The sequence below is a fragment of the Pseudomonas sp. SDO55104_S430 genome (genome assembly GCF_054070595.1).
Window position 1 is genome coordinate 1 of sequence record NZ_JBSVXG010000023.1, and the last position, 47,160, is coordinate 47,160.

Below are 47,160 nucleotides of genomic sequence, written 5' to 3' on the forward strand. Positions count from 1 at the left end.
CGAAGACGGCGGCACATTCAGCATCAAGGCAGCAGGCACACCGCCTTCGCGGGCAAGCCTCGCTCCTACAGGGTCATGTTTAGTTTTTGGGAAAGGAATCACCATTCAGATACCGCCCCACCTCATCCTGCTGCTGACACCCGATCAGCAGCCACAACAGAATCCTCGCCTTGCGCGGACACACAAACCCCGCCATCGACACTCCCTTGCGAATCAAATCCATCTCGCCACCTCTGAAACCATAAGTAGCCCGCGCCGTAGACCCGGAGCCGGTACGCGTAGCGACGATCACCGGAATGTCCTTGGCGATATGCCCAATCTCCGTCGCCCAGTCTGGCGAGACGTGACCGGCACCGAAACCTGCGATAACCAGCCCGTCGTACCCCAGCGCAACGATGTTCTCCAACAGCAGAGTGTCGGCCGACAGCGATGCCTCGAGCAGCGCGACTTTGTGGCTGGTCTGTTGCGGCAGGGGCAACACGACGCGCGGGTCCGACGAGCGCAGGTAGCAAACCCGATCCTCCAGCAACAGGCCCGCCGGGCCCACGTTGGGTGAAGTGAATGCCTGCAAGGCCAGTGAGTCGGTCTTGCGTATGCTGCGCGCCAGATGAATCTGCCCGTTCATCACTACCTGAACCCCGCGCTGGCGGCTGTTCTCCGCCAGGGCGACACGACAGGCATCCAGCAAGTTCGCCGGCCCGTCTGCACCCGGTTGTGCAGCGGAACGCATCGCACCGGTCAGCACCAGGGGCTGGTCGTGGGGCCACAGGTAATCGAAGAACTGCGCGGCCTCTTCGAGGGTGTCGGTGCCCTGGGTAATCACCACCCCCGCGGCACCCTGCTTGACCTGAAACTTCGCCCAGGCCAATACACTCAGCAAAAACTCGAAATCCTGCGAAGCGCTGGGCAGCAGGCCCAGGGTTTCCACCGTCACCCGGGCCAGCGTATTGAGCCCCGGAATGGAGGCCAGCAGGGTTTCGCCGCTGACCGACGGCGTCACCCCTTCACCGGTCTTGCCGGTTTGCATACTCACCGTGCCGCCGAGTGCCGCGATGGCCAGTTTTGGCAGGTCCATGTGATACCTCGCTCGTTTGAGATGGGAAGGGTTGGTTATTCCCCGAACATGAAGCCGATCAGCGGCACGATCAGAAGCGTGCTGATGGCCATCGACAGGACATTGGCGATGTAGGTGTGCATGTCGGCCGGCAGGCGTTTGGCGATTGCATGGGCCAGGGGAGGGGCCAGCAATGCGCCCAGCCACGCGCTCGTCACCATGACTCCCCAGCTGGCGCCGTGGGTCAGGATCGATGCGGGCACGACCGACACCAGCGGGATGTAGGTGGGATACCAGCCGTGCGCCATCCATTGGTGACGCCAGAACAGCACGCCAATGGCGGAGGTCAGCGCCTGGGCGGCGATGATGTGCAACAGCAGGCCGGAACCGTATGCCGGGCTCAGGGGGTTAAGGCTGTAGGCCAGTACTGCGCCCAATAGCAGGCCAAGACTGGCCCACTCGTTGCCGAAGAAGGGGGCCTCGGAAAAGTCCGCCAATACCCGGCGCAGGGTCCAGATCACGCCGTAGCCAGGTGTTTTGGGAGCAGGGGTGGCGGCTGGTTTCTCGGGTCGCGTTGTCCTCACCAAACTCGGCCAATATCGGCAGATCAGAAACGCTACTACGCTGGCGATGGCCATACCCGCTACGTTGCCGATCACCGCTGGCAGGGCCAATGGATTGCAAACATAGTTGACTATCAACAGGCACATCGGCGTGACCAGCAGTGCTCCCATGATTGCGGCGTTGATCGTGACCTTCCAGCCGCCACCGAACATCAGCACCATCGCCGCCGGCAACGAAACGAAGGCGACGAAGGTGGGCTGCCAGTCGCCGGCGCTGACTGTCCACCCCCACAGTAGATTGCTCAAGAGCAACCCCAGCAACGAACTGGTGACCAGCCACGGCCAAAGCCCCGTGCCATAGGAAATGGCAAAGCCCTGCCAGGACTTGCCCGTTCGACTTGCATAGTAGGCGAGATAGGCGCCAGCCAGCAGACCGATCGAGGCGAACTCGTGCTTGTAGAACGCCACCTCGCTGATATCACCTAGTACCCAGCGTAACCAGGCAAGCGGATCGGGGAGTGCCGAGACCATCTCGCCGTAGCCCGGCCAGTGCGTCGCCCCCAGGGCTCGGTTGTCCAGCCACAGGCAGACAATAAGCAATATCGCGCCGATGAACAGCAGGGCAACGGTTTTGTCCGTAGGACTGACACGTTGGTTTCTTGCGGTGGAAAAATCCATGGTCAGGCCTCCTTCAACGCGGGAGGCGAGGGTGATGGGTGTAACCGAGCATCGGGTCGTACAGATCGGTGCGCCGATCACGATGCAGATCGTTGAGGGCATTCCAGATCGGCGCGCTGCGCGAACTGGTCAGGTCGATATCGGCGAACAGTATCTCCTGCTGATCTGCCGAGGCCACGGCGCCGATCGGCCAGCCGTTGGTGCCGGCAATCAGTGAACATCCTAGATAACGGGCGCCTCGTTCCTCGCCGATCCGGCTGGCTGCCGCGATAAACACGTTATTGACGTGCGCCGCAGTCATGGTCAGGTACGACGCCATGCACTTGCCGGCATCGTCGAACAGCGGCGGTGGAGTCCAGACCCAGTTGTTCAGGCTGCAAATGATATCCGCGCCCTGTTGGCTGAGGATTCGCGGCACTTCCGGGAACCAGATGTCCCAGCAGATCAGCAGCCCAATGCGGCCGATGGGCGTATCGAATACCGGAAAGCCCAGATCACCGGGCGTGAACCAGAGCTTCTCCAGATTCCAGAGATGGGCCTTGCGATATTTGCCGATAAAGCCGCATGGACCGAGCAGGACGCCCGTATTGAACAGCCGCATGCCATCGCGTTCGGCGACACCGGCTACCAGGTAAACCTTTTGTTTGCGGGCGAAGTCGATCCAGAGTTGAACGCTCGGCCCGTCGGGAACCCGCTCGGCATGGGCGAAGGCATCCTGCCGGTTGGTGAAGAGATAACCCGTGTTGCACAGCTCCGGCAGCACGATGAGATTTGCCCCGCCGTTTACCGCTTCCTGCGCCAGTTCAAGACTCTGGCTCAGGTTGGCTTCATGGTTCTCGACGCCGACCTGAGGATCGAATTGCACGACGGCGACACGAACGGGGCTTGTTGGCTCGCTCATTCCTGATGACCTCTTTTTATTGTTGTTCACGCTGTTTCAGTGGCGTGCCAATAAAAGGTGAAGTCGCAGGTGGGTGTAAGTCAGGCGATTCTGTTCGGGTTGTAGTCTGTTTCCGAAAATGTGTACCAAATTGCCTAGGCACCCGGAATCCCTGTGGGAGCGAGGCTTGCCCGCGAAGGCGGCGTGTCAGCCAACGGAGATGTTGAATGTCACTCCGTCTTCGCGGGCAAGCCTTGCTCCTACAAGGGGGAGGGGTTAGGCCGCTTGCTGGAACTGCTGGCGATACTGGTTCGGCGAAAGCTCGGTGTGCTGGCGGAACAGGCGGGCGAAGAAGCTGGCGTCGTCGTAGCCGACTTCGTAGCTGATGGTCTTGATGCTCTTGCGGCTACCCGACAACAGGCCCTTGGCGGTTTCGATGCGCAGGCGTTGCAGGTAGTGCAAAGGCTTGTCGCCGGTGGCGGTCTGGAAGCGGCGCATGAAGTTGCGGATGCTCATGCCGTGTTCGCGGGCGACGTCTTCGAAGCGGAATTTGTCGGCGAAGTGTTCTTCGAGCCAGTGCTGGATCTGCAGGATGATCACATCCTGATGCAGTTTCTGGCCGCCGAAGCCGATGCGTCCCGGCGAGTAGCTGCGCTGCACTTCATAGAGAATGTCTCGTGCCACGGCCTGAGACACGTTGGCGCCGCAGAAGCGCTCGATCAGGTAGATGTACAGATCGCAGGCGGAGGTGGTGCCGCCGGCGCAGTACAGGTTGTCGGCGTCGGTCAGGTGCTTGTCCTGATTGAGGTAAACCCGCGGGAAGCGTTCAGCGAAGGCATTGAAGAAGCGCCAGTAGGTGGTCGCTTCCTTGCCGTCGAGCAGCCCGGCTTCCGCCAGCCAGAACACCCCGGTGGCCTCGCCGCACAATACTGCGCCGCGGGCATGTTGCTGGCGCAGCCACGGCAGGACCTGTGGATAACGCTGGCAGAGGATCTCGAAATCGTCCCAGAACGCGGGAATGACGATGATGTCGGCATTTTCCAGTCCGCCGTCCACCGGCATCAGCACATTGCTGAAACTCTGCACTGGTTTGCCGTCGGGGCTGACCAGCCGGGTTTCGAAGGCCGGTACCAGACCGTGGCCCAACTGCTTGCCGTAGCGCAGGCTGGCGAGGTGGAAGAAATCCTTGGCTTGCATGAGGGTGGAAGCGAAAACCCGGTCGAAGGCCAGGATGCTGACGCGCCGCAGGGGCGTGGAGGCTTGGTTAGACATAATTCAACTTTTGTTCTTATAGGGGAAAGTGGTCACCAGACGGCTGGATCGTCTTATTTTTTGTCGGATGTGTCCAGTGTCCTGTATCGGACCTGCGGCTTAGTCTCTGAAGGTCAACTTCTTCCAAAAATTAACGACAGGTGCCGCATGATCCCCAGAACCTTGTTCAGTTCCGAGCACGAACTCTTCCGTGACAGCGTGCGAACCTTTCTCGAAAAAGAGGCGGTACCGTTCCATGGGCAGTGGGAAAAACAGGGCTTCATCGATCGCAAACTCTGGAACAAGGCGGGCGAGGCGGGGATGTTGTGCTCGCACCTACCGGAAGAATACGGCGGCCTGGGCGCGGACTTTCTCTACAGCGCGGTAGTGATCGAAGAGGTCGGGCGACTGGGGCTGACCGGCATCGGTTTCTCCCTGCATTCGGACATCGTGGCGCCGTACATCCTGCATTACGGCAGTGAAATGCTGAAACAAAAATACCTGCCGAAACTGGTCTCCGGGGAGATGGTCACTGCCATCGCCATGACCGAGCCCGGTGCCGGTTCCGACCTGCAAGGGGTGAAGACCACGGCGGTACTGGAGGGTGACGAGTACGTGATCAACGGCTCGAAAACCTTCATTACCAATGGCTATCTCGCGGATCTGGTGATTGTCGTGGCCAAGACCGATCCGAAGGCAGGCGCCAAGGGCACCAGTCTGTTTCTGGTGGAAGCCGACACGCCGGGCTTCGACAAGGGCAAGCGCCTGGAAAAGGTCGGCATGAAGGCCCAGGACACCTCGGAGCTGTTCTTTCAGGACGTCCGGGTACCGAAGGAAAACCTGTTGGGGCAGGCGGGGATGGGTTTTGCTTACCTGATGCAGGAATTGCCGCAGGAGCGTCTGACCGTGGCGATTGGCGGTCTGGCTTCAGCCGAAGCGGCGTTGGAGTGGACTCTGGAATACACCCGCGAGCGCAAGGCATTCGGCAAATCGATTGCCGACTTCCAGAACACCCGATTCAAGCTGGCGGAGATGGCGACTGAAATCCAGATCGGCCGGGTCTTCGTCGACCGCTGCATGGAGCTGCATCTGCAAGGCAAGCTGGACGTGCCGACGGCGGCGATGGCCAAGTACTGGGGCACCGACCTGCAATGCAAGGTCCTCGACGAGTGCGTGCAGCTGCATGGCGGTTACGGCTTCATGTGGGAGTACCCGGTTGCGCGGGCGTGGGCGGATGCGCGGGTGCAGCGGATTTATGCGGGGACCAATGAGATCATGAAGGAGATTATTGCGCGGTCGCTGTAATTGGTTTTGTCAGGGCCGACGTCATCGCGGGCAAGCCACGCTCCCACAGGTTCAACGAATCCTTGTAGGAGCATGGCTTGCCCGCGAAGATCGTTCCCACGCTCTGCGTGGGAATGCAGCCGGGGACGCTCCGCGTTCCTCTCAGTTACGGCGCCGGATTCGGATGATCCTTGTGAATCGCCTCGATCCCCTGCAGCACTTCATCCGACAATTTCAGATCAAAACTGGCAATGTTGCTGTCCAGTTGCTCCAGCGTCGTGGCCCCAATGATGTTGCTGGTGACGAACGGCTGCTGCGTCACAAAGGCCAGGGCCATTTGCGCCGGATCCAGACCGTGCTCGCGGGCCAGCGCCACATAGCGGCTGCAGGCGGCTTCCGACTGCGGGTTGAAATAGCGGCTGAAGCGGCTGTAGAGGCTCAGGCGACCTTTCGGCGGACGGGCGCCACCTTCGTACTTGCCTGACAGGAAACCGAACGCCAGCGGCGAATAGGCGAGCAATCCACATTGTTCGCGGATGGCAATTTCCGCCAGACCGACTTCGAAGCTGCGGTTGAGCAGGTTGTAGGGGTTCTGGATCGATACCGCGCGTGGCCAGCCACGGGCTTCGGCCAGGGCGAGAAAACGCATCGTGCCCCAGGGCGTTTCGTTGGACAGGCCGATGTGGCGAATCTTGCCGGCCTTGACCTGCTCGTCCAGCGCTTCGAGGGTGTCCTCCAGTGGCGTCAGGTTGGCTTCGATCTTGTGCTTGTAGCCCAATTGTCCGAAGAAATTGGTGCTGCGCTCGGGCCAGTGCAACTGGTAGAGGTCGATGTAGTCGGTCTGCAGGCGCTTGAGGCTGCCATCCAAGGCTTCGGTGATGTGCTGGCGGTTGTGCCGCAGGTTCTTGTCACGGATATAGTCGATGGTGTTGCCCGGGCCGGCGATTTTGCTGGCCAGGATCCAGTCGGCGCGATCGCCGCGGCTCTTGAAGTAATTGCCGATGTAACGTTCGGTGGTGGCGTAGGTTTCGGCCTTGGGCGGTACCGGGTACATCTCGGCGGTGTCGATGAAATTGATTCCGGCGCTCTTGGCCCGCTCAATCTGGGCGAAGGCGTCTGCTTCGCTGTTCTGCTCGCCCCAGGTCATGGTGCCCAGGCAAATTGCGCTGACGTTCAGATTGGTCCGGCCTAACTGGCGATACTCCATCGAGTCCTCCTTGGGCAAAGCAATCATAAAAGCAGGTTGAAATATTTTTCGCAATCTGCATAATTGCGCACCTCTTTCTGCAGTGGAAGTGATGCGCCGCCGCCGAAGAATCTTGCCGTTGAACGGACGCGCCGACCCGAGCCCCCGAAAGCGTCTGTATCCGGCTGCCTTTGACTTGTCAAAGTACGCACTATTCAGTAAGATCCGCCGTCTTATTTACAGGCGGCCCCTGAGGCTATAAAGAATGAAAACTTTTACTGCTAAACCGGAAACAGTAAAGCGCGACTGGTTTGTCGTCGACGCTGCTGGTCAGACCCTGGGTCGTCTGGCCACCGAAATCGCCAGCCGTCTGCGTGGCAAGCACAAGCCTGAGTACACTCCTCACGTTGACACCGGCGACTACATCGTCGTTATCAATGCTGAGCAGATCCGTGTTACTGGCGCTAAAACCAGCGACAAAATGTACTACTCCCACTCCGGTTTCCCGGGCGGCATCAAGTCGATCAACTTTGAAAAGCTGATCGCCAAGGCCCCTGAGCGCGTGATCGAGACCGCGGTAAAAGGCATGCTGCCTAAGAACCCGCTGGGTCGCGACATGTACCGTAAGCTGAAAGTCTATGCGGGCGCTGCTCACCCTCATACTGCTCAGCAGCCCCAAGAACTGAAGATTTAACGGAATAGTTCATTATGTCGGCGACTCAAAATTACGGCACTGGCCGTCGCAAGACCGCAACCGCTCGCGTTTTCCTGCGTCCGGGTACTGGTAACATCTCCATCAACAACCGTTCGCTGGAAACCTTCTTCGGTCGCGAAACTGCCCGCATGGTAGTTCGTCAGCCGCTGGAGCTGACCGAGACTGTCGAGAAGTTCGACATCTACGTCACCGTGATCGGCGGTGGTGTAAGTGGTCAGGCTGGCGCAATCCGCCACGGTATCACTCGCGCTCTGATGGACTACGACGAAACTCTGCGTAGCGCTCTGCGCAAAGCTGGCTTCGTTACTCGCGACGCCCGTGAAGTTGAACGTAAGAAAGTTGGTCTGCGTAAAGCGCGTAAGCGTCCGCAGTACTCGAAGCGTTAATTCGCTTCCACGTTCAAAAAAGAACGCCCAGTTTCCTCACGGAGCTGGGCGTTTTTTTGTGCCTGCGATTTTTAAAAGAATTGCTCTGTGACAACTTGCCACATCCGTAGACGCCCTATACTACAAGGCTTGGGGGGAGTGGCTCCCGGTAATTACCTTGTCAGAATTGGGGGTTTTCATTACCATTCGGCAAAATTTTTATAAGTACAGAGTTTCACTTAGTAGATGCCTGATTTAACAGGCCACAAAGCTGATGGGAGAGGACTGAATGAGCAATGACGGCGTGAATGCAGGCCGGCGTCGCTTCCTGGTAGCAGCTACATCCGTGGTGGGTGCTGCAGGAGCGGTGGGGGCTGCGGTCCCGTTCGTGGGGTCATGGTTTCCCAGTGCCAAGGCGAAAGCCGCAGGTGCACCGGTGAAAGTGAATGTCAGCAAAGTCGAGCCAGGCCAGCAGATGATTGCTGAATGGCGTGGCCAGCCGGTATTCATCGTCCGCCGTACTCCGGAAATCCTGGGGAATCTGAAAAAGATCGAGGGTCAACTGTCTGACCCGGACTCCAAGAACTCGACTCAACCGACCTATGTCGATCCGGAAACCCGGTCGATCAAACCTGAGGTTTTGCTGCTGATCGGTATCTGCACGCACCTGGGTTGTTCGCCGACATTCCGTCCCGAAGTCGCCCCCGCAGATCTGGGCAAGGACTGGGTAGGTGGTTATTTCTGCCCTTGCCACGGCTCCCACTACGACCTGGCTGGTCGCGTCTACAAGTCGCAACCTGCGCCTTTGAACCTGCCAGTTCCCCCGCATTCCTATGAGACCGATGAAATCATTGTCATTGGCGTCGATAAGGAGAACGCGTGATGAGCAAGTTCATGGATTGGGTTGATGCGCGCTTCCCCGCGACCAAAATGTGGGAAGACCATCTCAGCAAGTACTACGCCCCGAAGAACTTCAACTTCTTCTATTTCTTTGGTTCCCTCGCACTGCTCGTTCTGGTCAACCAGATCGTTACCGGTGTCTGGCTGACCATGAGCTACACCCCGTCGGCGGAAGAGGCATTCGCTTCCGTCGAATACATCATGCGCGACGTCGAGTACGGCTCGATTCTGCGTCTGCTGCACTCCACCGGCGCTTCGGCGTTCTTCATCGTGGTCTATCTGCACATGTTCCGTGGCCTGCTCTACGGTTCGTACCAGAAGCCGCGTGAACTGGTGTGGGTCTTCGGCATGCTGATCTACCTGGCGCTGATGGCTGAAGCCTTCATGGGTTACCTGCTGCCATGGGGGCAGATGTCCTACTGGGGCGCCCAGGTGATCATCTCGCTGTTCGGTGCGATCCCGGTCATCGGCAACGACCTGACCCAGTGGATCCGTGGTGACTACCTGATTTCCGGTATTACCCTGAACCGCTTCTTCGCCTTGCACGTTGTTGCCCTTCCGATCGTGATTCTCGGTCTGGTGGTGCTGCACATCCTGGCGCTGCACGAAGTGGGTTCGAACAACCCGGACGGCGTGGACATCAAGAAACACAAGGACGAGAACGGCATACCGCTGGACGGCATTGCCTTCCATCCGTACTACACCGTGAAGGATATCGTCGGTGTGGTGGTGTTCCTGTTCATCTTCTGCTCGATCGTGTTCTTCTTCCCGGAGATGGGTGGTTATTTCCTCGAGAAGCCGAACTTTGAAGTGGCGAACGCCTTCAAGACTCCAGAGCACATCGCTCCGGTCTGGTACTTCACCCCGTTCTACGCGATCTTGCGTGCGGTTCCGGACAAGCTCTTCGGCGTAATCGCCATGGGTGCGGCCATCGCGGTGCTGTTCGTCCTGCCGTGGCTGGACCGCAGTCCGGTCAAGTCGATGCGCTACAAAGGCTGGATGAGCAAGATCTGGCTCTGGGTATTCTGCATTTCGTTCGTGATTTTGGGTGTTCTGGGCGTATTGGCGCCTACTCCTGGGCGTACGTTGCTGTCGCAGGTATGTACCTTCCTGTACTTCGCCTACTTCATTCTGATGCCGTTCTATACCCGGCTCGAGAAGACCAAACCGGTTCCGGAAAGGGTGACTGGCTGATGAAAAAACTATTTGCGGTATTGATGCTCGCGGCACTGCCGGTGTTCGCTTTCGCTGCTGAACACGGTGGTCCGGAGCTGGAAAAAGTCGACATCGACGTATCGGACAAGGCTGCCATGCAGGATGGCGCGCGTACTTTTGCCAACTATTGCATGGGTTGCCACAGCGCCAAGTTCCAGCGTTATGAGCGTGTTGCCGATGACCTCGGTATTCCTCATGAACTGATGCTCGAGAAGCTGGTGTTCACCGGCGCCAAGATCGGCGACCACATGAACATCGGCATGCAGCCGGCTGACGCCAAGACCTGGTTCGGTGCGGCTCCGCCCGACCTGACCCTGGTGGCTCGCGTTCGCGGTACCGACTGGCTCTACGGCTACCTGAAGTCGTTCTACGAAGATCCATCGCGTCCTTGGGGCGTGAACAACAAGGTCTTCCCGAACGTCGGCATGCCTAACGTCCTGGTCGGCCTGCAAGGTCGTCAGGTGGTCGGTTGCAAACAGGTCCAGATCGTCGAAGACGGCAAGAAGCAATTCGACCCGTTGACCGGTACGCCGCTGACTCATGAGGCGTGCGATCAACTGACGATCGTGCCGAAGAGCGGCACTTTGAACGAAGAGCAGTTCGATGAGAAGGTCAAGAATCTGGTAACCTTCCTGGCTTACTCGGCTAACCCGGTTAAGCTGCAGCATCAGCGCATCGGTACATATGTATTGCTGTACCTGGCGTTCTTCTTCGTATTTGCATATCTGCTCAAGCGTGAATACTGGAAAGACGTGCACTGATAAAGCTTCAAGCATTTGCTGTTAATCGCGCGCGCCCAAGGGCGCCTCTGAAGGTGTAACGAGTCTGGTCTGCCAGTCGTTACCGGAGGCGCCCTCTGGGCGCGTTCGTTTTTCCGCTTTCGATCATTTCTACAAGCGAGGAGGACCGCCATGGGCGTGACCAATCGGTTGGCCTGTTACTCCGACCCCGCCGACCACTATTCCCACCGAGTGCGAATCGTACTGGCAGAGAAGGGTGTCAGCGCCGAGATCATCTACGTGGAAGCGGGTCGCCAGCCGCCTAAACTGATCGAAGTGAACCCTTATGGCAGCTTGCCCACCCTGGTCGATCGGGACCTGGCGTTATGGGAGTCCACGGTGGTGATGGAATACCTGGATGAGCGCTATCCGCATCCGCCACTGTTGCCGGTGTATCCGGTGGCGCGTGCCAACAGTCGTCTGCTGATGCACCGCATCCAGCGTGACTGGTGTGGTCTGGTGGATCTGATTCTGGATTCGCGCACCAAGGAAGCGGCTCGTGCCGTTGCGCGCAAGGAGCTGCGTGAAAGCCTGACCGGCGTGTCGCCGTTGTTCGCCGACAAGCCGTTTTTCCTCAGTGAGGAACAAAGCCTGGTGGATTGCTGCCTATTGCCAATACTCTGGCGATTGCCGATTCTGGGTATTGAACTGCCGCGGCCTGCCAAGCCGCTGCTTGATTACATGGAGCGCCAGTTTGCGCGTGAGGCTTTCCAGGCGAGTCTGTCTGGCGTCGAACGCGATATGCGCTAAGGCTTAAGGAGCCGCTATGAACTCCAGTCGACCTTATCTGGTCCGCGCGCTCTATGAGTGGATTGTGGACAACGACTGCACCCCGCACATACTCGTGAACTCCGAGTATCCGTCGGTTCAGGTGCCGCAGGGGTTTGCCAGTGATGGGCAAATCGTCCTGAACGTATCGCCTCAGGCTGTGCGTCACCTGCACATGGACAACGAGGCAGTCAGCTTCGAAGGCCGCTTTGGCGGCGTGCCGCATACGCTGTATGTGCCTATCGCATCGATCCTGGGTATCTACGCCCGGGAGAACGGCCAAGGCATGGTGTTCGATCTGGAGTCGCCTATGGGTGATGAGGACGAGATCGAGCCGGATGACGATATTCCGCCACCGGATAGCGAGCCGCCGCGCCCAAGCGGTCGACCCAGTCTGAAAGTGGTGAAATAAAAAAAGGCGATCCGAAAGGATCGCCTTTTTATTTGCCTGCATTCCGGCATTGCCGGAATGTGCGTGTATCAGTCGATGTATTCGAACAGCTTCACAATCTTTTGCACACCGGATACGCCCTGCACCAGATTGGTCGCCTGGGCAGCTTCCTGCTTGGTCAGCAGGCCCAGCAGATAAACGATGCCGTTCTCGGTCACGACCTTGATCCGCGAACCTGGGATGTTCGGGTCGGTGAGCATCTGGGTCTTGATCTTGGTGGTCAGCCAGGTGTCGTTCTGGCGAGCCAGCAGCGAGGAAGGTGGCAGGACCTGCAGTTCGTTGTGTACGGTCTTGACCCGCTGAACGGCGGCAGCGGCCTGTTCGGCCTTGGCCTTGAGGTCGGCACGCGGGGTCTGGCCGGCGAGCAATACGACGCCGTTGAAGCTGGTGACCACGATGTGCGAGTCGTTATCCAGGGCAGGATCGGCCTTGGCGACGTTCACGCCGACTTTGGTATCGATCAGGGAGTCGTCGATCTTGCTGCCGAAGGTGCGGGTGCCGCGGTCATCTTCAATGGGCGCTTCACGGCTGGCATTAACCACCGAGGTGCAGCCGCTGATGCCGAGGCACAGGGTCAGGGCCAGTAGGCCGAGGCGATTAGGGGTCATTCTTCACTCCCGAACAATTGGCTGTCGATCAAGTCGCAAAGGCAGTGGATCGCCAGCAGGTGGACTTCCTGAATACGAGCGGTGACGTTGGCGGGTACGCGAATCTCCACGTCCTCGGGCAATAGCAGCGACGCCATGCCGCCGCCATCGCGACCGGTCAATGCTACGACAATCATTTCGCGATCATGTGCGGCCTGGATCGCTTGAATTATGTTCGCCGAGTTGCCGCTGGTGGAAATCGCCAGCAGAACATCGCCCGGCTGGCCGAGGGCACGGATCTGCTTGGAAAAGACTTCGTTGTAGCTGTAGTCGTTGGCGATCGAGGTAATGGTCGAGCTGTCGGTGGTCAGCGCGATGGCCGGCAGGCTCGGACGCTCGCGCTCGAAGCGGTTGAGCAGCTCGGAGGAGAAGTGCTGGGCGTCGCCGGCGGAGCCGCCGTTGCCGCAGGAGAGCATTTTGCCTTCGTTGAGCAGGGCGTTGACCATCACCTGGCTGGCTTGCTCGATGTGCGGTGCAAGTACTTCCATCGCCTGTTGCTTGGTGTCGATACTGGCCTGAAAAAGCTGGCGAATTCGGGATTGCATGTCCATCTGTGTGACCTTAATGAGCGCGGCTGTCCGGCACGTGAATGTGCAGCCCGCAAAGCAAAGAGCAAAAGTGTTGGGCGGTTTCCGGTTCGGGGTGCAGGCGATCAGCTGTCGAAGGCATTTTGTAACCAGTTCAACTGATCGAGGTCGCTATCAATGGCAACCACATCGAAACGGCAAGGGGAATTGGCCCAGCGCGATTCGCGCTGAAGAAAAAATTGCGCGGCAAAAATCAGTTTCTGCCGTTTGCGCCCATCGATGCTATCGAGCGCGCCACCCCATTGAGTGTTTTTTCTGTAACGAACTTCAACGAATACTACTGTATCGCCATCCAACATGACCAGATCAAGCTCGCCGCGTTTACACAACCAGTTCTGCGCCACCAGGCGCAGACCCTGTTGTTGAAGATGCTCGAGCGCCTGGCGCTCGGCATCTTTACCGCTTTGCTGGCGTGACCTGTCAGGCATCAGCGCGAGGTGTCCGGCAGGCGCTGGACCTGACCGTTGACGAACTCGGCCCATGGCAACTGACGCACGACCCGCTGGTTCTGCGACATGCCCAGGCTGCCCGACTGACCTTCGATGCGGCTGTCCGGCAGGGCCTTGAGTTGGCCCAGGCGTGGCGCCAGGCGATAGGCGTCGACACCCATTGCATACAGGCGGCCCAGGCTGCTGGCAGCTTGTGGCCATTGAGCGGTGACCTGCTTGCGCAGCGGGTCATTGGCGTCCAGCAACCATGGGGTTTCGCAGAAGCGGATACCGTTCATGTCGTTGTACTGGTTCACGTCGCCGCTGGCGCTGAATACATGGGAAGTGGCATAGACCGGAACGTCGCCTGCGTACTGGAAGTTCAGGGTCGGCTTGATCTGTTGAGCCTGTTGCGGTGTGGCAGCCAGGAAGATGAATTCGATGTCCTGGCGACGGGACGGCTGGGCGGCAACCTGCGAACCTACAGTGCTTTGCAGGCTCTTGGCGCGACCTTCGCTCTGACGCAGCTGGAACATGTCGGCAATCTGCTGGGCCAGTTGCACCGGCTGATCGACGCGCTCGGTGGCAACGATGGTGCCGCCGTTGGCTTGCCAGTCCTGGCTGAACGCACGCATCACGCGGTCGCCCCATTCGCCTTTCGGAACCATGATGGCAGCGCGGTGCAGGCCGTCGGCACGGGCGCGGCGGGACACTTCGCGGGCTTCGTCTTCAGCGGCCAGACCGAACTGGAACAATTGGGCCGGACCTTGATCTCCTTCGCTGTAGTTCAAGGCCAGAGTGGTAATTGGCAGTTGCGGGCGAGTGCTCAGCTGTTTGACCAGCGGTTTTTCCAGCGGGCCGACGACCAGCTGCACGCCATCGGCCTGAGCCTTGCGATAGAACTCGTCGAGGGAGGTGAGCTTCGAGCTGTCATAGAACTCAATGGCTGGGGGCTTCTGACCGGCTTGTTGGGCCTGGTAGTGAGCGGCCATGAAGCCTTCGCGCAATGCCTTGCCAACCGAAGCCAGCTGGCCATCCTGTGGCAGCAGCAGGGCAATTTTGCTCAGGGGCTGGCTGGCCAGTTCCTTGAGTTTGGTCAGAGGCAACGGCAGTTGAATGGCGGCGGGGTGTTTCGGATTGTCCGCGCGCCATTTGTCGATGGCGGCCTGTTGCTGTTCCACGGTGCCGGCGGATTTGACCGCCAGTGCCAGGCTCATCCAGCCACCGAGGTCGTCGGTGGTGTTCGGCTGCAGCTGGTCGGTCGGCAACGAGGCGATCAGCGCCCAGATGGCTTCGTGGTTCTTGCTGGCGGCTTCACCGCTGAGCATCGGTGCAATGAAGATCCGCTCGCGCGCGGCAGCCAGGGTCTGGCCGTCGGCTTCAAGGGCGCGGGCGCGAACGGTGCCGGTGCGCACTTGCTGCTCTTCCGGCAATTCACCCAGACGCTGCATGCTCGGATGGTTCAGGGCGGTCAGGGCGGCTTTCGGCTGGTTGCGGGCCATGGCCAGTTCCGCGGCCAGTGTGCTGGCGAAGACCTGCTGGCCAGGCTTGAGCTGCTCCACGGGCACTTGCTGCAGAATTTGCGCGGATTGGGCGGCATTGCCCTGGCGATAGGCCAGGTCCGCTGCGCTCAGGCGCAACAGGGCGGCATCTTCCGGGGATTTGCTTTGGGCGGCCTTTTCCAGCAGTTGCTCGATACTGGCATCCGGGGTCCGTGGGAGTTCGCCAAGGCTGGAGGAGGGCGAGCTGGCGCAAGCGGCCAGCAAGGCAGCGAGGCAGAGGGCAGTGAACAGCCGCAGGCAAGCGATCATGTAAGCGTTCCTGATACTCGATCAAATTAGCGTGGAATTGTACCCAAGCGCTGGCCGGGGCGCGATGTTGCAGGCGTTAATCGATCAATTTAGCTGGTGCAAATGTTGCGCTGCGCCACAAACGACGGCAAAACCAGGTGTTGCCGGTGTCTGTCGCGAGTGCCGCTACGCGCTACAATGGCCGCTTTATCGATCATGAGGTGTGCGCTTTGACTGCTCCAGGTGCTTTGAATTCCGCTGCGGGCTCGCTTTATGTGGTGGCGACGCCCATCGGCAACCTGGATGACATCAGTGCGCGCGCGCTGAAGATCTTGCGCGAAGTCGCGCTGATCGCGGCCGAAGATACCCGTCACTCCCAGCGCCTGATGCAACACTTCGGCATCTCCACGCCGCTGGCGGCTTGCCACGAGCACAATGAGCGCGATGAAGGCAGCCGCTTCATTACCCGTCTGCTGGCGGGCGACAATGTCGCGCTGATCTCCGATGCCGGCACGCCGCTGATTTCCGATCCGGGCTATCACCTGGTGCGCCAGGCTCGCGCCGCCGGGATCAATGTGGTGCCGGTTCCGGGCGCCTGCGCCTTGATCGCCGCGTTGTCGGCGGCGGGGTTGCCGTCCGATCGCTTCATCTTCGAGGGTTTCCTGCCGGCGAAGGCCGTGGGAAGGCGCGCGCGTCTTGAAGCTATAAAGGAAGAGCCGCGCACGCTGATCTTTTATGAGGCCCCGCACCGCATTCTCGAATGCCTGCAGGATATGGAACTGGTGTTCGGCGCCGAGCGTCCTGCCTTGCTGGCGCGCGAATTGACCAAGACCTTCGAAACCCTCAAAGGGCTGCCGCTGAGCGAACTGAGTCAGTTCGTCGAGTCCGACAGCAATCAGCAGCGTGGCGAGTGTGTGGTGCTGGTCGCGGGCTGGTCCGCTCCCGAGAGCGAAGATGCGGTCAGCAGCGAGGCGATGCGCGTGCTCAATCTGTTGCTCGAAGAAATGCCACTCAAGCGTGCGGCAGCCTTGGCGGCGCAAATTACCGGCGAGCGCAAGAACGTTCTCTACCAGGTTGCGCTGGATAAACAGAAGGGCGAGTAAAAACCGACGCAAAGGCATGGCTGAAGGGTTTTAGCGCTTGTTCTTCAGGCGCTCTGCCGTTAACCTGCGCGGCGGAGAGTCGATCGGACAGTCGCTGCCCTCTATGAAAATTAGAGGGGGGAGGAAAGTCCGGGCTCCATAGGGCGAAGTGCCAGGTAATGCCTGGGAGGCGTGAGCCTACGGAAAGTGCCACAGAAAATAACCGCCTAAGCGCTTCGGCGCCGGTAAGGGTGAAAAGGTGCGGTAAGAGCGCACCGCACGTCTGGCAACAGTTCGTGGCTAGGTAAACCCCACTTGGAGCAAGACCAAATAGGGTCCCAAGGCGTGGCCCGCGCTGGGACCGGGTAGGTTGCTAAAGATGTCCAGTGATGGCCATCGTAGACGAATGACTGTTCAAGACAGAACCCGGCTTACAGATCGACTCTCCACCTTTTTCTTTCCTCTGCTTGAATCATTGAGCAGGGTGCCAGTGATAGCAATTTCCCTCCTTTCAGAATCGTCGGCGTAGCACTTTCGTAATACCGAAAAAATCTTACTCTTAATAAATCACATTAACTTCCGCGCGCAGATCTCTGTGTTAATTGAAGTTATTGGTCGGTTTTCTCTGCCCGATTCTCGTGTCTCCTCCTTTTACGCTCCTAAATCTCAGTTCTGTAAGGGTTTTCCTTTAATGCGCGCCTTGACGGTGCGGTGGGCGCATTCCTATAGTGTGCACAAGTGGCGGAAAGTGGCACGAAGTGGGTTTTTTGAGCGCAAAACGCTAACATTTGGAGAAACGCTGACGTGTTTCGCGGAGCCAATGCAATCAGTCTCGATGCAAAGGGCCGTCTCGCCATGCCGAGTCGGTACCGTGACGAGCTCGATTCGCGTAGTTCCGGTCAGTTGATCGTCACCATTGATGCCGTTGATCCATGTTTGTGTGTTTACCCACTCGATGAGTGGGAAATTATCGAAACCAAACTGCGCGCACTGCCTTCGCTTCGCGAAGAGAACCGCCGTCTGCAACGTTTATTGATTGGTAATGCCGTCGACCTCGAGCTCGATGGCAGTGGTCGTTTTCTGGTTCCGCCGCGTCTTCGTGAATATGCCAAGTTGGATAAGCGCGCGATGTTGGTAGGCCAACTGAACAAGTTCCAACTGTGGGACGAGGATGCCTGGAATGCGGTTGCTGCCGCTGACCTGGCAGCTATTCAACAACCGGGCGCGATGCCTGATGAACTGCGTGATTTGATCCTGTGACTATTGATAGCGGCTTTAACCACATCACCGTACTGCTTGACGAAGCCGTCGAGGCTCTCGCCGTACGCCCTGATGGCTGCTATCTGGATGGCACGTTCGGGCGCGGCGGGCACAGCCGGTTGATCCTCAGTCGGCTCGGTCCGGACGGTCGACTGCTCGGATTCGACAAAGACCCTCAAGCGATTGCCACCGGGCAGACGCTAGCGGCCGAAGACGGCCGCTTTGTCGTTGTGCAGCGCAGCTTTGCCGAGCTTGGATCCGAAGTCGCCCAGCGCGGTCTGCACGGCAAAGTCAGCGGGATTCTGCTCGACCTCGGCGTGTCCTCGCCGCAGCTCGACGACCCTGAGCGCGGCTTCAGTTTCCTCAATGACGGTCCTCTGGACATGCGCATGGACCCGTCCCGCGGGGTCAGCGCGGCCGAGTTCGTCAACACCGCATCAGCGGAAGAAATTGCCCGCGTATTCAAGGAATACGGCGAAGAGCGTTTTTCCGGACGCATGGCCCGTGCAGTAGTCGAGCGTCGCGACATCAAGCCGTTCGAGCGCACCGCTGACCTGGCCGAAGTGCTGAAGGTCGCCAATCCTGCCTGGGAAAAAGGCAAGAATCCGGCGACCCGTGCGTTCCAGGGCCTGCGCATTCACGTCAACAACGAACTGGGCGATCTGGAAGCCGGCCTCGAAGCTGCGCTGGATTGCCTGGAAGTGGGCGGTCGCCTGGTCGTAATCAGCTTCCATTCGCTGGAAGACCGCATCGTCAAACTGTTCATGCGCAAGCTGGTGAAAGGCGAAGCCGACAACCTGCCGCGTAACCTGCCGGTTCGGCACGTCGCGTTCGAACCGAAAATCAAAATCCACGGCAAAGCGCAGACGGCCTCCGACGCCGAACTCAAAGCCAACCCACGTTCCCGTAGCGCCGTCATGCGTGTCGCGGAGAAGTTGCGGTGAGCAAGCTTTTCGCCAAGCCACTGCCCGGCGGCAGCTTTTTCATGCTGCTGCTGTTCGTTGGCGTGCTCATTTCTGCCATCGGCGTGTCCTACAGCGCGCACTGGAACCGTCAGTTGCTGAACTCGCTGTACAACGAGCTGAGCGTGCGCGACAAGGCGCAGGCCGAATGGGGCCGGTTGATTCTTGAACAAAGCACCTGGACCGCTCACAGCCGTATCGAAGTGCTGGCCACCGAACAACTGAAAATGCGCATTCCCGGTGCCGCCGAAGTGCAGATGGTGGCGCCATGATGAAACTCGAAGGCGCACTCTTTCCCTGGCGCTTCCGCCTGGTGGTGGGCTTGCTCGGCGTGATGGTGGCAGCGATCGCGTGGCGGATCATCGATCTGCAAGTCGTCGACCGTGACTTCCTCAAAGGTCAGGGCGATGCGCGCAGCGTACGTCATATTCCTATTCCGGCTCACCGTGGTCTGATCACCGACCGTAACGGCGAGCCGCTGGCCGTCAGTACGCCGGTCACCACCCTGTGGGCCAACGCCAAGGAAATGCAACTGGCCAAGGAAAAGTGGCCGGCACTCGCCGCCGCACTGGGACAGGATCCGAAAGCCCTGGCCGAGCGTCTCGAAGCACAAGCCAATAAAGAGTTCATCTATCTGGTGCGCGGGCTGACGCCTGAGCAGGGCCAGGCCGTACTCGATCTGAAAGTACCGGGCGTCTACGGCATCGAAGAGTTCCGCCGTTTCTATCCGGCAGGTGAAGTCACCGCGCATATGGTCGGCTTTACCGATATCGACGACCACGGGCGCGAAGGTGTCGAACTGGCCTATGACGAATGGCTGGCCGGGGTGCCGGGCAAACGGCAAGTGATCAAGGATCGGCGAGGCCGGCTGATCAAGGATGTCCAGGTCACCAAAAACGCCAAGGCCGGAAAGCCCTTGGCGTTGTCCATTGACCTGCGCCTGCAATATCTGGCCAACCGCGAGCTGCGCAACGCGATCATCGAGAACGGCGCGAAGGCCGGCAGCCTGGTGATCATGGACGTGAAGACCGGTGAAATCCTCGCCATGGTCAACCAGCCGACCTACAACCCGAACAACCGTCGCAACCTGCAGCCGGCAATGATGCGTAACCGCGCGATGATCGACGTGTTCGAGCCGGGTTCGACCATGAAAGCGATCTCTATGAGCGCCGCCATCGAGACCGGACGCTGGAAACCGAGCGACAGCGTCGAGGTGTATCCGGGGACCTTGCAGATCGGCAAGTACACCATCAAGGACGTGTCCAAGACCGAAGGTCCGGTGCTGGACATGACTGGCATTCTGATCAATTCCAGTAACGTCGGCATGAGTAAGGTCGCGTTCGATATCGGCGGCGAAACCATCTTCCGTCTGGCGCAGAAACTCGGCCTCGGCCAGGACACCGGCCTCGGTTTCCCGGGTGAGCGTGTCGGCAACCTGCCGAACTACCGCGAGTGGCGCAAGGCCGAGACGGCCACGCTGTCCTACGGCTATGGTATTTCCGTGACGGCGATCCAGCTGGTGCATGCCTTCTCGGCCCTGGCGAACAACGGTCGTCTGGCTCCACTGACGCTGATCAAAACCGACAAGGCGCCGCAGACCACCCAGGTCCTGCCGGAAACCGTCGCGAAAACCATGCAAGGCATGCTGCAACAAGTGATCGAAGCCCCGCGCGGTGTGTTCCGTGCTCAGGTTCCGGCGTATCACGTGGGCGGCAAGTCGGGTACTGCGCGCAAAACTTCGGTCGGCACCAAAGGCTACGCCGAGAACTCCTACCGCTCGCTGTTCGCTGGTTTCGGGCCGATGAACGATCCGCGTTACGCCATCGTGGTGGTCATCGACGAACCGACCAAGGCCGGTTACTTCGGTGGCCTGGTATCGGCGCCGGTGTTCAGCCGCGTGATGTCCGGGACCCTGCGCCTGATGAACGTCACCCCCGACAACCTGCCACCTGTTCAACAAGTCAACGCCACCCCGGTCGTTCCGCTGAAAGCCAATGGAGGGCGCGGCTGATGTCATTGAGTCTGAATAAAATCTTCCCCCATGCCGGCCACGATCTGTTGATCCGTGAATTGGCGCTCGACAGTCGCAATGTCCGCGCAGGCGATCTGTTCCTCGCGGTACCTGGCGGCAAGTTCGACGGCCGCGCGCACATTGCCGATGCCTTGCAGCGCGGTGCTGCTGCCGTGGCTTATGAAGTCGAAGGCGCCACCGTGCTGCCGATCACCGAAGTGCCATTGATTCCGGTCAAAGGCCTGGCTGCACAACTGTCGGATATCGCCGGCCGCTTCTATGGCGAGCCCAGCCATCACCTGAACATGGTCGGCGTGACCGGCACCAACGGCAAAACCAGCGTGACCCAACTGGTCGCCCAGGCGCTTGACCTGCTCGGTCAGCACTGCGGCATCGTCGGCACTTTGGGCTGCGGTTTCTACGGTGCGCTGGAAAGCGGCCTGCACACCACGCCGAACCCGATTGCCATGCAAGCGACCCTCGGCGACCTGAAAAAGGCCGGTGCCAAGGCCGTCGCCATGGAAGTTTCGTCCCACGGTCTGGACCAGGGGCGGGTCACCGCGCTGGCCTTCGACGTGGCGGTGATGACCAACCTTTCCCGGGATCACCTGGATTACCACGGCACCATGCAGGCCTACGGCGAAGCCAAGGCCAAGCTGTTTGCCTGGAACGATTTGAAATGCAGGGTGGTGAACCTCGATGACGATTTCGGCCGCCAGTTGGCTGCCGAGAAACGTGAATCGCGACTGATCACTTACAGTCTGCTCGACAGCAGCGCCTACCTTTATTGCCGCGAAGCAACTTTCGACGACGAAGGCGTGCGCGCCACATTGGTTACGCCTCAGGGCGAACACCACCTGCGCAGCACCTTGCTCGGCCGTTTCAACCTGAGCAACGTATTGGCTGCGGTCGGTGCCTTGCTCGGCCTGGACTATGCCCTCGACGAAATCCTCAAGGTATTGCCGAAGCTCGAAGGCCCGGCCGGCCGCATGCAGCGTCTCGGCGGTGGCACTCAGCCGCTGGTGGTGGTCGATTACGCCCACACTCCAGATGCCCTGGAAAAAGTCCTGACCGCGCTGCGTCCCCATGTCAAAGGCCGTTTGCTGTGCCTGTTCGGCTGTGGCGGCGACCGTGACCGCGGCAAGCGCCCGCTGATGGCTGAAGTGGTGGAGCGTTTGGCCGACGGCGTCCTGGTCACCGACGACAACCCGCGTACCGAAGACCCGGCAATCATTTTCGATGACATCCGCGCCGGATTTGCGGCTGTGGATAAAGTCACTTTCGTGGCCGGTCGCGGCAAGGCCATTGCCCAATTGGTCGCTGAAGCTTCGGCGGATGACGTGATCGTCCTGGCGGGCAAAGGTCACGAGGACTACCAGGAAATCAACGGCGTGCGCCACGCCTTCTCCGATCTGGTCGAGGCTGATCATGCCCTGACCGCCTGGGAGGTGGCCCATGCTTAAGGCCCTGAAACTCAGCGAACTGACCAGCGCCCTCAATGGCCGTCTGCTCGGTGCCGATGCCAGCTTCGACGGCGTCAGCATCGACAGTCGCGCGATCAAGCAGGGCCAGTTGTTCGTTGCCTTGACCGGTCCGCGTTTCGACGGTCACGACTACTTGAACGACGTGGCGGGCAAAGGCGCCGTTGCCGCACTGGTCGAGCGCGAAATCAAAGACAGCACCCTGCCGCAATTGCTGGTCAGCGATACCCGTCAGGCGCTGGGGCAACTCGGTGCGTTGAACCGCGCCGCATTTACCCAGCCAGTGGCTGCGATCACCGGTTCCAGCGGCAAGACCACGGTCAAGGAAATGCTCGCGAGCATCCTGCGCACCCGCGGTTCGGTGCTGGCTACCCGTGGCAACCTGAACAACGACCTCGGCGCGCCGCTGACTCTGCTCGAACTGGCACCGGAACACACTGCCGCGGTCATCGAGCTGGGCGCTTCGCGTCTGGGTGAAATTGCCTACACCGTCGGCATGACCAAACCCCACGTGGCCATTCTGAACAACGCCGGGACCGCCCACGTTGGCGAGTTCGGCGGTCCGGAAAAGATCGTCGAAGCCAAAGGCGAGATCATTGAAGGGCTGGCAGCCGATGGCGTCGCCGTTCTCAATCTTGACGACAAGGCCTTCGAAATCTGGAAGAAGCGCGCAGATGGTCGCAAGGTGCTGACCTTCGCTCTGACCAACAGCCAAGCCGACTTTTACGCCAGTGACCTGGCGACCGACGCGCGCGGCTGCCCGTCGTTCAACCTGCACACGCCTGAAAGTGTGGAGCATGTTCAACTGAACCTGCTCGGCACCCATAACGTCGCCAATGCCATGGCCGCCGCGGCTGCCGCTCACGCACTGGGCGTGTCGCTGTTCGGCATCGCCACGGGCCTTGGCGCGGTGCAGCCGGTCAAGGGCCGCACCGTCGCGCAACTGGCCAGCAATGGCATGCGTGTGATCGATGACACTTACAACGCGAACCCCACCTCGATGTGCGCCGCCGTTGATATACTCGCCGGCTTTTCCGGCCGCACCGTCCTGGTGCTCGGGGATATCGGCGAATTGGGCGATTGGGCGCAGCAGGGGCACCGCGACGTGGGCGCATACGCCCGTGGCAAGGTTTCCGCGCTGTACGCCGTCGGACCGATGATGCAGCACGCCGTCGACGCCTTCGGCCCACAGGCCTTTCACTTCAGCACGCAGGCTGAGCTGATCAAGGCGCTTGGCGCCGAGCAAGACACAAACACCACCATTTTGATCAAAGGCTCGCGCAGCGCAGCGATGGAAAACATCGTTGCCGCACTGTGCGGTTCCAGTTTGGAGAAACATTAATGCTGCTGCTGCTAGCGGAGTATCTGCAACAGTTCTACAAAGGCTTCGCGGTCTTCCAGTACCTGACCCTGCGCGGGATTCTCGGTGTACTGACCGCGCTGGTTTTGTCGCTGTGCTATGGCCCGTGGATGATCCGCACCCTGCAGAACCGTCAGATCGGCCAGTCCGTTCGCAACGATGGTCCGCAATCGCACCTGTCCAAGTCGGGCACCCCGACCATGGGCGGCGCTCTTATTCTGTCTTCGATCGGCGTCAGCACCCTGCTGTGGGCTGACCTGAGCAACCGTTATGTCTGGGTGGTCCTGCTGGTCACCCTGCTGTTCGGCGCCATCGGCTGGGTCGATGACTATCGCAAGGTGATCGAGAAGAACTCCCGTGGTCTGCCGAGCCGCTGGAAGTATTTCTGGCAATCGGTGTTCGGCCTGGGCGCGGCGATCTTCCTTTATATGACTGCCGCCACACCGGTGGAAACCACCCTGATCCTGCCGATGCTCAAGGACTACAGCATTCCGCTGGGCGCTGGCTTCATCGTCCTGACCTATTTCGTGATCGTCGGCTCGAGCAACGCGGTCAACCTGACCGACGGCCTCGACGGCCTGGCGATCATGCCGACCGTGATGGTCGGCGGTGGCCTGGGGATCTTCTGCTACCTGTCGGGTAACGTGAAGTTCGCCGAATACCTGCTGATTCCTTATGTACCGGGCGCGGGCGAGCTGATCGTGTTCTGTGGCGCACTGATCGGTGCGGGCCTGGGCTTCCTGTGGTTCAACACCTACCCGGCACAAGTCTTCATGGGTGACGTCGGCGCACTGGCACTGGGTGCCGCGCTGGGCACCATCGCGGTGATCGTCCGTCAGGAAATCGTCCTGTTCATCATGGGCGGTGTGTTCGTGATGGAAACCCTGTCTGTCGTCATTCAGGTTGCCTCCTTCAAGCTGACCGGTCGCCGTGTGTTCCGCATGGCTCCGATTCACCACCACTTTGAACTCAAGGGCTGGCCCGAGCCGCGCGTGATCGTCCGTTTCTGGATCATCACCGTGATTCTCGTGCTGATCGGCCTTGCCACGCTGAAGCTGAGGTAGAACCCGTGTCCCTGATAGCTTCTGACCACTTCCGCATCGTTGTCGGCCTCGGCAAGAGCGGCATGTCCCTGGTTCGCTTCCTGGCGAACCGGGGCGTGGCGTTTGCCGTGGCCGATACGCGGGAAAATCCACCGGAACTGGCCACGCTCAAGCGTGACTATCCGCACGTGGAAGTGCGTTGTGGCGAGCTGGATGTCGAATTCCTGTGCCGTGCCGACGAGCTCTACGTGAGCCCCGGCCTGGCGCTGGCGACTCCGGCCCTGCAGGCTGCAGCTGCCCGTGGCGTGAAGCTGTCCGGCGACATCGAGCTGTTCGCGCGTAACGCGAAGGCGCCGATCGTGGCCATCAGCGGTTCCAACGCGAAAAGCACCGTGACCACCCTGGTCGGCGAAATGGCGGCCGCGGCCGGCAAGCGCGTCGCCGTCGGCGGCAACCTCGGCACGCCGGCGCTGGACCTGCTGCGCGACGACGTCGAGCTGTACGTGATGGAGTTGTCGAGCTTCCAGCTGGAAACCACCGACCAACTCAACGCCGAAGTCGCGACCGTGCTCAACATCAGCGAAGACCACATGGACCGCTACAGCGGCCTGCCGGCCTACCATCTGGCCAAGCACCGGATCTTCCGTGGCGCGAAACAGTTCGTGGTCAATCGCCAGGACGCCCTCAGCCGTCCGCTGATGGGCGAGGGCCAGCCTTGCTGGACCTTCGGACTGACCAAGCCGGACTTCAAGGCTTTCGGTCTGCGTGAGGAAGATGGCGAGAAATACCTGGCCTTCGAATTCCAGAACCTGATGCCGGTGCGCGAGCTGAAAATCCGCGGCGCCCATAATCAGTCCAACGCCCTGGCGGCCCTGGCCCTCGGCCATGCGGTCGGCCTGCCGTTCGATGCCATGCTCTCGGCCCTGCGCAACTTCGCCGGGCTCGAACACCGTTGCCAGTGGGTCCGTGACCTGGATGGCGTCGGCTACTACAACGATTCCAAAGCCACCAACGTCGGCGCCGCCCTGGCTGCCATCGAAGGTCTTGGCGCGGACATCGACGGCAAGATCGTGCTGATCGCCGGCGGCGACGGCAAGGGTGCCGAATTCAAGGATCTGCGTGGTCCGGTGGCCGCCAACTGCCGCGCCGTCATTCTGATGGGCCGTGATTCCGACAAGATCGGTGAAGCCATTGGCGACGCCGTGCCGCTGATTCGCGCAGGCTCTCTAGTCGAAGCCGTTGAACAGTGCCGCGCCGCTGCCCAGCCGGGCGATGTAGTGCTGCTGTCGCCAGCCTGCGCCAGCTTCGACATGTTCAAGAACTACGAAGACCGTGGTCACCAGTTCGTCCGCGCCGTGGAGGATCTGGCATGAGCCTGAAGGGCATCATCAAGCCGTATCCATCACCGCTGATTACCGGACGCGGTATCGATCTCGACTTCCCGATGCTCGCCGGTTGCCTGGCGCTGTTGGGTCTGGGCCTGATCATGATCGCCTCGGCATCGACCGAAGTGGCGGCCGTGCAGTCGGGCAGCCCGCTGTATTACATGATTCGTCACCTGATCTACGTGGTGCTGGGCCTTGGTGCCTGCATCGTCACCATGATGATTCCGATCGCCACCTGGCAGCGCCTGGGCTGGTTGATGCTCATTGGTGCCTTCGGCCTGCTGGTGATGGTGATCATTCCGGGCATCGGCCGTGAGGTGAACGGTTCGATGCGCTGGATCGGCTTCAGCTTCTTTAACGTACAGCCGTCCGAAATCGCCAAGGTGTTCGTGGTGATTTATCTGGCCGGTTACCTGGTACGTCGTCAGAAAGAAGTGCGCGAGAGCTGGATGGGCTTCTTCAAGCCGTTCATCGTGCTGCTGCCGATGGCGGGTCTGCTGCTGATGGAGCCGGACTTCGGTGCCACCGTCGTGATGATGGGCGCCGCAGCGGCGATGCTGTTCTTGGGCGGGGTCGGGCTGTTCCGTTTCTCCCTGATGGTGGTGTTGGCGGTCGGTGCCGTGGTGCTGTTGATTCAGATGCAGCCCTATCGTATGGCGCGTCTGACCAACTTTGCCGACCCTTGGGCCGACCAGTTCGGTGCCGGTTATCAATTGTCCCAGGCGCTGATCGCCTTCGGTCGCGGCGAGTGGCTGGGCGTCGGCCTGGGCAACAGCGTGCAGAAGCAGTTCTACCTGCCGGAAGCCCACACCGACTTCGTGTTCTCCGTCCTTGCCGAAGAACTGGGCGCCGTGGGCTCGCTGTGCACGGTCGCGCTGTTCGTCTTCGTCTGTATTCGTGGCATGTACATCGGCCTGTGGGCCGAGAAAGCCAAACAGTTCTTTGCGGCCTATGTCGCTTACGGCCTGTCGTTCCTGTGGATTGGTCAATTTCTGATCAATATCGGGGTGAACGTCGGTCTGCTGCCGACCAAGGGTCTGACCTTGCCTTTCCTCAGTTATGGCGGCAGCTCGCTGGTGATCTGCTGTGCCTGTCTTGGCCTGCTGCTGCGCATCGAGTGGGAGAGTCGAACCCACCTGGGCAGCGAAGAGATGGAATTCCATGAGAGCGACTTCGCCGAGGAGCCGAATCATGGGCGCTAACGTATTGATCATGGCCGGCGGTACCGGCGGCCACGTATTCCCGGCGCTGGCCTGTGCCCGCGAATTCCAGGCGCGCGGTTACACCGTGCACTGGCTCGGCACGCCGCGCGGCATCGAAAACGAACTGGTGCCGATGTCCGGCATCGAACTGCACCGTATCAACGCCAGCGGCCTGCGGGGCAAGGGCAAGCTGTCGCTGCTCAAGGCACCGTTCATGCTGCTCAAGTCGGTCTGGCAGGCACGGGCGATCATTCGCCAGTTGCAGCCGGTCTGCGTGGTCGGATTCGGTGGTTATGTGACCGGTCCTGGCGGTGTCGCCGCCAAACTGGCTGGTGTGCCGGTGATCGTTCACGAGCAGAACGCCGTGGCCGGTACCGCCAATCGGTTGCTGGTGCCGTTGGCCGCTCGAGTCTGTGAAGCGTTCCCCGACACCTTTACCCTGTCGAGCAGCCGACGGACCACCGGTAACCCGGTGCGCACCGAGCTGTTCCTCGAAACACCGCGAGCCGCCCTGGGCGGTCGCAAGGCGCGTTTGCTGGTCCTGGGCGGAAGTCTTGGGGCAGAGCCGTTGAACAAGTTGCTGCCTGAAGCCCTGTCGCAAGTCGCTCCCGACCTGCGCCCGGAAGTGTTCCATCAGGCCGGCAAAAACCACGATGAAGTGACTGCAGAGCGCTATCGCGCGGCTGGCGTCGAAGCGCAGGTGCAGCCTTTCATCAAAGACATGGCCCAAGCCTATGGCTGGGCCGACCTGGTGGTGTGCCGCGCAGGCGCGCTGACCATCAGTGAACTGGCTGCCGCCGGTCTGCCCTCGATGCTGGTGCCCTTGCCCCACGCGATCGACGATCACCAGACCCGCAACGCCGATTATTTGGCCCGTGAAGGCGCTGCCTTCCTGATGCCGCAAAGAACGACCGGCGCAGCGGATCTTGCCGCGCGCCTGACAGAGGTCCTGATGCAACCGCAACGACTGAACGATATGGCCACTGCGGCCCGCCGCCTGGCAAAACCCGACGCCACCCGTAACGTGGTCGATACCTGCCTGGAGGTGGCCCATGGTTGAGAATCAGAAAGCCATGCCACAACCGGAAATGCGCCGCATCCGTCGCATCCACTTCGTCGGTATCGGCGGCGTGGGCATGTGCGGGATTGCCGAAGTGCTGTTGAACCTGGGCTATGAAGTGTCCGGCTCGGACCTTAAAGCTTCGCCGGTTACCGAGCGTCTGGAATCCTTTGGTGCACAGATCTTCATCGGCCACCGCGCCGAGAACGCTGCCGCTGCCGACGTGTTGGTGGTGTCGAGCGCCGTCAACACCTCCAACCCGGAAGTCGCCAACGCCCTGGAGCGCCGCATCCCGGTGGTGCCGCGCGCCGAGATGCTGGCCGAGCTGATGCGCTATCGCCACGGCATCGCCGTCGCCGGTACCCACGGCAAAACCACCACCACCAGCCTGATAGCTTCGGTGTTCGCCGCCGGTGGCCTGGATCCGACCTTCGTGATCGGTGGCCGTCTGAATGCCGCGGGCACCAATGCCCAGCTCGGCACCAGCCGTTATCTGATCGCCGAGGCCGACGAAAGCGATGCTAGCTTCCTGCACCTGCAGCCGCTGGTCGCTGTGGTCACCAACATCGATGCCGACCACATGGCAACCTACGACGGTGACTTCAACAAACTGAAGAAAACCTTCGTCGAATTCCTCCACAACCTGCCGTTCTATGGTCTGGCCGTGGTTTGCCTGGACGATCCTGTCGTGCGCGAAATCCTGCCGCAGGTCAAGCGTCCGACCGTGACCTACGGCTTCGGCGAAGACTGCGACGTGCGCGCCATCAATGTGCGCCAGCAGGGCATGCAGACCTTCTTCACCGTGCTGCGTCCGGATCGCGAGCCGCTGGATGTTTCGGTGAACATGCCGGGCAACCACAACGTACTCAACGCACTGGCGACCATCTGCATCGCCAGCGACGAAGGCGTCAGCGATGAAGCTATCGTCCAGGGCCTGTCGGGCTTCCAGGGCGTCGGCCGTCGTTTCCAGGTCTACGGCGAGCTGCCGGTCGAAGGCGGCAACGTGATGCTGGTCGACGACTACGGTCACCACCCGACCGAAGTCGCGGCGGTGATCAAGGCCGTGCGTGGTGGCTGGCCGGAGCGCCGTCTGGTGATGGTCTACCAGCCGCACCGCTACAGCCGTACCCGCGATCTGTACGACGACTTCGTCAATGTACTGGCCGATGCCAACGTCCTGCTGCTGATGGAAGTCTATCCGGCCGGCGAAGAGCCGATTCCGGGCGCCGACAGCCGCAAGCTGTGCAACAGCATCCGCCAGCGCGGCCAACTCGACCCGATCTACATCGAGCGTGGCATCGACCTGGCACCACTGGTCAAGCCGCTGCTGCGTGCCGGCGACATCCTGCTGTGCCAGGGCGCCGGTGACGTCGGCGGCCTTGCCCCGAGTTTGTTGAAGAGTCCGTTGTTCACCGGCGCCGTGGCTGCGCCGGTCGAGGGGAAGTTGAAATGACCGCTGCCTACGCCAACCTCGTCTCCACCATCGCGCCGAAGGATTTCGGCCGCGTCGCCGTGCTGTTCGGCGGCAAGAGTGCCGAGCGCGAAGTCTCCCTGAAGTCGGGCAACGCTGTCCTCGACGCACTGCAGAGCGCCGGTGTGGATGCGTTCGGTCTCGATGTCGGCGATGACCTGCTGCAGCGTCTGCTGAACGAAAAAATCGATCGCGCCTTCATCATCCTCCACGGTCGTGGCGGTGAAGACGGCAGCATGCAGGGCCTGCTCGAATGCCTGGGCATTCCCTACACCGGCAGCGGCATCCTGGCCTCGGCCCTGGCTATGGACAAGCTGCGCACCAAGCAGGTCTGGCACAGCCTGGGTATTCCGACGCCACGTCATGCGGTGTTGAGCAGCGAGGCCGATTGTATTTCCGCCGCCGCGGAACTGGGCTTCCCTTTGATCGTCAAACCGGCCCATGAAGGTTCAAGTATCGGGATGGCCAAAGTGACTTCCGCGTCCGAGTTGATCGACGCCTGGAAAGCGGCCAGTACCTATGATTCGCAAGTGTTGGTCGAGCAATGGATTCATGGTCCGGAGTTCACCATCGCCACCCTGCGTGACCAGGTGTTGCCTCCGATTGCCCTGGGCACGACCCACAGCTTTTACGACTACGACGCCAAGTACATCGCCAACGATACCCAGTACCGCATTCCGTGCGGGCTGGACAGTGCCAAGGAAAAGGAACTCATGGACCTCACGGCCAAAGCCTGTGAGGCGCTGGGTATCGCCGGCTGGGGCAGGGCGGACGTGATGCAGGACGCCGACGGGCAGTTCTGGTTTCTGGAAGTCAACACCGCACCGGGCATGACCGATCACAGCCTGGTGCCGATGGCGGCCCGTGCCGCCGGTCTGGATTTCCAGCAACTGGTTCTGGCCATTCTCGCCGAAAGCGTTGCCCGCAACGCCGCCGACAAGCAAGAGTCGCGAGGTTAAGACCATGCAAGGCGCACAGTTGAGACATCAGCCTCCCGCTACCGGCCGCAAGCCGGTGCCACGGGGTGCCAGCCGAATGGTGGCCAAAGAGCCGATGTCCGCGCGCCTGCCCAAAGCCAATTTCGGCTTTCTGAAAAGCCTGTTCTGGCCGGTGCTGCTGGTGGCATTGGGGTTCGGTACTTACGAAGGCGCGCAGCGTTTGATGCCCTACGCCGACCGGCCGATCACCAAGATCAACGTTCAGGGCGACCTGAGCTACATCAGCCAGCAGGCGGTGCAGCAGCGAATCGCCCCGTACGTGGCGTCGAGCTTCTTCACCATCGACCTTGAGAGCATGCGCACCGAGCTGGAACAGATGCCATGGATCGCCCACGCCGAAGTGCGTCGGGTATGGCCGGATCAGGTGGTGATTCGCCTCGAAGAGCAACTGCCGGTGGCTCGTTGGGGCGATGAGTCGCTGTTGAACAACCAGGGTCAGGCGTTCACTCCGCGTGAACTGGCCAATTACGAACACCTGCCGCAGCTGTTCGGCCCACAACGGGCCCAGCAGCAGGTGATGCAGCAATACCAGGTACTGAGTCAGATGCTCAGGCCGCTGGGCTTCTCCATCGCACGTTTGGAGTTGCGTGACCGAGGCAGCTGGTTCCTGACCACCGGCCCCGGCAGCGCGGGCCCCGGCATCGAGCTGCTGCTCGGACGCGGCAACCAGGTAGAAAAGATGCGCCGTTTCATCGCCATCTACGACAAGACGCTTAAAGAACAGATTACGAACATTGCGCGCATCGATCTGCGCTACGCCAACGGCCTTGCTGTTGGCTGGCGGGAACCTGTAGCGCCTCCGGCAGCCCAACCCGCTGTCGCGAAGAATTAAGAAGAGGCAGGACCCATGGCAAACGTGCAAAGCGGCAAAATGATCGTCGGTCTCGATATCGGCACCTCCAAGGTGGTGGCGCTGGTAGGCGAGGTCGAGGACAACGGCACGCTGAATATCGTCGGAATCGGTACTCACCCCTCCCGTGGCCTGAAGAAGGGCGTGGTGGTGAACATCGAGTCCACCGTGCAGTCGATCCAGCGCGCTATCGAAGAAGCGCAGCTGATGGCTGGCTGCCGCATCCACTCGGCCTTCGTTGGCGTGGCCGGCAATCACATCCGCAGCCTGAACTCCCACGGCATCGTGGCGATCCGTGATCGCGAAGTCAGCTCCGCCGACCTGGAGCGCGTTCTGGACGCCGCCCAGGCCGTGGCGATTCCCGCTGACCAGCGCGTCCTGCACACCCTGCCGCAAGACTATGTGATCGATAACCAGGAAGGCGTTCGCGAACCTCTGGGCATGTCCGGCGTGCGTCTGGAAGCCAAGGTTCACGTGGTCACCTGCGCCGTCAACGCAGCACAGAACATTGAAAAATGCGTGCGCCGCTGCGGCCTGGAAATCGACGACATCATTCTCGAGCAACTGGCGTCCGCGTACTCGGTACTGACCGACGACGAAAAAGAGCTGGGCGTTTGCCTGGTGGACATCGGCGGCGGCACCACCGACATCGCGATCTTCACCGAAGGTGCGATCCGTCACACCGCAGTGATCCCGATCGCCGGCGATCAGGTGACCAACGACATCGCCATGGCGTTGCGCACCCCGACCCAGTACGCCGAAGAAATCAAGATTCGCTATGCCTGCGCCCTGGCCAAGCTGGCTGGTGCCGGTGAAACCATCAAAGTGCCAAGCGTTGGCGACCGTCCTCCACGCGAGCTGTCCCGTCAGGCCCTGGCCGAAGTGGTCGAGCCGCGTTACGACGAGCTGTTCACGCTGATCCAGGCCGAACTGCGTCGCAGCGGCTACGAAGACCTGATCCCGGCCGGCATCGTGCTGACCGGCGGTACCGCGAAGATGGAAGGCGCCACTGAACTGGCCGAGGAAATCTTCCACATGCCGGTACGCCTGGGCGTGCCGCATGGCGTGAACGGTCTGGATGACGTGGTGCGCAACCCGATTTATTCCACTGGCGTTGGCCTGTTGATGTACGGCCTGCAGAAACAATCCGATGGCATTTCGTTCTCGGGTATCGGCAGCCGCGACAGCTACAGCAACGAAGAGCCGAAAGGCGCCTTGCTCGATCGCATCAAGAGTTGGGTACAGGGCAACTTTTAAAGCAGCTTCGAGCCGCGAGCTTCAAGCGGCGAGAAAGAGCGGTAGAAGTGACAGGCAGTAAAAGCAGTAGGCGAAAAAAACTAGAGAACGTAAAGGAGAGGGAAAATGTTCGAACTCGTAGACAACATCCCCGCAAGCCCGGTCATTAAAGTTATCGGTGTAGGCGGTGGCGGCGGCAACGCCGTGAATCACATGGTCAAGAGCAACATTGAAGGCGTCGAATTCATCTGCGCCAACACTGATGCCCAGGCGCTGAAGAGCATCAGCGCGCGGACCATCCTGCAACTGGGTACCGGCGTGACCAAAGGTCTGGGCGCCGGCGCCAACCCTGAAGTGGGTCGTCAGGCCGCTCTCGAAGATCGTGAGCGCATCGCCGAGGTCCTGCAGGGCACCAACATGGTGTTCATCACCACTGGCATGGGCGGCGGTACCGGTACCGGTGCTGCGCCGATCATCGCCGAAGTGGCCAAGGAAATGGGCATTCTCACCGTTGCGGTGGTGACCCGTCCGTTCCCGTTCGAAGGCCGCAAGCGTATGCAGCTGGCCGACGAAGGCATTCGTCTGCTGTCCGAAAGCGTCGACTCGTTGATCACCATTCCCAACGAGAAGCTGCTGACCATCCTGGGTAAAGACGCAAGCCTGCTGTCGGCTTTCGCCAAGGCTGACGATGTACTGGCCGGTGCCGTTCGCGGTATCTCCGACATCATCAAGCGTCCGGGCATGATCAACGTCGACTTCGCCGACGTGCGTACCGTGATGAGCGAAATGGGCATGGCGATGATGGGTACCGGCTGCGCAAGCGGTCCGAACCGTGCTCGCGAAGCCACTGAAGCGGCCATCCGCAACCCGCTGCTCGAAGACGTGAACCTGCAAGGTGCACGCGGCATCCTGGTGAACATCACCGCCGGTCCTGACCTGTCCCTGGGTGAGTACTCCGACGTGGGTAGCATCATCGAAGCCTTCGCTTCCGAGCACGCCATGGTCAAGGTGGGTACCGTTATCGATCCGGACATGCGCGACGAGCTGCACGTCACCGTGGTTGCCACCGGTCTGGGCGCGAAAATCGAGAAGCCGATGAAGGTGATCGACAATACCGTTCACACCACCATGGCTCCACAGCCACAACAACAGGCCCCTGTTCGTCAGGAAGCTCCAGCGGTGAACTACCGTGACCTGGACCGTCCGACCGTCATGCGCAACCAGGCTCAGGCCGGTGCTGCGGCTGCCGCGAAGCTGAATCCGCAAGATGATCTGGACTACCTGGACATCCCGGCTTTCCTGCGTCGTCAGGCCGATTGATGAAATGTATCAGGGCTATGAAGGTGATTGGTGTTCAGCAAAGGCGTGGTCTGCTATCATCGCCAGCCTTTGTTGATACCAGTTCGCAAATTGCGCTGAAGCGGCCCAAGCCATGATTAAACAACGCACACTGAAAAATATTATCCGTGCCACAGGTGTAGGCCTGCACTCCGGGGAAAAGGTTTACCTGACCCTCAAGCCTGCACCGATCGACACCGGAATCGTCTTTCGCCGTGCCGACCTCGATCCTGTGGTCGAGATCCCGGCTCGTGCAGCCAACGTCGGCGAGACAACCATGTCGACGACGCTGGTCAACGGTGACGTGAAAGTGGACACGGTGGAGCACTTGCTCTCGGCCATGGCTGGCCTGGGCATCGATAACGCCTACGTCGAGCTCTCCGCGTCCGAAGTCCCGATCATGGATGGTAGCGCTGGACCCTTCGTATTTCTGATTCAGTCGGCTGGCCTGGAAGAACAGGACGCAGCCAAGAAGTTCATCCGCATCCTGCGGGAAGTGACAGTGGAAGACGGCGACAAGCGCGCCACTTTCGTCCCTTTCGACGGGTTCAAGGTGAGCTTCGAGATCGATTTCGATCACCCGGTTTTCCGTAACCGTACACAAAGTGCAAGCGTGGATTTTTCCAGCACTTCGTTCGTAAAAGAAGTCAGCCGCGCCCGTACCTTTGGTTTCATGAGTGACATCGAGTACCTGCGCAAGCACAACCTCGCACTCGGCGGCAGCGTTGAAAACGCGATCGTGGTTGATTCCGATGGCGTACTGAACGAAGACGGCCTTCGCTATGAAGACGAATTCGTGAAGCACAAGATTCTCGATGCAATTGGTGACCTCTACCTGCTGGGCAACAGCCTGATTGGTGAGTTCAAGGGCTTCAAGTCCGGCCACGCACTGAACAACCAGCTGCTGCGCAAGTTGATTGAGCAGACAGATGCCTGGGAAGTCGTGACGTTTGAAGACGCCAGCACTGCACCGATCTCTTACATGCGTCCTGTTGCGGCCGTGTAAGTAAAAAACCTCTCTAGTTTTTTAAAGGCTGCCTTCGGGTGGCCTTTTTTTATTTCCGAAATTTGGTCTCGACCCCCTGTAGGAGCGAGCATGCTCGCGATGGAGGACGGAACACCGCGGGGCATCAGGTTTCCCGCGTTATCGTTGGCGACCATCGCGAGCATGCTCGCTCCTACAGAGGGTACGCACTGACCACCTGATTACGCCCCCCATCCTTGGCCTGATACAGCGCCTTGTCCGCTGCAAACAGCAGCTGCTCAAGACTGATATCACTGGCGGTGGTCCAGGTACTGATGCCGATGCTCACTGTCATGGGCCGTTCATCACCGGCTACCACCGGCAATTCTTCGACCTGTTCTCGAATGCGCTCGGCGATCTGCCGGGCGCCGTAGTTGTCGGTTTCCGCCAGGATCACCGAAAACTCCTCGCCCCCATAGCGGGCCACCAGGTCGGTCGGGCGGTGGACGTTGGCGCTGATGACTTCGGCCAGCGAGCGCAAGGCTTCATCGCCTGCCGGATGACCGTGACGGTCGTTGAAGGCCTTGAAGTGGTCGGCATCGATCATCAGCACCGACATTGGTTTGCCGGAGCGCTGTGCGCGGAACCATTCATGGCGCAGCGTCTGATCGAGGGTCCGACGGTTGGCCACGCCGGTCAGGGCATCGGTGGCGGCCAGTTGTTCAAGCTCCTTCTCGATGCAGTGGCGCAGACGCAGTTCGCGGCAGAGCAGCAAGGTCAGCCACAACAACGCCAGACACAGAACCCCGGTGGCGCCGCTGATGACAATCGCCGTGCGTTTCCAGGCTGCGAACACTTCATCGCCGGACAGGGCGACGATTACCGTCAGCGGCAAGTTGCCGACCCGGCTGAAGGTATACAGCCGTTGCCGCTGGTCAACGCTCGACACACTGTCAAAGCTGCCGCTGCGTTCCCGCAGCATACGCACGACGTTGGGCCGGCCGGCATAGCTCTTGCCGATTGAACTGCCTTGCAGAAAAGGCTTCTGTGCCAGCAGCAAGCCGTCGTCATTGATGATGGTAAGGGTGCTGTCGGTGCCGATGTCCAGGCTGTTGAACAACTGCTCGAAGTACTCCAGACGCATCGAAGCCACCGCGACGCCCAGGAACTCACCGCTGGCCGAGGATACGCGCCGGCTGAAACTTATTTGCCATTCGTCGTTGAACTCGCAGTCGCAGCGGGTCTTGTACGGGCGGCTGATGAACAGGCCGACGTCACGATTGAAGGCATGGGCGAGGAAGTATTCCCTGTCGGCGAAGTTGCCCGGCTTGGGCTCGATCAATGAGGAGTCGGCGAGCACCTCTCCATGCTTGTCGAGCAACAGGATGTCGCTTTTGAAGCGCGCCGTGGCGGAGCGGTCGAACAGCACCAGTTGGCGAACCTGCGCCGACACCTGCTTCAGATCATCCCTGTGCGCGGCGGCGATCAGGCCTTGCAGGGTCAGGTCATAGAGCTCGACCGTGCGCAGCACATCGGCGTCGATCAGTTGCGCGATGGTGGTCGCACTGCGCGTGGCGGTCTGGTGAGCGTTGGCGCGTTCGCGAATCAGCAGAAAGGTGACGATGGCGATAATCGCGATGACGGTCAGGCTGCTGCCGAGGATCACCAGAAGCTCGGGCCGCCCGGCGCTGCTTGCACGTTGAGGGGTACGGCGTACGGTCATGGGGCTGAAGTCTGCGGGAATGACTGATTAAGCGTAGTCCCATACCCCGATCCCTGTAGGAGCGAGCATGCTCGCGATGGTGGTCAACGATAACGCGGGGCATCAGGTTTCCAGCGTTATCGTTAACGACCATCGCGGGCAAGCCACGCTCCCACAGGTAATACGTCGTCCATGGGGCAACGCGAATCGTTGCGATGACTGTAATAACAAACGAAAAAAAGGCCGCTGGTGAGGGCGGCCCTGGTGACAATTTTCACGGGAAGAGCCGTGAAAATGTCGGGGGAAACTGGAGCGTTGCGCGGGAATCAGCTGTCCTTCAGGACTTCGCCCCGAGACTGGGAGCTGGAGGCTTGCGGGGCTTGAGTGGCTTGCTGAGCCTTGGCCGTCATCTCGGTCTGGTGCTCTTCGTAAGCGGCGGCGCGTGCGGCGTTCTGGGCGACGAACGCTTGCGACTCTTCAGCCATGACGAAAGGAGAAGCGATCAACGAGGACAAAACGAAAGCGCTGGCAATACCCATACTGTTGGACATCTTTAAAACCTTCTTGCTTGGCAAGTGCTGTTTGGTGCGAGCAAAGATAAGGATGTCGGCCGATGGGAAAAAGAGCGGATTCATGAAAGGACTGTTACGTGAAAAGCAAAGATCGCAGCCTTCTCAAACCGGCAAATGAATCCCGAAGGTATTCATCCCGTGGTCACTGCGCACGAACACATCCCCGCCATGCATCAACGCGATCGCCTTGACGATCGCCAGCCCCAGGCCGTGGTTGTGCCCGCTATTGCTGCGCGAGGCATCGACCCGGTAGAAACGCTCGAACAGCCGTGACAGGTGTTCGTTGGAGATCGGTGAACCCGGGTTGGCCACGCCGATGCTGATCCGATGCTCCTCGGCCTGGATTTGCACCTGAATCACCTGGCCCGGCTCGGTGTGCTGCACCGCATTGTTCAGCAGGTTGATCAGCGCCCGCCGTAGATGGGCGATCTCGATTTCCACCTGGGCATCGCCGCTGACCTGCACCTGAACCTGGGCATCTTCGAGGATGAAATCCAGGTACTCGAGGGTCGTCGCCACCTCATCGGCCAGGGACGTGGAGGTGAGTTTGGTGGCCTTGCTGCCCTGGTCCGCGCTGGCCAGAAACAGCATGTCATTGATGATCGAACGCAGCCGCTCCAGCTCCTCGAGGTTCGATTGCAGGACCTCGAAATAATGCTCCGCCGAACGCCCCCGGGTCAGCGCCACCTGGGTCTGACCGATCAGGTTGGTCAGCGGCGAACGCAGTTCATGGGCGACGTCGGCGTTGAAGGATTCGAGTCGCGAGTAGGCCTGCTCGACACGCTCGAGAGTGGCGTTGAACGAGTTGACGAACTGATTCAATTCCGGCGGCAACGGCGACAGTCGCAAGCGTCCGGAGCGCAGCGGCGGCGCCAGGCGTTGGGCTTCCTGGGACAGTTTGATCAACGGCTTGAGGCCGATCCGCGCCACCCAGTAACCCAGCGCCGAGGCCAGCAGCACGCCGACGATCGCCAGGCTGATCAAGGCGATCAGCAACTGATGCTGGGTGTGTAAAAACGTCTCGGTATCGATGCCGATCATGAAGCGCAGCGGTGGCCGTTGATCCTTGGCCGGGAACTGGCTGACCAGCACTTTGAGCGGGTAGGGCTGGCCGGGCAGGGACATGTCGCGCATGCCCAGCGGGCCTTGGGCAAACTCGCGGATCTGCGGCGTGAGGTTGCCGTATTCGTAGCGAGGATCGCCGCTGGTGATCCAGAAACTGATGCGCTTGTCCTCTTCGCCGAGCAGCTTGAGCTTGTTGTTGATCTTCACCCAATGCTCCGGCGTGCCGTAACGGCCGACCGTGGATTCGAGCACGCTGTAACGCGCATCCAGTTCGGCTTCCGGCAGCAGGCCGAGGCCCTTGTCGACCTGCTGGTACAGCGCCCAGCCGATCAACAGGAACACCAGCAGCGCCACCAGGGTGAACATGCCGCTCAGGCGCAGGGCGATGCTGTTACTGGACACCACGGCTCTCCAGCACATAACCCATGCCACGGATCGTGTGCAGCAGTTTTTCATCGAAGGGGCCGTCGAGCTTGGCCCGCAGACGTTTGATCGCGACTTCGACGACATTGGCGTCGCTGTCGAAATTGATGTCCCAGACCATCTCGGCGATGGCGGTTTTCGAAAGGATTTCACCCTGACGCCGGGCCAGCACGCTGAGCAGCGAGAACTCCTTGGCGGTGAGGTCCAGGCGGGTGCCGGCGCGGGTGGCCTTGCGGCTGATCAGATCTATCCACAGGTCGGCGATGCTCACCTGTACCGGTTCGTGGCCGCCACTGCGACGGGTCAGCGCTTGCAGGCGGGCCACCAGTTCGAGGAAGGAAAAGGGTTTGCCCAGGTAATCGTCGGCACCGTCACGCAGGCCCTTGATGCGATCTTCGACGCGCTCGCGGGCGGTGAGCATGATCACCGGTGTCTGTTTGCGCGCACGCAGCGCGCGCAGTACGCCGAAGCCATCGAGGCCGGGCAGCATCACGTCGAGGACGATCACCGCGTAGTCGCTTTCCAACGCCAGGTGCAGGCCTTCCACGCCATCGCGGGCCAGGTCCACGGTGTAACCCTGTTCCGTCAGGCCGCGGTGCAGATAGTCCGCGGTTTTCTCTTCGTCTTCGATAATCAGGACACGCATGACCCCGCCTCAGTCTGTGGTCGCCAGCGCCGGTACGGGCGTGGTTTTGGGCCGATGAAATAGCCGCTCGAGCCATAAGTATATGACCGGCGTGGTGAACAGCGTCAGCGCCTGGCTAACCAACAGGCCGCCGACCACCGCGATCCCAAGCGGTTGGCGCAGCTCGGCGCCGGTGCCGTAGCCGAGCATCAGCGGCAGGGCGCCGAGCAGGGCGGCGAGGGTGGTCATGATGATCGGCCGGAACCGCGTGAGACAGGCCTGGAAGATCGCGTCCTCCGGAGACAGGCCGCCCTTGCGCTGCGCCTCCAGGGCGAAGTCGATCATCAGGATGCCGTTCTTCTTGACGATACCGATCAGCAGCACCAGGCCGATCAGCGCCATGATCGAAAAGTCCTGGCCGCAAATCCACAGCATGATCACCGCACCGAGTCCCGCCGCCGGCAGGGTCGAGATGATGGTCAGCGGGTGCACGAAGCTCTCGTAGAGCACGCCGAGAATGATGTACACCGCCACCAGCGCCGCGAGGATCAGCCATGGCTGACTGGCCAGCGAACTCTGGAACGCCTGGGCCGCGCCCTGGAAGTTGCCGCTGATCGCCACCGGCATGCCGATGTCGGCCTTGGCCTGGTCGAGCATGATCACCGCATCGCCCAGCGCCACGCCGGGGGCGAGGTTGAACGACAGGTTGGCGGCCGGGAACATGCCGTCGTGGGCGATGGACAGCGGGCCGACGGTGGGCGCATCGAAGCGAGCCAGCGCCGACAGCGGCACCATCTCGCCACTCAGCGGCGAGCGCAAATAGAAGTAGTTGAGGCTTTCGGCCTTGCCGCGCTGTTTGGTGTCCAGTTCCAGAATCACGTTGTACTGGTTGACCTGGGTCTGGAATTCGTTGATCTGGCGTTGGCCGAAGGCGTCGTACAGCGCTTCGTCGACATCGCTGGCGGTCAGGCCGAAGCGCGCCGCGGCGCTGCGGTCGATGCTGATGTGAGTGATGCTGCCGCCCAGTTGCAAGTCGTTGGAAACATCGCGGAACGCCGGGTTGCCGCGCAGTTTTTCCGTCAGGCGCTGAGTCCAGGTGCTCAGCACCGCGCCGTCGTTGCTCTTGAGCACATACTGGTATTGGGCACGGCTCGGGCCGGAGCTGAGGTTGATGTCCTGGCCGGCGCGCAGGTACAGGACGATGCCGGGGACTTTCATCAGTTGCGGGCGAATCCGGTCGATGAACTGACTGGCGGACACATCGCGATCGCCGCGTTTTTTCAGGGCGATCCAGAAGCGGCCGTTGGCGATGGTCTGATTGCTGCCCGAGACGCCGACCGAGTGCGAGAACGTCTGGACCGCCGGGTCGGCCGCGACGATTTCGGCCATCGCCAGGTGTTTTTTCACCATGTCGCCGTAGGAAATATCCGCGGCCGCTTCGGTGGTGCCGAGGACGAAACCGGTGTCCTGCACCGGGAAGAAGCCTTTGGGAATGAAGATGTATCCGCCAACCGCCAGGGCTACCGACAGGCCGAATATGCCGAGCATCAGTTTCTGATGCACCAGCGCGCGGCGCAGACCTTTCTCATACAGGGCCAGCAGGCGTTCGCCGAAGCCCGGTTTAGCGTGGGCATCGTGCACCGGGGCGCGCATGAACAGCGCAGCCAGGGTCGGCGCCAGGGTCAGGGACACCACCACCGAAATCAGAATGGTCGAGGTCGCGGTCAGGGCGAACTCCTTGAACAGCCGCCCGACCACGCCGCCCATGAACAGCAGCGGAATGAACGCCGCCACCAGCGAGAAACTGATCGAGACCACGGTGAAGCCGATTTCCCCGGCGCCCTTGATCGCCGCCTCGCGCATGCCGTCGCCGGCCTCCAGATGCCGGTGAATGTTCTCCACCACCACAATTGCATCGTCGACCACAAAGCCCACGGCGACCACGATCGCCACCAGGGTCAGGTTGTTCAGGCTGAACCCCATGACGTACATCAGGGCGAAACTGGCAACCAGCGAAACGCCGAGCACCGCCGACACAATCAGCGTCGCCGACAGCTGGCGCAGGAACAGCGCCATCACCGCCACCACCAGCATGATGGCGATCAGCAGGGTGATTTCCACTTCATGCAGCGAGGCGCGGATGGTCTGAGTGCGGTCGATCAGGGTCTTGACCTGCACCGAGGCCGGCAGCATCGCTTCCAGGCCCGGCAGTGCGGCCTGAATGCGGTCCACGGTCTCGACGATGTTGGCCCCCGGCTGGCGGAAGATCACCAGGTTGACCCCAGGCTGCGAACCCGCCCAGGCCTGGACGTAGGCATCTTCCGAGCCGTTGACCACCTTGGCCACGTCCTTGAGGTGGACCGGTGCACCGTCCTTGTAGGACACGATCAGTTGGCTGTAGTCCTCGGGATGAAACAACTGGTCGTTGGTGGACAGGGTGGAAATGCTCGACTCGCCGTACAGCGCACCCTTGGCCAGGTTGAGGCTGGTCTGCTGAATCGCCAGACGGATATCGGCCAGGGTCAGGCCGATGGCCGCCAGTTTGTCCGCCGAGACCTGGACGCGAATCGCCGGACGTTGCTGACCGGTGATGTTGACCTGTCCTACACCGTCGATCTGGCTGATCTGACGGGACAGCAGGGTTTCGGTCAAGTCGCTGAGTTCGGGGCCGGGCATCAGCGACGAGTTGACGCTGAGGATCAGCACCGGGCTGTCGGCCGGGTTGACCTTGCGCCAGGTCGGCAGGTTCGGCATGTCCTTGGGCAGCTTGCCGGCGGCGGTGTTGATCGCCGCCTGCACTTCCTGGGCGGCGGTGTCGATGCTCTTGTCGAGGGTGAATTGCAGGGTCAGGTTGGTCGAGCCAAGCGCGCTGCTCGAGGTCATCTGGGTCACGCCGGGAATGGCGCTGAACTGCACTTCAAGAGGCGTGGCTACCGAAGATGCCATGGTTTCCGGGCTGGCGCCGGGCAGTTGCGCCGCCACCTGGATGGTCGGGAATTCCGCTTCGGGCAAGGGCGCCACCGGCAGCCGCGGGAAGGCGATGACGCCCAGCAGCACCAGGGCGAAGGTCAGTAGCACCGTGGCTACCGGGTGGTCGATGCACCAGGCCGATACCGAACCGTGGCCTTTCATTGCGCGGCCTCCGATTGCACCACTTGCGCGGGCTCGGTCAGCACTTGCACGGTGGAACCGGGCTTGAGCCGCGACTGGCCGTCGCTGACCAGTACGTCACCGGGCTTCACGCCCTTGATGATGTTCTGGCCGCTGGTCTGGTAGACCATTTCCACCGGGACCGTTTCCACCTTGTCGCCCTGGACGCGGTAGACGAACGGCTGATCCAGGCCGCGCTGTACGACAGTGGGCGGCACCACCAGCGCATCCTTGTCGAGGGCTGTCTGAATTTTTACCGTCACCAGCAGGCCCGGCCAGAGCTTCTGCGAGGCGTTGTTGAATTCGGCCTTGGCGCGGATGGTCCCGGTGTTGGCGTTGATCTGGTTGTCGATAAGAGTCAGGTGGCCTTCGCCCAGCAGGTTGCCGGTTTCACCGTCGGTATCGGCACCGATGTAGGCCTTGACCGGGGCGTGTTGCGGGTCGCTGATCAGGCCCTGCAGGGTCGGCAGCATCTGTTGCGGCAGGGAGAATTCCACGGCGATCGGGTCGATCTGGGTGACGGTGAACAGGCCCTGGGTGTCGGTCATGCGCAGGAAGTTGCCTTCGTCCACCGTGCGAATCCCGACGCGGCCGGTGACCGGGGAGCGAATCTGGGTGTAGGACAGTTGCACCTGAGCAGCGTCAATCGAGGCCTGGTTGCCCTGGGCGGTGGCCTTGAGCTGGTTGACCAGTGCCTGTTGCTGGTCGTAGGTCTGTTTCGAGACGCCGTCGTCGACGCTCAGCAGTTTGTAGCGCTTGAGGTTGACCAGGGCCACTTGCAGTTGCGCCTGGCTCTCGCCGAGCTGCGCCCTAGCCTGGTCGAGGCTGGCGCGGATCGAGCGGTCGTCGATGGTGGCCAGCAGGTCGCCCTTGGTCACCAGTTGGCCTTCCTTGACCATGATTCTGGTCAGGATGCCGTCGATCTGCGGACGGACCACGACGCTGTGCAGCGACAGCACCGAGCCGATGCCGCTGACGTAGCGGGGCACGTCTTTTTCGGCGACGTTGATCACCCGCACAGGGATGGCGTTGGGCGCGGCGAGTTTGGTCTTGGCAGGTTTGGTGGCATACCACAGGCCCAGCGCTGCCAGGAGGATCAGAAGGGCGACGAGCAGGACGGGCTTTTGCTGGATTCGCATTCGGGAGAGGCGCCAGGGCAGGGTTATAGGATTGGTATGTTCCTTTATAAACCTGTTTGGCGGTCAGGAAGGTGACTGCTAACTGACGGCGTTGTCAGTTTTCTCTCAATTTGTGGGAGCGAGCCTGCTCGCGATGAATGCACGCACACCGCGGGCATTCAGGCAGCCAGTGTCATCGTTGACCACCATCGCGAGCAAGCTCGGCTCCTACAGTGTTTGGGGCGTTCACAGGTTTTGTGTATGGCCACAGAACCTGTGGGAGCTGGCTTGCCAGCGAAGGCGGCCTGACAACCATCCCAATTGCACGAATGTACCCAGCCCAAAATTGTGGGAGCGAGCCTGCTCGCGATGAGTGAACAGACACCGCGAACATTCAGGCAGCCAGCGTCATCGTTGACGACCATCGCGAGCGGGCTCGCTCCCACAGGGATCAGGTGGCGACTCGGGCTCCGGCCAGGCTGCCGCTCAGTTCATACGCCGCCAGTTCCGCCTGGTGCGCCGCCAGCAACTCCGGCAGGGATCCGCGCAGGTATTCGACCCAGGTTTTGATCTTTGCATCCAGGTACTGCCGGGACGGGTAGATGGCGTAGAGGTTCAGTTCCTGGGAGCGGTAGTTGGGCATCATGCGTACCAGCGAGCCGTTGCGCAGGCCTTCGATGGCGGCGTAGAGGGGCAAGACGCCGACGCCCATGCCGCTGGTGATTGCGGTTTTCATGGCGTCGGCGGAGTTCACCAGGAAGGGGGAGCTGTTGATGGTGACCATTTCCTGGCCGTCCGGGCCGTCGAAGGCCCATTTTTCCAGGGGGATGACCGGGCTGACCAGGCGCAGGCAGGAGTGGTTGAGCAGGTCGGCGGGTTTTTGCGCGCAGCCGTTGGCTTTGACGTAGGCCGGGGAGGCGCAAACGATGCTGTAGGTGATGCCCAGGCGCTGGGACACGAAACCCGAGTCCGGCAGTTCGCTGGCGAGGACGATGGATACGTCGTAGCCCTCGTCGAGCAGGTCCGGGACGCGGTTGGCCAGGGTCAGGTCGAAGGTCACGTCCGGGTGGGTCTTGCGGTAGCGGGCGATGGCGTCGATGACGAAGTGCTGGCCGATACCGGTCATGGTGTGCACTTTCAGTTGTCCGGCCGGGCGGGCGTGGGCGTCGCTGGCTTCGGCTTCGGCCTCTTCGACGTAGGCCAGGATCTGTTCGCAGCGCAGCAGGTAGCGCTTGCCGGCTTCGGTCAGGGCGATGCGTCGGGTGGTTCGGTTGAGCAGGCGGGTTTGCAGGTGGGCTTCCAGGTTGGAGACCGCGCGCGAGACGTTGGCGGTGGTGGTGTCCAGTTGCACGGCGGCGGCGGTGAAACTGCCGGCCTCGGCCACGTAACTGAAGGCGCGCATGTTTTGCAATGTGTCCATGGGGTGCTCTCGGGTTCGATGGCAAATTGTGACACGAAGTTTCAGGGGCTGAGACCCCCGACTTAGGGATTATCTCGTTAACGGTAACAAAGAATCACAGGAATCCCAGCTTATCGATTGAAACGGCTGCCCATAGAATTTCGGCAGCTCCACGTAGGAGCGTGGCTTGCCCGCGAAGGCGGTCTTGCGGTCAGCATCTTTATCGCCTGACAGACCGTCTTCGCGGGCAAGCCTCGCTCCTACAGGATTTTTCCAAATCTCAGGAATCTTCAGCAGTGCCGCGTCGCATCAGCAGAGCGCTCGAGTCGCTCAGTGTTTTGGCTTTAACCCTGGCAATCAGCGGCTGCATCGGAACCGGAGGTATTGCCCCGCAGGGCAAGGCGCTGGAGGCCAACTCACTGGCCACCGACGAAGCCATCCAGAGCGCCGCCCAGGATGCGCACTGGCCCACCGCCCAATGGTGGCAGGCCTACGGCGATCCGCAATTGAATCGCTGGATCGACCTTGCCGTACAAGGTAGTCCGACCATGGCCATGGCCGCGGCGCGGGTGCGTCAGGCCAAGGCGATGGCCGGTGTCGCCGAGTCCGCCGAATCGCTGCAGATCAATGGCGAGTCCACCCTCAAGCGGCACAACTGGCCCACCGACCCGTTCTACGGCCCGGGCGATCTGGCCAACACCACCACCTGGGACAACAACGCCGCGCTGGGCTTCAGCTACGCCATGGACCTGTGGGGTCGCGAGAGCAACAACACCGAGCGCGCGGTGGACATCGCCCATATGACCGTCGCCGAAGCGCGTCAGGCCCAGCTCGAATTGCAGAACAACATCGTGCGGGTCTACATCGAGTTGTCGTTGCACTACGCGCAGCGGGACATAGTCGAAGCGACCCTGCATCAGCAACAGCAGATTCTCGATCTGGCGCAAAAGCGTCTGAACGGCGGTATCGGCACCCATTTCGAAGTCAGCCAGGCGCAGACGCCGCTGCCGGAAACCCATCGGCAGATCGATGCGCTGGACGAAAAGATCGCCCTGAGCCGCAATCAGCTGGCCGCACTGGCGGGCAAGGGGCCTGGCGAGGGCGCGCAGTTGCAGCGTCCGACGATGTCGTTGGGTGCCGCGCTGAAATTGCCCTCGGCGTTGCCCGCGCAACTGCTCGGTCAACGCCCGGACGTGGTTGCCAGTCGCTGGGAAGTGGCGGCGCAGGCCCGTGGCATCGATGTGGCCCACGCCGGCTTCTACCCCAACGTCGATCTGGTCGGCAGCCTGGGCTACATGGCCACCGGCGGTGGGGCGCTGGAGTTCCTGACCGGGAAGAAGCTCAACTACAGCGTGGGCCCGGCGATTTCCCTGCCGATTTTCGACGGTGGCCGTCTGCGCGCCGAACTGGGTGAGGCTTCGGCGGGGTACGACATGGCGGTGGCCAGGTACAACCAGACCCTGGTCAATGCGCTGAAGAACATCTCCGATCAGTTGATCCGCCGCGAATCGATGGACAAGCAGCAGGCCTTCGCCGCCGAGTCGGTGGCCACGGCGCAGAAGACTTACGACATCGCGATGATCGCCTACCAGCGCGGACTCACCGATTACCTCAACGTGCTCAATGCGCAGACGTTGCTGTTCAAACAGCAGCAGGTCCAGCAGCAGGTGCAGGCGGCGCGGTTGAGCGCCCATGCGGAACTGGTGACGGCGTTGGGTGGCGGGTTGGGGGCGGGGGGGGATGTGCCGGAGGAGAGCGAGACCGCACCGCCTAAAACTCCTCGCCTATTGCAGAGCCTGGTCAATTGAACACAAACCCTGTGGGAGCGGGCTTGCTCGCGAAGGCGGTGTGTCAGGCGACAC

General features: G+C 60.9%; 42 protein-coding genes and 1 other RNA gene. 27 read left to right on the plus strand and 16 right to left on the minus strand.

Annotated features, from left to right (window positions below; all coding sequences use genetic code 11):
* Window positions 1–79 precede the first annotated feature (79 nt).
* The 4 genes from ACW9JE_RS06980 to ACW9JE_RS06995 form a co-directional block, all read right to left on the minus strand.
* Entirely contained in the window at window positions 80–1,075 is a 996-nt protein-coding gene (locus ACW9JE_RS06980; RefSeq protein WP_457432321.1) for an asparaginase, read from the minus strand.
* 35 nt (window positions 1,076–1,110) lie between these two features.
* The gene (locus ACW9JE_RS06985; protein WP_224533539.1) at window positions 1,111–2,295 is read right to left on the minus strand and encodes a threonine/serine exporter family protein; all 1,185 of its coding nucleotides are present in this window, start codon (window positions 2,293–2,295) and stop codon (window positions 1,111–1,113) included.
* 13 nt (window positions 2,296–2,308) lie between these two features.
* Entirely contained in the window at window positions 2,309–3,196 is an 888-nt protein-coding gene (locus ACW9JE_RS06990; protein WP_224533538.1) for a nitrilase family protein, read from the minus strand.
* A gap of 255 nt (window positions 3,197–3,451) precedes the next feature.
* Window positions 3,452–4,372, minus strand: a complete 921-nt coding sequence (locus ACW9JE_RS06995; protein WP_224533568.1) for a GlxA family transcriptional regulator — start codon at window positions 4,370–4,372, stop codon at window positions 3,452–3,454.
* Window positions 4,373–4,594: 222 nt separating this feature from the next.
* Here ACW9JE_RS06995 and ACW9JE_RS07000 point away from each other — a divergent pair, with 222 nt between their 5' ends.
* The gene (locus ACW9JE_RS07000; RefSeq protein ID WP_457432322.1) at window positions 4,595–5,731 is read left to right on the plus strand and encodes an acyl-CoA dehydrogenase family protein; all 1,137 of its coding nucleotides are present in this window, start codon (window positions 4,595–4,597) and stop codon (window positions 5,729–5,731) included.
* A 145-nt stretch (window positions 5,732–5,876) separates the two neighbouring features.
* Here the strand turns inward: ACW9JE_RS07000 and ACW9JE_RS07005 are convergent, their stop codons facing one another.
* Window positions 5,877–6,917 (minus strand): NADP(H)-dependent aldo-keto reductase, encoded by a 1,041-nt coding sequence (locus ACW9JE_RS07005; RefSeq protein ID WP_457432323.1) that lies wholly within the window; start codon window positions 6,915–6,917, stop codon window positions 5,877–5,879.
* Window positions 6,918–7,161: 244 nt separating this feature from the next.
* Between ACW9JE_RS07005 and rplM the strand changes: the two genes are divergently transcribed.
* From rplM to ACW9JE_RS07040, 7 genes are all read left to right on the plus strand, one after another.
* Window positions 7,162–7,590: a 50S ribosomal protein L13 gene (gene rplM / locus ACW9JE_RS07010; protein ID WP_110964818.1), complete on the plus strand. Its 429-nt coding sequence runs from the start codon at window positions 7,162–7,164 to the stop codon at window positions 7,588–7,590.
* Between the two features lie 14 nt (window positions 7,591–7,604).
* Entirely contained in the window at window positions 7,605–7,997 is a 393-nt protein-coding gene (gene rpsI, locus ACW9JE_RS07015; RefSeq protein WP_119427677.1) for a 30S ribosomal protein S9, read from the plus strand.
* Window positions 7,998–8,265: 268 nt separating this feature from the next.
* Window positions 8,266–8,859, plus strand: a complete 594-nt coding sequence (gene petA, locus ACW9JE_RS07020; RefSeq protein WP_224533535.1) for a ubiquinol-cytochrome c reductase iron-sulfur subunit — start codon at window positions 8,266–8,268, stop codon at window positions 8,857–8,859.
* On the plus strand, window positions 8,859–10,070 hold the full coding sequence (locus ACW9JE_RS07025; protein WP_224533534.1) for a cytochrome b: 1,212 nt from the start codon (window positions 8,859–8,861) through the stop codon (window positions 10,068–10,070). The genes petA and ACW9JE_RS07025 overlap by 1 nt, the downstream gene beginning before the upstream one ends.
* Window positions 10,070–10,852 (plus strand): cytochrome c1, encoded by a 783-nt coding sequence (locus tag ACW9JE_RS07030; RefSeq protein ID WP_224533533.1) that lies wholly within the window; start codon window positions 10,070–10,072, stop codon window positions 10,850–10,852. The genes ACW9JE_RS07025 and ACW9JE_RS07030 overlap by 1 nt, the downstream gene beginning before the upstream one ends.
* A 150-nt stretch (window positions 10,853–11,002) precedes the next feature.
* A complete protein-coding gene (locus ACW9JE_RS07035; protein ID WP_007989864.1) occupies window positions 11,003–11,620 on the plus strand; it encodes a glutathione S-transferase N-terminal domain-containing protein in 618 nt (205 codons plus the stop codon).
* 16 nt (window positions 11,621–11,636) lie between these two features.
* Window positions 11,637–12,050, plus strand: a complete 414-nt coding sequence (locus ACW9JE_RS07040; protein WP_110964812.1) for a ClpXP protease specificity-enhancing factor — start codon at window positions 11,637–11,639, stop codon at window positions 12,048–12,050.
* Window positions 12,051–12,118: 68 nt separating this feature from the next.
* Here the strand turns inward: ACW9JE_RS07040 and ACW9JE_RS07045 are convergent, their stop codons facing one another.
* From ACW9JE_RS07045 to ACW9JE_RS07060, 4 genes are all read right to left on the minus strand, one after another.
* Window positions 12,119–12,697 carry a BON domain-containing protein gene (locus ACW9JE_RS07045; protein ID WP_175377795.1) on the minus strand — a complete coding sequence of 193 codons (579 nt, stop codon included), beginning with the start codon at window positions 12,695–12,697 and terminating at the stop codon, window positions 12,119–12,121.
* A complete protein-coding gene (locus ACW9JE_RS07050; RefSeq protein WP_095192986.1) occupies window positions 12,694–13,287 on the minus strand; it encodes a phosphoheptose isomerase in 594 nt (197 codons plus the stop codon). Before ACW9JE_RS07050 ends, ACW9JE_RS07045 begins: the two co-directional genes overlap by 4 nt.
* A gap of 101 nt (window positions 13,288–13,388) precedes the next feature.
* The gene (locus ACW9JE_RS07055; RefSeq protein ID WP_175377797.1) at window positions 13,389–13,751 is read right to left on the minus strand and encodes a YraN family protein; all 363 of its coding nucleotides are present in this window, start codon (window positions 13,749–13,751) and stop codon (window positions 13,389–13,391) included.
* On the minus strand, window positions 13,751–15,562 hold the full coding sequence (locus ACW9JE_RS07060; RefSeq protein ID WP_457432324.1) for a penicillin-binding protein activator: 1,812 nt from the start codon (window positions 15,560–15,562) through the stop codon (window positions 13,751–13,753). The genes ACW9JE_RS07055 and ACW9JE_RS07060 overlap by 1 nt, the downstream gene beginning before the upstream one ends.
* Before the next feature lie 209 nt (window positions 15,563–15,771).
* Here ACW9JE_RS07060 and rsmI point away from each other — a divergent pair, with 209 nt between their 5' ends.
* The 18 genes from rsmI to lpxC all read left to right on the plus strand — a co-directional run bounded on the left by rsmI (window position 15,772) and on the right by lpxC (window position 35,286).
* Window positions 15,772–16,644, plus strand: coding sequence for a 16S rRNA (cytidine(1402)-2'-O)-methyltransferase (gene rsmI / locus ACW9JE_RS07065; RefSeq protein ID WP_457432325.1), 873 nt, complete (start codon window positions 15,772–15,774; stop codon window positions 16,642–16,644).
* A 75-nt stretch (window positions 16,645–16,719) separates the two neighbouring features.
* Window positions 16,720–17,073, plus strand: an RNA gene (gene rnpB / locus ACW9JE_RS07070) — RNase P RNA component class A.
* Between the two features lie 354 nt (window positions 17,074–17,427).
* On the plus strand, window positions 17,428–17,883 hold the full coding sequence (gene mraZ / locus ACW9JE_RS07075) for a division/cell wall cluster transcriptional repressor MraZ (protein ID WP_175377800.1): 456 nt from the start codon (window positions 17,428–17,430) through the stop codon (window positions 17,881–17,883).
* Window positions 17,880–18,827: a 16S rRNA (cytosine(1402)-N(4))-methyltransferase RsmH gene (gene rsmH / locus ACW9JE_RS07080; protein ID WP_457432326.1), complete on the plus strand. Its 948-nt coding sequence runs from the start codon at window positions 17,880–17,882 to the stop codon at window positions 18,825–18,827. Before mraZ ends, rsmH begins: the two co-directional genes overlap by 4 nt.
* Window positions 18,824–19,117: a cell division protein FtsL gene (gene ftsL / locus ACW9JE_RS07085; RefSeq protein ID WP_224533530.1), complete on the plus strand. Its 294-nt coding sequence runs from the start codon at window positions 18,824–18,826 to the stop codon at window positions 19,115–19,117. The genes rsmH and ftsL overlap by 4 nt, the downstream gene beginning before the upstream one ends.
* Window positions 19,117–20,856 (plus strand): peptidoglycan D,D-transpeptidase FtsI family protein, encoded by a 1,740-nt coding sequence (locus tag ACW9JE_RS07090; RefSeq protein WP_224533566.1) that lies wholly within the window; start codon window positions 19,117–19,119, stop codon window positions 20,854–20,856. The genes ftsL and ACW9JE_RS07090 overlap by 1 nt, the downstream gene beginning before the upstream one ends.
* Entirely contained in the window at window positions 20,856–22,319 is a 1,464-nt protein-coding gene (locus tag ACW9JE_RS07095; RefSeq protein WP_457432327.1) for a UDP-N-acetylmuramoyl-L-alanyl-D-glutamate--2,6-diaminopimelate ligase, read from the plus strand. The genes ACW9JE_RS07090 and ACW9JE_RS07095 overlap by 1 nt, the downstream gene beginning before the upstream one ends.
* Window positions 22,312–23,679, plus strand: coding sequence for a UDP-N-acetylmuramoyl-tripeptide--D-alanyl-D-alanine ligase (locus tag ACW9JE_RS07100; RefSeq protein ID WP_457432328.1), 1,368 nt, complete (start codon window positions 22,312–22,314; stop codon window positions 23,677–23,679). The genes ACW9JE_RS07095 and ACW9JE_RS07100 overlap by 8 nt, the downstream gene beginning before the upstream one ends.
* Complete coding sequence (mraY, locus tag ACW9JE_RS07105) at window positions 23,679–24,761, plus strand: phospho-N-acetylmuramoyl-pentapeptide-transferase (RefSeq protein WP_015096766.1); 1,083 nt, start codon at window positions 23,679–23,681, stop codon at window positions 24,759–24,761. Before ACW9JE_RS07100 ends, mraY begins: the two co-directional genes overlap by 1 nt.
* A gap of 5 nt (window positions 24,762–24,766) precedes the next feature.
* Window positions 24,767–26,113 (plus strand): UDP-N-acetylmuramoyl-L-alanine--D-glutamate ligase, encoded by a 1,347-nt coding sequence (murD, locus tag ACW9JE_RS07110; RefSeq protein WP_224533527.1) that lies wholly within the window; start codon window positions 24,767–24,769, stop codon window positions 26,111–26,113.
* Complete coding sequence (ftsW, locus tag ACW9JE_RS07115) at window positions 26,110–27,327, plus strand: putative lipid II flippase FtsW (protein WP_411961538.1); 1,218 nt, start codon at window positions 26,110–26,112, stop codon at window positions 27,325–27,327. The genes murD and ftsW overlap by 4 nt, the downstream gene beginning before the upstream one ends.
* Window positions 27,317–28,387: an undecaprenyldiphospho-muramoylpentapeptide beta-N-acetylglucosaminyltransferase gene (gene murG / locus ACW9JE_RS07120; protein WP_224533526.1), complete on the plus strand. Its 1,071-nt coding sequence runs from the start codon at window positions 27,317–27,319 to the stop codon at window positions 28,385–28,387. The genes ftsW and murG overlap by 11 nt, the downstream gene beginning before the upstream one ends.
* Window positions 28,380–29,840, plus strand: coding sequence for a UDP-N-acetylmuramate--L-alanine ligase (gene murC, locus ACW9JE_RS07125; RefSeq protein WP_457432329.1), 1,461 nt, complete (start codon window positions 28,380–28,382; stop codon window positions 29,838–29,840). The genes murG and murC overlap by 8 nt, the downstream gene beginning before the upstream one ends.
* Window positions 29,837–30,817: a D-alanine--D-alanine ligase gene (locus tag ACW9JE_RS07130; RefSeq protein ID WP_457432330.1), complete on the plus strand. Its 981-nt coding sequence runs from the start codon at window positions 29,837–29,839 to the stop codon at window positions 30,815–30,817. The genes murC and ACW9JE_RS07130 overlap by 4 nt, the downstream gene beginning before the upstream one ends.
* A 4-nt stretch (window positions 30,818–30,821) precedes the next feature.
* Window positions 30,822–31,688, plus strand: coding sequence for a cell division protein FtsQ/DivIB (locus ACW9JE_RS07135; RefSeq protein WP_175377810.1), 867 nt, complete (start codon window positions 30,822–30,824; stop codon window positions 31,686–31,688).
* 15 nt (window positions 31,689–31,703) lie between these two features.
* Entirely contained in the window at window positions 31,704–32,963 is a 1,260-nt protein-coding gene (ftsA, locus tag ACW9JE_RS07140) for a cell division protein FtsA (RefSeq protein WP_224533523.1), read from the plus strand.
* 105 nt (window positions 32,964–33,068) lie between these two features.
* Window positions 33,069–34,262 (plus strand): cell division protein FtsZ, encoded by a 1,194-nt coding sequence (gene ftsZ, locus ACW9JE_RS07145; RefSeq protein ID WP_224533522.1) that lies wholly within the window; start codon window positions 33,069–33,071, stop codon window positions 34,260–34,262.
* A gap of 112 nt (window positions 34,263–34,374) precedes the next feature.
* Window positions 34,375–35,286 (plus strand): UDP-3-O-acyl-N-acetylglucosamine deacetylase, encoded by a 912-nt coding sequence (lpxC, locus tag ACW9JE_RS07150; RefSeq protein WP_175377813.1) that lies wholly within the window; start codon window positions 34,375–34,377, stop codon window positions 35,284–35,286.
* A gap of 172 nt (window positions 35,287–35,458) precedes the next feature.
* On the opposite strand, the gene ACW9JE_RS07155 is transcribed toward lpxC, so the two are convergent.
* The 7 genes from ACW9JE_RS07155 to ACW9JE_RS07185 form a co-directional block, all read right to left on the minus strand.
* The gene (locus tag ACW9JE_RS07155; RefSeq protein WP_457432331.1) at window positions 35,459–36,967 is read right to left on the minus strand and encodes a diguanylate cyclase; all 1,509 of its coding nucleotides are present in this window, start codon (window positions 36,965–36,967) and stop codon (window positions 35,459–35,461) included.
* Between the two features lie 305 nt (window positions 36,968–37,272).
* A complete protein-coding gene (locus ACW9JE_RS07160; protein WP_224533520.1) occupies window positions 37,273–37,497 on the minus strand; it encodes a hypothetical protein in 225 nt (74 codons plus the stop codon).
* 123 nt (window positions 37,498–37,620) lie between these two features.
* The gene (locus ACW9JE_RS07165) at window positions 37,621–38,985 is read right to left on the minus strand and encodes a heavy metal sensor histidine kinase (RefSeq protein WP_457432332.1); all 1,365 of its coding nucleotides are present in this window, start codon (window positions 38,983–38,985) and stop codon (window positions 37,621–37,623) included.
* Window positions 38,975–39,652 carry a heavy metal response regulator transcription factor gene (locus ACW9JE_RS07170; RefSeq protein WP_007916978.1) on the minus strand — a complete coding sequence of 226 codons (678 nt, stop codon included), beginning with the start codon at window positions 39,650–39,652 and terminating at the stop codon, window positions 38,975–38,977. Before ACW9JE_RS07170 ends, ACW9JE_RS07165 begins: the two co-directional genes overlap by 11 nt.
* 9 nt (window positions 39,653–39,661) lie before the next feature.
* On the minus strand, window positions 39,662–42,763 hold the full coding sequence (locus ACW9JE_RS07175; protein WP_224533518.1) for a multidrug efflux RND transporter permease subunit: 3,102 nt from the start codon (window positions 42,761–42,763) through the stop codon (window positions 39,662–39,664).
* A complete protein-coding gene (locus ACW9JE_RS07180) occupies window positions 42,760–43,920 on the minus strand; it encodes an efflux RND transporter periplasmic adaptor subunit (protein WP_175377818.1) in 1,161 nt (386 codons plus the stop codon). Before ACW9JE_RS07180 ends, ACW9JE_RS07175 begins: the two co-directional genes overlap by 4 nt.
* 430 nt (window positions 43,921–44,350) lie before the next feature.
* The gene (locus tag ACW9JE_RS07185) at window positions 44,351–45,319 is read right to left on the minus strand and encodes a LysR family transcriptional regulator (protein WP_175377941.1); all 969 of its coding nucleotides are present in this window, start codon (window positions 45,317–45,319) and stop codon (window positions 44,351–44,353) included.
* A 275-nt stretch (window positions 45,320–45,594) separates the two neighbouring features.
* On the opposite strand from ACW9JE_RS07185, the gene ACW9JE_RS07190 reads away from it, so the two are divergent.
* Window positions 45,595–47,106 (plus strand): efflux transporter outer membrane subunit, encoded by a 1,512-nt coding sequence (locus ACW9JE_RS07190; RefSeq protein ID WP_457432333.1) that lies wholly within the window; start codon window positions 45,595–45,597, stop codon window positions 47,104–47,106.
* The last annotated feature ends 54 nt before the right edge of the window (window positions 47,107–47,160 follow it).

Excerpts from the sequence above, each read along its gene's own strand:
- ACW9JE_RS06980 (WP_457432321.1), bottom strand. The coding sequence starts at position 1,075 with ATGGACCTGCCAAAACTGGCCATCGCGGCACTCGGCGGCACGGTGAGT.
- ACW9JE_RS06985 (WP_224533539.1), bottom strand. The coding sequence starts at position 2,295 with ATGGATTTTTCCACCGCAAGAAACCAACGTGTCAGTCCTACGGACAAA.
- ACW9JE_RS06990 (WP_224533538.1), bottom strand. The coding sequence starts at position 3,196 with ATGAGCGAGCCAACAAGCCCCGTTCGTGTCGCCGTCGTGCAATTCGAT.
- ACW9JE_RS06995 (WP_224533568.1), bottom strand. The coding sequence starts at position 4,372 with ATGCAAGCCAAGGATTTCTTCCACCTCGCCAGCCTGCGCTACGGCAAG.
- ACW9JE_RS07000 (WP_457432322.1), top strand. The coding sequence starts at position 4,595 with ATGATCCCCAGAACCTTGTTCAGTTCCGAGCACGAACTCTTCCGTGAC.
- ACW9JE_RS07005 (WP_457432323.1), bottom strand. The coding sequence starts at position 6,917 with ATGGAGTATCGCCAGTTAGGCCGGACCAATCTGAACGTCAGCGCAATT.
- rplM (WP_110964818.1), top strand. The coding sequence starts at position 7,162 with ATGAAAACTTTTACTGCTAAACCGGAAACAGTAAAGCGCGACTGGTTT.
- rpsI (WP_119427677.1), top strand. The coding sequence starts at position 7,605 with ATGTCGGCGACTCAAAATTACGGCACTGGCCGTCGCAAGACCGCAACC.
- petA (WP_224533535.1), top strand. The coding sequence starts at position 8,266 with ATGAGCAATGACGGCGTGAATGCAGGCCGGCGTCGCTTCCTGGTAGCA.
- ACW9JE_RS07025 (WP_224533534.1), top strand. The coding sequence starts at position 8,859 with ATGAGCAAGTTCATGGATTGGGTTGATGCGCGCTTCCCCGCGACCAAA.
- ACW9JE_RS07030 (WP_224533533.1), top strand. The coding sequence starts at position 10,070 with ATGAAAAAACTATTTGCGGTATTGATGCTCGCGGCACTGCCGGTGTTC.
- ACW9JE_RS07035 (WP_007989864.1), top strand. The coding sequence starts at position 11,003 with ATGGGCGTGACCAATCGGTTGGCCTGTTACTCCGACCCCGCCGACCAC.
- ACW9JE_RS07040 (WP_110964812.1), top strand. The coding sequence starts at position 11,637 with ATGAACTCCAGTCGACCTTATCTGGTCCGCGCGCTCTATGAGTGGATT.
- ACW9JE_RS07045 (WP_175377795.1), bottom strand. The coding sequence starts at position 12,697 with ATGACCCCTAATCGCCTCGGCCTACTGGCCCTGACCCTGTGCCTCGGC.
- ACW9JE_RS07050 (WP_095192986.1), bottom strand. The coding sequence starts at position 13,287 with ATGGACATGCAATCCCGAATTCGCCAGCTTTTTCAGGCCAGTATCGAC.
- ACW9JE_RS07055 (WP_175377797.1), bottom strand. The coding sequence starts at position 13,751 with ATGCCTGACAGGTCACGCCAGCAAAGCGGTAAAGATGCCGAGCGCCAG.
- ACW9JE_RS07060 (WP_457432324.1), bottom strand. The coding sequence starts at position 15,562 with ATGATCGCTTGCCTGCGGCTGTTCACTGCCCTCTGCCTCGCTGCCTTG.
- ACW9JE_RS07090 (WP_224533566.1), top strand. The coding sequence starts at position 19,117 with ATGAAACTCGAAGGCGCACTCTTTCCCTGGCGCTTCCGCCTGGTGGTG.
- ACW9JE_RS07095 (WP_457432327.1), top strand. The coding sequence starts at position 20,856 with ATGTCATTGAGTCTGAATAAAATCTTCCCCCATGCCGGCCACGATCTG.
- ACW9JE_RS07100 (WP_457432328.1), top strand. The coding sequence starts at position 22,312 with ATGCTTAAGGCCCTGAAACTCAGCGAACTGACCAGCGCCCTCAATGGC.
- mraY (WP_015096766.1), top strand. The coding sequence starts at position 23,679 with ATGCTGCTGCTGCTAGCGGAGTATCTGCAACAGTTCTACAAAGGCTTC.
- ftsW (WP_411961538.1), top strand. The coding sequence starts at position 26,110 with ATGAGCCTGAAGGGCATCATCAAGCCGTATCCATCACCGCTGATTACC.
- murG (WP_224533526.1), top strand. The coding sequence starts at position 27,317 with ATGGGCGCTAACGTATTGATCATGGCCGGCGGTACCGGCGGCCACGTA.
- murC (WP_457432329.1), top strand. The coding sequence starts at position 28,380 with ATGGTTGAGAATCAGAAAGCCATGCCACAACCGGAAATGCGCCGCATC.
- ACW9JE_RS07130 (WP_457432330.1), top strand. The coding sequence starts at position 29,837 with ATGACCGCTGCCTACGCCAACCTCGTCTCCACCATCGCGCCGAAGGAT.
- ACW9JE_RS07135 (WP_175377810.1), top strand. The coding sequence starts at position 30,822 with ATGCAAGGCGCACAGTTGAGACATCAGCCTCCCGCTACCGGCCGCAAG.
- ftsA (WP_224533523.1), top strand. The coding sequence starts at position 31,704 with ATGGCAAACGTGCAAAGCGGCAAAATGATCGTCGGTCTCGATATCGGC.
- ftsZ (WP_224533522.1), top strand. The coding sequence starts at position 33,069 with ATGTTCGAACTCGTAGACAACATCCCCGCAAGCCCGGTCATTAAAGTT.
- lpxC (WP_175377813.1), top strand. The coding sequence starts at position 34,375 with ATGATTAAACAACGCACACTGAAAAATATTATCCGTGCCACAGGTGTA.
- ACW9JE_RS07155 (WP_457432331.1), bottom strand. The coding sequence starts at position 36,967 with ATGACCGTACGCCGTACCCCTCAACGTGCAAGCAGCGCCGGGCGGCCC.
- ACW9JE_RS07160 (WP_224533520.1), bottom strand. The coding sequence starts at position 37,497 with ATGTCCAACAGTATGGGTATTGCCAGCGCTTTCGTTTTGTCCTCGTTG.
- ACW9JE_RS07170 (WP_007916978.1), bottom strand. The coding sequence starts at position 39,652 with ATGCGTGTCCTGATTATCGAAGACGAAGAGAAAACCGCGGACTATCTG.
- ACW9JE_RS07175 (WP_224533518.1), bottom strand. The coding sequence starts at position 42,763 with ATGAAAGGCCACGGTTCGGTATCGGCCTGGTGCATCGACCACCCGGTA.
- ACW9JE_RS07180 (WP_175377818.1), bottom strand. The coding sequence starts at position 43,920 with ATGCGAATCCAGCAAAAGCCCGTCCTGCTCGTCGCCCTTCTGATCCTC.
- ACW9JE_RS07185 (WP_175377941.1), bottom strand. The coding sequence starts at position 45,319 with ATGGACACATTGCAAAACATGCGCGCCTTCAGTTACGTGGCCGAGGCC.